This window comes from Mycolicibacterium pulveris (assembly GCF_010725725.1).
GTDB lineage: Bacteria > Actinomycetota > Actinomycetes > Mycobacteriales > Mycobacteriaceae > Mycobacterium > Mycobacterium pulveris.
On sequence record NZ_AP022599.1, the window covers coordinates 3402383 to 3460053 of the forward strand.

Annotated in this window: 53 protein-coding genes and 1 tRNA gene (2 of these 54 running past the window's edge); 26 read left to right on the forward strand and 28 right to left on the reverse strand. The window is 66.5% G+C overall.

Translation table 11 applies throughout. From position 1 onward, the window contains the following. Positions 1–82, reverse strand: the beginning of a protein-coding gene (locus G6N28_RS16490) for a TetR/AcrR family transcriptional regulator (RefSeq protein WP_163902055.1). Its footprint begins 485 nt before the window's first position; 82 of the gene's 567 nt are visible here — the first part of the coding sequence; the start codon lies at positions 80–82; its stop codon lies beyond the left edge, outside the window. 127 nt (positions 83–209) lie between these two features. On the opposite strand from G6N28_RS16490, the gene G6N28_RS16495 reads away from it, so the two are divergent. The 3 genes from G6N28_RS16495 to G6N28_RS16505 all read left to right on the forward strand — a co-directional run bounded on the left by G6N28_RS16495 (position 210) and on the right by G6N28_RS16505 (position 3395). Then, positions 210–1115, forward strand: coding sequence for a metal-dependent hydrolase (locus tag G6N28_RS16495; protein ID WP_163902057.1), 906 nt, complete (start codon positions 210–212; stop codon positions 1113–1115). A gap of 14 nt (positions 1116–1129) precedes the next feature. Beyond that, positions 1130–2299, forward strand: coding sequence for an Rv3169 family protein (locus tag G6N28_RS16500; RefSeq protein WP_235674599.1), 1170 nt, complete (start codon positions 1130–1132; stop codon positions 2297–2299). Between the two features lie 64 nt (positions 2300–2363). Next, entirely contained in the window at positions 2364–3395 is a 1032-nt protein-coding gene (locus G6N28_RS16505) for a 4Fe-4S binding protein (protein WP_407664971.1), read from the forward strand. An 81-nt stretch (positions 3396–3476) separates the two neighbouring features. Here the strand turns inward: G6N28_RS16505 and pth are convergent, their stop codons facing one another. From pth to G6N28_RS16545, 8 genes are all read right to left on the reverse strand, one after another. Further along, the gene (gene pth / locus G6N28_RS16510; RefSeq protein ID WP_163902061.1) at positions 3477–4058 is read right to left on the reverse strand and encodes an aminoacyl-tRNA hydrolase; all 582 of its coding nucleotides are present in this window, start codon (positions 4056–4058) and stop codon (positions 3477–3479) included. Between the two features lie 6 nt (positions 4059–4064). Beyond that, a complete protein-coding gene (locus tag G6N28_RS16515; protein ID WP_163902063.1) occupies positions 4065–4724 on the reverse strand; it encodes a 50S ribosomal protein L25/general stress protein Ctc in 660 nt (219 codons plus the stop codon). A gap of 135 nt (positions 4725–4859) precedes the next feature. Then, positions 4860–5753, reverse strand: coding sequence for an oxidoreductase (locus tag G6N28_RS16520; RefSeq protein ID WP_163902065.1), 894 nt, complete (start codon positions 5751–5753; stop codon positions 4860–4862). 16 nt (positions 5754–5769) lie between these two features. Continuing rightward, the gene (locus tag G6N28_RS16525) at positions 5770–6414 is read right to left on the reverse strand and encodes an LpqN/LpqT family lipoprotein (RefSeq protein ID WP_163906329.1); all 645 of its coding nucleotides are present in this window, start codon (positions 6412–6414) and stop codon (positions 5770–5772) included. 29 nt (positions 6415–6443) lie between these two features. Further along, positions 6444–6788: an arsenate reductase (glutaredoxin) gene (arsC, locus tag G6N28_RS16530; protein WP_163902068.1), complete on the reverse strand. Its 345-nt coding sequence runs from the start codon at positions 6786–6788 to the stop codon at positions 6444–6446. Beyond that, positions 6789–7769, reverse strand: a complete 981-nt coding sequence (locus G6N28_RS16535; protein WP_163902070.1) for a ribose-phosphate diphosphokinase — start codon at positions 7767–7769, stop codon at positions 6789–6791. It abuts the gene before it with no gap. 87 nt (positions 7770–7856) lie between these two features. After that, positions 7857–9320: a bifunctional UDP-N-acetylglucosamine diphosphorylase/glucosamine-1-phosphate N-acetyltransferase GlmU gene (glmU, locus tag G6N28_RS16540; RefSeq protein ID WP_163902072.1), complete on the reverse strand. Its 1464-nt coding sequence runs from the start codon at positions 9318–9320 to the stop codon at positions 7857–7859. An 83-nt stretch (positions 9321–9403) separates the two neighbouring features. Then, positions 9404–9475, reverse strand: a tRNA-Gln gene (locus tag G6N28_RS16545). Between the two features lie 86 nt (positions 9476–9561). Here G6N28_RS16545 and G6N28_RS16550 point away from each other — a divergent pair. Then, positions 9562–10167, forward strand: coding sequence for a TetR/AcrR family transcriptional regulator (locus tag G6N28_RS16550; RefSeq protein ID WP_163906330.1), 606 nt, complete (start codon positions 9562–9564; stop codon positions 10165–10167). Between the two features lie 109 nt (positions 10168–10276). Beyond that, entirely contained in the window at positions 10277–13927 is a 3651-nt protein-coding gene (gene mfd / locus G6N28_RS16555) for a transcription-repair coupling factor (RefSeq protein WP_163902074.1), read from the forward strand. 32 nt (positions 13928–13959) lie between these two features. On the opposite strand, the gene G6N28_RS27290 is transcribed toward mfd, so the two are convergent. From G6N28_RS27290 to G6N28_RS16570, 3 genes are all read right to left on the reverse strand, one after another. Continuing rightward, positions 13960–15510 (reverse strand): PGRS repeat-containing protein, encoded by a 1551-nt coding sequence (locus G6N28_RS27290; protein WP_220097461.1) that lies wholly within the window; start codon positions 15508–15510, stop codon positions 13960–13962. Positions 15511–15705: 195 nt separating this feature from the next. Further along, entirely contained in the window at positions 15706–16149 is a 444-nt protein-coding gene (locus G6N28_RS16565; RefSeq protein ID WP_163902076.1) for a hypothetical protein, read from the reverse strand. A 102-nt stretch (positions 16150–16251) separates the two neighbouring features. After that, entirely contained in the window at positions 16252–19521 is a 3270-nt protein-coding gene (locus tag G6N28_RS16570) for a BTAD domain-containing putative transcriptional regulator (RefSeq protein WP_163902078.1), read from the reverse strand. A 323-nt stretch (positions 19522–19844) separates the two neighbouring features. On the opposite strand from G6N28_RS16570, the gene G6N28_RS16575 reads away from it, so the two are divergent. From G6N28_RS16575 to G6N28_RS16605, 7 genes are all read left to right on the forward strand, one after another. Next, a complete protein-coding gene (locus tag G6N28_RS16575; RefSeq protein WP_163902080.1) occupies positions 19845–20369 on the forward strand; it encodes a hypothetical protein in 525 nt (174 codons plus the stop codon). A gap of 121 nt (positions 20370–20490) precedes the next feature. Next, the gene (locus G6N28_RS16580) at positions 20491–21498 is read left to right on the forward strand and encodes a nucleoside triphosphate pyrophosphohydrolase (RefSeq protein ID WP_163902082.1); all 1008 of its coding nucleotides are present in this window, start codon (positions 20491–20493) and stop codon (positions 21496–21498) included. 128 nt (positions 21499–21626) lie between these two features. Next, positions 21627–22358: a lytic transglycosylase domain-containing protein gene (locus G6N28_RS16585; protein ID WP_163902084.1), complete on the forward strand. Its 732-nt coding sequence runs from the start codon at positions 21627–21629 to the stop codon at positions 22356–22358. 75 nt (positions 22359–22433) lie between these two features. After that, positions 22434–23723 (forward strand): phosphopyruvate hydratase, encoded by a 1290-nt coding sequence (eno, locus tag G6N28_RS16590; protein ID WP_163902086.1) that lies wholly within the window; start codon positions 22434–22436, stop codon positions 23721–23723. 3 nt (positions 23724–23726) lie between these two features. Further along, positions 23727–24395, forward strand: coding sequence for an FtsB family cell division protein (locus G6N28_RS16595; RefSeq protein WP_163902088.1), 669 nt, complete (start codon positions 23727–23729; stop codon positions 24393–24395). Continuing rightward, on the forward strand, positions 24388–24879 hold the full coding sequence (locus tag G6N28_RS16600; RefSeq protein WP_163902090.1) for a DUF501 domain-containing protein: 492 nt from the start codon (positions 24388–24390) through the stop codon (positions 24877–24879). The genes G6N28_RS16595 and G6N28_RS16600 overlap by 8 nt, the downstream gene beginning before the upstream one ends. Beyond that, positions 24876–25826: a Ppx/GppA phosphatase family protein gene (locus G6N28_RS16605; protein WP_163902092.1), complete on the forward strand. Its 951-nt coding sequence runs from the start codon at positions 24876–24878 to the stop codon at positions 25824–25826. Before G6N28_RS16600 ends, G6N28_RS16605 begins: the two co-directional genes overlap by 4 nt. A gap of 10 nt (positions 25827–25836) precedes the next feature. Here the strand turns inward: G6N28_RS16605 and G6N28_RS16610 are convergent, their stop codons facing one another. Continuing rightward, complete coding sequence (locus tag G6N28_RS16610) at positions 25837–26265, reverse strand: DUF4383 domain-containing protein (protein ID WP_163906332.1); 429 nt, start codon at positions 26263–26265, stop codon at positions 25837–25839. Positions 26266–26780: 515 nt separating this feature from the next. Between G6N28_RS16610 and gnd the strand changes: the two genes are divergently transcribed. Together gnd and zwf are read left to right on the forward strand one after the other, a co-directional pair. Next, positions 26781–27791, forward strand: coding sequence for a phosphogluconate dehydrogenase (NAD(+)-dependent, decarboxylating) (gene gnd / locus G6N28_RS16615; protein ID WP_179962208.1), 1011 nt, complete (start codon positions 26781–26783; stop codon positions 27789–27791). Positions 27792–27797: 6 nt separating this feature from the next. Continuing rightward, on the forward strand, positions 27798–29183 hold the full coding sequence (gene zwf, locus G6N28_RS16620; RefSeq protein WP_163902096.1) for a glucose-6-phosphate dehydrogenase: 1386 nt from the start codon (positions 27798–27800) through the stop codon (positions 29181–29183). 15 nt (positions 29184–29198) lie between these two features. Here the strand turns inward: zwf and G6N28_RS16625 are convergent, their stop codons facing one another. Beyond that, a complete protein-coding gene (locus G6N28_RS16625) occupies positions 29199–31070 on the reverse strand; it encodes a propionyl-CoA synthetase (protein WP_163902098.1) in 1872 nt (623 codons plus the stop codon). 40 nt (positions 31071–31110) lie between these two features. On the opposite strand from G6N28_RS16625, the gene G6N28_RS16630 reads away from it, so the two are divergent. From G6N28_RS16630 to G6N28_RS16650, 5 genes are all read left to right on the forward strand, one after another. After that, positions 31111–31971, forward strand: a complete 861-nt coding sequence (locus G6N28_RS16630; RefSeq protein WP_163902100.1) for an alpha/beta fold hydrolase — start codon at positions 31111–31113, stop codon at positions 31969–31971. A gap of 4 nt (positions 31972–31975) precedes the next feature. After that, positions 31976–32461: a DUF309 domain-containing protein gene (locus G6N28_RS16635; RefSeq protein ID WP_163902102.1), complete on the forward strand. Its 486-nt coding sequence runs from the start codon at positions 31976–31978 to the stop codon at positions 32459–32461. 111 nt (positions 32462–32572) lie between these two features. After that, positions 32573–32929 (forward strand): hypothetical protein, encoded by a 357-nt coding sequence (locus G6N28_RS16640; RefSeq protein ID WP_163902104.1) that lies wholly within the window; start codon positions 32573–32575, stop codon positions 32927–32929. An 81-nt stretch (positions 32930–33010) separates the two neighbouring features. Beyond that, entirely contained in the window at positions 33011–34483 is a 1473-nt protein-coding gene (locus G6N28_RS16645) for a sensor histidine kinase (RefSeq protein ID WP_163902107.1), read from the forward strand. Next, positions 34468–35133, forward strand: a complete 666-nt coding sequence (locus G6N28_RS16650; protein WP_163902109.1) for a response regulator transcription factor — start codon at positions 34468–34470, stop codon at positions 35131–35133. The genes G6N28_RS16645 and G6N28_RS16650 overlap by 16 nt, the downstream gene beginning before the upstream one ends. Here the strand turns inward: G6N28_RS16650 and G6N28_RS16655 are convergent, their stop codons facing one another. The 5 genes from G6N28_RS16655 to G6N28_RS16675 form a co-directional block, all read right to left on the reverse strand. Further along, a complete protein-coding gene (locus G6N28_RS16655) occupies positions 35134–37644 on the reverse strand; it encodes an ATP-binding protein (protein ID WP_163902111.1) in 2511 nt (836 codons plus the stop codon). Positions 37645–38128: 484 nt separating this feature from the next. Next, complete coding sequence (locus G6N28_RS16660; protein ID WP_126332650.1) at positions 38129–39103, reverse strand: ImmA/IrrE family metallo-endopeptidase; 975 nt, start codon at positions 39101–39103, stop codon at positions 38129–38131. After that, the gene (locus G6N28_RS16665; RefSeq protein ID WP_235674600.1) at positions 39100–39693 is read right to left on the reverse strand and encodes a hypothetical protein; all 594 of its coding nucleotides are present in this window, start codon (positions 39691–39693) and stop codon (positions 39100–39102) included. The genes G6N28_RS16660 and G6N28_RS16665 overlap by 4 nt, the downstream gene beginning before the upstream one ends. A gap of 450 nt (positions 39694–40143) precedes the next feature. Next, on the reverse strand, positions 40144–43266 hold the full coding sequence (locus G6N28_RS16670; RefSeq protein ID WP_163902113.1) for an MMPL/RND family transporter: 3123 nt from the start codon (positions 43264–43266) through the stop codon (positions 40144–40146). Positions 43267–43539: 273 nt separating this feature from the next. After that, entirely contained in the window at positions 43540–44181 is a 642-nt protein-coding gene (locus G6N28_RS16675) for a TetR/AcrR family transcriptional regulator (protein ID WP_067773629.1), read from the reverse strand. Between the two features lie 104 nt (positions 44182–44285). Between G6N28_RS16675 and G6N28_RS16680 the strand changes: the two genes are divergently transcribed. Beyond that, positions 44286–45155, forward strand: coding sequence for a metal-dependent hydrolase (locus G6N28_RS16680; RefSeq protein WP_163902115.1), 870 nt, complete (start codon positions 44286–44288; stop codon positions 45153–45155). 131 nt (positions 45156–45286) lie between these two features. Here G6N28_RS16680 and G6N28_RS16685 read toward each other — a convergent pair whose 3' ends face one another. The 3 genes from G6N28_RS16685 to G6N28_RS16695 form a co-directional block, all read right to left on the reverse strand. Beyond that, the gene (locus G6N28_RS16685) at positions 45287–46177 is read right to left on the reverse strand and encodes an alpha/beta fold hydrolase (RefSeq protein WP_163902117.1); all 891 of its coding nucleotides are present in this window, start codon (positions 46175–46177) and stop codon (positions 45287–45289) included. Between the two features lie 58 nt (positions 46178–46235). Continuing rightward, on the reverse strand, positions 46236–46688 hold the full coding sequence (locus G6N28_RS16690; RefSeq protein ID WP_082957820.1) for a PaaI family thioesterase: 453 nt from the start codon (positions 46686–46688) through the stop codon (positions 46236–46238). Between the two features lie 172 nt (positions 46689–46860). Next, positions 46861–48057, reverse strand: coding sequence for a cytochrome P450 (locus G6N28_RS16695; RefSeq protein ID WP_163902119.1), 1197 nt, complete (start codon positions 48055–48057; stop codon positions 46861–46863). Positions 48058–48130: 73 nt separating this feature from the next. On the opposite strand from G6N28_RS16695, the gene G6N28_RS16700 reads away from it, so the two are divergent. Together G6N28_RS16700 and G6N28_RS16705 are read left to right on the forward strand one after the other, a co-directional pair. Next, on the forward strand, positions 48131–48727 hold the full coding sequence (locus G6N28_RS16700; protein ID WP_163902121.1) for a TetR/AcrR family transcriptional regulator: 597 nt from the start codon (positions 48131–48133) through the stop codon (positions 48725–48727). Continuing rightward, a complete protein-coding gene (locus G6N28_RS16705) occupies positions 48724–49773 on the forward strand; it encodes an LLM class flavin-dependent oxidoreductase (RefSeq protein WP_163902123.1) in 1050 nt (349 codons plus the stop codon). The genes G6N28_RS16700 and G6N28_RS16705 overlap by 4 nt, the downstream gene beginning before the upstream one ends. A 46-nt stretch (positions 49774–49819) precedes the next feature. On the opposite strand, the gene G6N28_RS16710 is transcribed toward G6N28_RS16705, so the two are convergent. The 3 genes from G6N28_RS16710 to G6N28_RS16720 form a co-directional block, all read right to left on the reverse strand. Further along, entirely contained in the window at positions 49820–50284 is a 465-nt protein-coding gene (locus tag G6N28_RS16710) for a DUF6188 family protein (protein WP_163902125.1), read from the reverse strand. Positions 50285–50361: 77 nt separating this feature from the next. Next, positions 50362–51033: a TetR family transcriptional regulator gene (locus G6N28_RS16715; RefSeq protein ID WP_126332660.1), complete on the reverse strand. Its 672-nt coding sequence runs from the start codon at positions 51031–51033 to the stop codon at positions 50362–50364. Beyond that, positions 51030–51545 carry a PaaI family thioesterase gene (locus G6N28_RS16720; protein WP_179962209.1) on the reverse strand — a complete coding sequence of 172 codons (516 nt, stop codon included), beginning with the start codon at positions 51543–51545 and terminating at the stop codon, positions 51030–51032. The genes G6N28_RS16715 and G6N28_RS16720 overlap by 4 nt, the downstream gene beginning before the upstream one ends. Before the next feature lie 100 nt (positions 51546–51645). On the opposite strand from G6N28_RS16720, the gene G6N28_RS16725 reads away from it, so the two are divergent. The 3 genes from G6N28_RS16725 (at position 51646) to G6N28_RS16735 (ending at position 54185) form a co-directional block, all read left to right on the forward strand. After that, positions 51646–52338, forward strand: a complete 693-nt coding sequence (locus tag G6N28_RS16725) for a TetR/AcrR family transcriptional regulator (RefSeq protein ID WP_163902127.1) — start codon at positions 51646–51648, stop codon at positions 52336–52338. A 544-nt stretch (positions 52339–52882) separates the two neighbouring features. Further along, the gene (locus G6N28_RS16730; protein ID WP_163902130.1) at positions 52883–53200 is read left to right on the forward strand and encodes a hypothetical protein; all 318 of its coding nucleotides are present in this window, start codon (positions 52883–52885) and stop codon (positions 53198–53200) included. 118 nt (positions 53201–53318) lie between these two features. Further along, positions 53319–54185, forward strand: a complete 867-nt coding sequence (locus G6N28_RS16735; protein ID WP_163902132.1) for a hypothetical protein — start codon at positions 53319–53321, stop codon at positions 54183–54185. A 4-nt stretch (positions 54186–54189) separates the two neighbouring features. On the opposite strand, the gene G6N28_RS16740 is transcribed toward G6N28_RS16735, so the two are convergent. The 3 genes from G6N28_RS16740 to G6N28_RS16750 form a co-directional block, all read right to left on the reverse strand. Next, positions 54190–54696 (reverse strand): transposase, encoded by a 507-nt coding sequence (locus G6N28_RS16740; protein WP_235674601.1) that lies wholly within the window; start codon positions 54694–54696, stop codon positions 54190–54192. 34 nt (positions 54697–54730) lie between these two features. After that, a complete protein-coding gene (locus G6N28_RS16745) occupies positions 54731–56293 on the reverse strand; it encodes an AICE element replication initiation protein (protein WP_163902134.1) in 1563 nt (520 codons plus the stop codon). Between the two features lie 134 nt (positions 56294–56427). Next, positions 56428–56625 carry a helix-turn-helix transcriptional regulator gene (locus tag G6N28_RS16750; protein WP_013471006.1) on the reverse strand — a complete coding sequence of 66 codons (198 nt, stop codon included), beginning with the start codon at positions 56623–56625 and terminating at the stop codon, positions 56428–56430. A 195-nt stretch (positions 56626–56820) separates the two neighbouring features. On the opposite strand from G6N28_RS16750, the gene G6N28_RS16755 reads away from it, so the two are divergent. Beyond that, positions 56821–57671, forward strand: partial view of a tyrosine-type recombinase/integrase gene (locus tag G6N28_RS16755; RefSeq protein WP_163902136.1) — the 5' portion only. The gene runs 361 nt beyond the window's last position; 851 of the gene's 1212 nt are visible here — the first part of the coding sequence; its start codon is at positions 56821–56823; the stop codon falls past the right edge of the window.

The window sequence follows — 57671 nt, forward strand, 5'->3', positions numbered from 1 at the left end:
CGTCGCGGGCGAGCACGACGAAGGTGGCGGCGAGGATCCGTCGACGTGTCGACTGCTCGGTCTCGAGCGCGGACGCGGCCATCTGCTTCCCTTTACATTCAGGGGTGTAAATGTCACACTAACGCCAGTCTATGCCCGAGCGTCAGTACCCGTTTGGGCAGACCTTCTGAAGCCTCATGTCAGGCCCCACGGTGGAAGGGTTGCGGCTGATGACAGGGATCGTGGTCCGCAAGATCGCATGGGACTTCGATGCCGCGGTGCCGTTTCTCTGGCAGCCCGCCAACCCCCAGTTCGGCCTGTTCTGCAACGCGTTCACGTTCATCGCGGTGCCGTTCGAGCGGTACATCGTCAGCGCCGTGCGGATGGCGGCGGACCGGCTCAACGAGGACGCGGGTGTCGCTGCCGAGGCCGAGGCGTTTCTGAGGCAGGAGGCCCAGCACGCCGCTGCACACCGCAAGCACATGCTCGCGTTGATCCAGCGCTATCCAGGCCTCGAACAGTGCTACACCGACGCCTGCGCGTCCTATGACACGTTACTTGCCGAAGCGCCCGTCGAATTCCACCTCGCCTACATCGCCAACCTCGAGGCCACATTTACGCCGCTGTTCAAAGTCATTCTGGACAACCGGAATTCGCTGTTCGGCGGGGGAGATCCCCGGGTCGCCTCATTGATGATGTGGCATTTCGTCGAGGAGATCGAACACCGCAGCTCGGGATTGATCCTGTGCAACCACGTCAACCCGCACCCGTGGTCCAGAACAAAGCACGTCCGGCGCACCTTCAGCCATGTGCATGCGATCGCCGACGCGATCGCGGTGGCGTTCGACGAGATCGTGCCCTTCGAGGAGCGCGGCGCCAGCACCCGCGAGTTGTTGTCGGGTGACTTCCTGACCGGCGAACTCAAACAGCGGCTGGGCCGCAAGCGCGCCGGGGCGCCGACCATCTTCGGCACGGTGCCCACCGGCGATCTGGTGAGGATGTTGTGGCGGCTCGCGTTGTCGCAGGCCCCCTATCACAACCCGGCCGACCAGCCGCTGCCCGACTGGGCCGACACCTGGATGCGCGAGTACGAGCGCGGAACCGACATGACGACGTTCGCCGCAAGTCGCCGCTGAGCCCGCAGAAAGGTATGTCATTGCTGTCGACGAACTACGGCGCCCTGGTGCCCGAGGACGAACTGCTCACCCACCAGATCGTCGACACATTCGCCACCGTGAGCCAATCCGATCCGTCGTGGACGGAGAAGATCTGGACCATCGCCCACGCCCGTGACAACTCGCTGCAGGTGGTGCTCGGCGTCGGAAAGTACACCAACCGAGGCGTTTTCGACGGGGCTGCCGGGGTGTGCCGCGGCACCGAGCAGTGGACCGTGCGGGCTGGGCGGCGGCTCTCGTCCGATCCCGCCGCGACCGACGTCGGGCCGATCCACTACCGGGTGGTCGAGCCGTTGCGTGCCGTGCGGATCAGCCTGGATGCAAACGAGCACGCGCCGATCGCTTTCGACGTCGAGCTGCGGGGCAAGTTCGATGCCGCGCTCGAGGATCCGTGGCCGGACCGCAGCCCCGACGGCTACCGCGTCACCCACAACGTCCTGCGGTACCACCAGATCGGCGTCGCTTCAGGGTGGGTGGAGCTCGACGGCCGTCGCACCGAAATCACCTCCGACGAGTGGATTTCCATTCGGGACCACTCCTGGGGGCTGCGCCCGGGCGTCGGCAAGCCGATACCCGGGCTGCCACGCGGCGGGCGCAGGATCAAGCAGATGTTCATGACGTGGCTGCCGATGACGATGACGAGGCCCGACGGGTCGAGCTATTCGCTGTTCGTCATGTACCAGGAGGAGCGCGGCGACGGCTTCCTCGAAATCCGTTGCCAGGCAGAACAACAGAACGATGACGGCACCTCACACCGATTCGTCTCCGTCGAGCAGGACATGCACTTCCAGGACGACAACCGCAGGTTCACCCACGGCACCGTGACGCTGATCGACGCCGACGGCACGAGGCGGCCACTGACCGTCAGTGCCGCCGGGCCGACGGGCTTTCATCTGGGCACCGCGGGCTACTACGGCTGGAACGACTGGGTGTACGGCCAGTGGGTGGGCGAGCTCAAGGTCGAGGGCAACCACGTGGCCGACTGCGACACACCCGAGAATGCCCGGCAACTGCATCAGTTGCGCGATCTGCTGGTGCGCGTCGACGACCCCGTCGGCGGTGGCACGGGGCTCGGCAACGCCGAGACCTTCGCGCTGGGAGAGTTCCCCGAACGCGGCCTGACCGCGCAGAACTCGTTTCTGTAACCACGCCTGATGGCGGTGCGGATCCCGTTCGTGATCCAACTGAGTATTGTGTACTATACCCAGCATGATGCTGAACCGTTCCGCCAGGCTGGCCGAGCACCCGACCGTACGCAAGGTGAGGTCACGCCCGGCCGTCAAGCCCGGCGTCATCGACGCCGATTGGCTGCGCAAGGTATGCCTGGACGCCGGCGCCGACGACGTCGCATTCGCCCGGGTCGACGACCCGACGCTGGCCTCGGAGCGCGAGTATGCCGAGGCCGCACTGCCCGGCGCGCTGAGCTATGCGTCGCTGGTTGTGAAGATGAACCGTGACAACGTCCGGTCGACCGCCCGCAGCGTGGCCAACCAGGAGTTTCACCGCAGTGGCGAGATCATGAACGAGGCGGCCCATCGCATTACCCGCACCCTTCAGGATGCCGGCTACCGGGCGATCAACCCGTCGATGTCGTTTCCGATGGAGATGGATCGCTTTCCCGGCCGCATCTGGGTGGTGGCGCACAAGCCGATCGCGGTGGCCGCGGGCAACGGCGTGATGGGCATCCACCGTAACGTGATCCACCCGCGGTTCGGTAACTTCGTCCTGCTGGGCACCGTGCTGGTCGCCGCGCCGATATCCAGTTACGGTGAGCCGCTTGACTACTCACCGTGCCTGGAGTGCAAGTTGTGTGTCGCGGCCTGCCCCGTCGGTGCGGTCAAGAAGGACGGCGATTTCGACTTCGTCGCGTGCTCGGTGCACAACTACCGCGAGTTCATGGGCGGGTTCACCGACTGGGCGCAGACGATCGCCGACAGCGCGGACGCCGCGGAGTTCCGTTCCCGCGTCAGCGATTCCGAGAACGCATCCATGTGGCAGAGCCTGTCGTTCAAGGCGAACTACAAGGCGGCCTACTGCCTTGCGGTGTGCCCGGCGGGCGAAGAGGTCATCGAGCCGTACCTCGACAACCGCAAGGCATTCATGGATCTGGTGCTCAAGCCGCTGCAGGAGAAGAAGGAGACCCTCTACGTCCTGCCGAACTCCGCGGCCAAGGAGCACGCCGAGCGTCGGTTCCCGCACAAGCACGTCAAGGTTGTCGACAGCGGGATTAGCGGCCTCTGAGGAACCCGCCGCGAGCGTGCGCAAACTCGCGGCAAACGTCGGCGTGTCGCCCTCAGACACGCACGCTCGCCCCAAAGGAACTCAGCCCCAGGCGTGCACGATGTTCTGTGCCGGCTCAAGCCCTTGGGACACAAGCAATTCGGCGGCGTCGGCCGCTTGTTCGCAGATCGTCGGCACCTCGCGCCACTCGGCGGAGGTGAAGGTTCCCAGCACGTAGGCCGCACCCTGCATGCGCCCGGGCGGGCGCCCGATACCGATACGGACCCGGTGGAAATCCCTGCTGCCCAACGCTTGAGCCACCGAACGCAGCCCGTTGTGCCCTGCGACGCCGCCGCCGAACTTCAGCCGGATCCGGCCGAACTCGATGTCGAGCTCGTCGTGGATCACCACGATGCCGGCGGGCGGCACCGAGTAGAACTTGGCCAGCGGCGCCACCTGCCGTCCCGACTCGTTCATGTAGCACCGCGGCTTGGCCAGTATCACCGGCCGGCCGCCGAGCTGGCCCGTGACGATCTCGGCGCCGGACTTCTTGTGCGCCTTGAACGCCCCGCCGATGCGGTCGGACAAGATATCGGCGACCAGGAACCCGAGGTTGTGCCGCGTGGTGGCGTACCGCGGGCCCGGGTTGCCGAGGCCGACGACCAGCTGGGACGGTTCGGCCACGCCGGGCTACTCGGACTCTTCGGCCGCCGGGGCTGCCTCCGCCTCGGGGGCCTCGGCTTCGGGCTCGACGCCTTCCTCCGGCGCGATACCGGCCTCGGCTTCGAGCTCCTCGGCCGTCGGCGCGGCGACCACGTTGACGACCAGCATCTCGGGATCGGAGACCAAGGTGACCCCGGACGGCAGCTCGATCGAGCCGGCCGTGAACTGCGTGCCGATCTCGGCGCCCTCGACGGAGACGACGAGCTGCTCGGGGATCGACTGCACATCGGCCTCGACGGTGATCGCGTTGGTTTCCTGGGTGACCAGCGTGCCCGGCGCCGCCTCGCCCTCGACGACGACGTTGACCTCGACGGTCACCTTCTCACCGCGACGCACGACCAGCAGGTCGGCGTGCTGGATGGTGCGCCGGATCGGATGGATGTCGAGCGCCTTGGTCAGCGCCAGCTGTTCCTTGCCGTCGATGTCGAGGGTGAGCACCGCGTTGGTGCCCGAATACCGCAGCACGGCGGCGAAGTCGTGGGCGTTGAGCTCCAGGTGCTGCGGGTCGCTGCCGTGGCCGTACAGCACGGCGGGCACGTTGCCGTTGCGGCGGGCGCGTCGCGAGGCGCCCTTGCCGGTCTGTTGACGGACCTGAGCCTTCAGATTGTTGACGGTCTTCTTTGCCATGAGATGTTGCTCCTGTGTCGTGTCTGAGCACGGCAGGGTCGCAACCTCAAAAGGCTCCCGTCGATAACGGTGGCCGAAACCACCCTCGCCGTGACGCGCCGTCGAGGGTAGCGCAGTCAGCGCCGACAGCCCAAATCAGAGGTCGAACTTGGTGTCTGTGAGCTGCTCGGACAGTTCCCACAGCGCGCCGGCGGTCGTGGCGCTCCGCGCCAGCGGGCTGCGCAGGTTCGTCGGCCCTGTCGGCCCCCGGCTGCCGAACCGCGGCCCGACGAAGGTGTCACCCGGCAGGTCTTGCGACACCGCGTACAGCGTCTGGCGCGCGCCGAAATCCGCCGGGGTGGCGAAGATCCGGTTGGCCGCCAGCCAGATCGGTGTGCCCACCGGGTTGCCCGTCTGGCCCTGCAGGTTCGTCGCGGAGTAGCCCGGGTGCGCGGTGATCGCCTTGATCGGGGAGCCCGCCGCGTCAAGGCGTCGCTGCAGTTCCTTGGTGAACAGCAGGTTGGCCAGCTTCGACTGGCCGTAGGCGGGCCAGGCCAGGTACGGGCGGGCCTTCCAGTTCAGGTCCTTGAGGTTGATCCGGCCGATCAGGTGCATCATCGACGACACCGTGACGACGCGTTCGGTGATCTTGGGCAGCAGCAGGTTCGTCAGCGCGAAGTGGCCGAGGTGGTTGGTGCCGATCTGGCTTTCGAAACCGTCGACGGTCAGCGCGTACGGCACCGCCATGATGCCGGCGTTGTTGACCAGCACGTCGACGCCGTCCCCCGACCCGGAAAAGCCGTCGGCGAACGCGCGCACCGAGGCTAGGTCCTGCAGGTCGAGCTTGCGCACTTCGACCGGCCCGAACCCGGGCCCGGTCATGGTCGCGGCGGCCTCGTCACCCTTGGCGGTGTTGCGGACGGCCAGGATCGTCTTGGCGCCGACGCGGGCGAGCTCGCGCGCGGTGACCAAGCCGAGCCCGCTGTTGGCGCCGGTGACGATGACGGTGCGTCCGGCGAAGGAGGGCAGATCGGCGGCGGTCCAACTCATGCCCCGACCTTAACGGCTAACGCGGCGGGGTGGGCGGCGGTGCTTTGGGGACGGTGACGTCGAAGCCGCCGATGAGGGTTTCCATGTCCGGTGCCTCCTCTGCCGCCTTCTCCGCGTATCCGGTGACGGTGAACTGGATGAGGTAGCGCTCGTTGGCCGGCGGGGCGCCGGTGGCGATGACGATGCGGTTGTAGCTGTGCATGCGCCGGCCGTTGAGGTCGTAGCTGCCCTCGATCATCGCCGACGGGAAGCCCTTGAAATCGTCGGCGGAGGCATTGAGCCGTTTGAAGTTCTCCGACAGTTCGGCGTCGGCGTAGCCGTGCTCGGTGATCGCCTCCTCGACGTTGAAGTCGCCGGTGAGCCGAAACACCATCAGCATCGCGGTCGGATACGTCTCGCCCTTGGCGATCACCCGCGTCATCGGCGACAGGTTCGTGTTGACGTAGGGCCCCCAGCCGGGCGGCGTCGGGAACGTCACCGTCAAATCGGTGAGCTTTTCGGGCGCCACCGGGGTCCCGACGACGCCGGCCTGCTCGAGATACATCGCGATCGGCACCGGCGGCTCGGAATTCTGCGGTGCCGTGGTGGTGGTGGACGTCGTCCAAAGGGATTGGTAGTCAGGCGGTTCCGTACCGCATCCCGATGCGGCGACAATCACCATCGCGGCCGCCGCCACGCAGCGACGTGCCGTCACAGAATCTCGCGTACCGCGTCTATCGGTCGGGCGAGCCGGGTGCCCTTCGGCGTCACGACGAACGGTCGCTCGATGAGGATCGGGTGTTCGACCATCGCGTCCAGCAGTTCGTCGTCGCTGGCGTCGGCGAGCCCGAGCTCGCCGTACAGCGCTTCCTTCTTGCGCACCGCCGTGCGTACGTCGATGCCGGCGTCGCGGATCATCTTCTCGAGATCCGCGCGCGACGGCGGCGTCTTGAGGTACTGGACCACCGTCGGCTCGATCCCGTTCTCGCGCAACAACTCCAGGGTCTTGCGTGATGTCGAGCAGCGTGGGTTGTGATAGATGGTGCTGTCTGTCATTTATGCCGATCCGTTGAAGAGTCCTGTGACGGAACCATTTTCGAACACCGCGCGGATGGTGCTGGCCAGCAGCGGCGCGATCGACAACACGGTCAACTGCGGGAACTGCTTTTCCTCACCGATCGGCAGGGTGTTGGTGACGATCACCTCTCGCGCGCCGCAGTCGGCCAGCCGCTGCGACGCCGGCTCCGAAAGCACGCCGTGCGTCGCGGCGATGATCACGTCGCCCGCGCCCTCGTCGCGCAACAGCTTCACGGCCCCGGCGATGGTGCCGCCGGTGTCGATCATGTCGTCGGTCAGCACGCAGGTGCGGCCCTTGACGTCGCCGACCACCCGGTTGGCCACCACCTGGTTGGGCACCCGCGGGTCCCGCGTCTTGTGGATGAACGCCAGCGGCACGCCGCCCAACGAGTCGGCCCATTTCTCGGCGACGCGCACCCGGCCGGAGTCAGGTGAGACCACGACCATGTTCTCGCACGGATAGTTCTCCGCGATGTAGCCGGTGAGCAGGTTCTGCGCCCGCATGTGGTCCACCGGCCCGTCGAAGAATCCCTGGATCTGGTCGGTGTGCAGGTCGACGGTGACGATCCGATCGGCGCCCGCGGTCTTGAGCAGGTCGGCGACCAGCCGCGCCGAGATCGGCTCACGGCCGCGGTGCTTCTTGTCCTGGCGGGCGTAGGGGTAGAACGGCAGGATCGCCGTGATGCGCTTGGCGCTGCCGCGCTTGAGCGCATCGAGCATGATCAGCTGTTCCATCAGCCACTTGTTGAGCGGATCGGGATGCGACTGCAGCACGAACGCGTCGCAGCCGCGCACCGATTCATCGAAGCGGACGAAGATCTCGCCGTTGGCGAAGTCGCGAGCAGTCTGCGCGGTGACTGGAACGTCGAGCTCCTTGGCCACCTGTTCGGCCAGTTCGGGGTGCGCGCGACCCGCGAAGAGCATCAGATTTTTGCGGTTGTCGGTCCACTCGGTGCCCACAGTGCCCTCGCCGGTCGGGGACGGATACGGACCAATCGTACGTAGCGTTTCCGGCGTTCGGTTGCCGGGTTGCCAGAAAACGAACAGCTACTGCTCGTCGGCCTCGGCTTGCGCCTTTTCAGCGGCCCGCGCCGCGGCGCTGCCCGGCCGTTTGCGCGCCACCCAGCCCTCGATGTTGCGCTGCGGGCCCGCCGAGATCGCGAGCGCGCCCGGCGGCACGTCCTCGCGTACGACGGTGCCCGCCCCGGTGTAGGCGCCGTCGCCGACGGTGACCGGGGCGATGAACATGGTGTCCGACCCGGTGCGCACGTGGGAGCCAATGGTCGTGCGGTTCTTGTTCTCGCCGTCGTAGTTGACGAACACGCTGGACGCCCCGATGTTGCTGTGCTCGCCGATGTCGGCGTCGCCGACGTAGGTCAGGTGCGGCACCTTGGTGCCCGCGCCGATGGTCGAGTTCTTGGCCTCGACGAACGCGCCGAGCTTGCCGTCGGCGCCGAGCACGGTGCCCGGACGCAGATAGGCGAACGGGCCGACCGCGGCGCCGTCGCCGATGACGGACTGCCCCCCGTGAGTGCGCACGACGGTGGCGTGGTCGCCGACGGTGACGTCGGTCAGCGTGGTGTCCGGGCCGATCTGGCAGTTCGCGCCGATGCGGGTGCCGCCGAGCAACTGGGTGCCGGGGTAGACGACGGTGTCGCGGCCGATCGTGACGTCGACGTCCACCCATGTGGTGGCCGGGTCGACGACCGTCACCCCGGCGCGTTGGTGGGCGGCGACGATGCGCCGGTTGAGCTCGGCGCCGAGCTCGGCCAGCTGCACCCTGTCGTTGACGCCGGCGACCAGGGTGGCGTCGTCGATGTGTTTGGCCCGCACCACGTGCCCGTCGGAGCGGACGATCGAGATGACGTCGGTGAGGTACTGCTCCTGCTGGGCGTTGTCGGAGCTCAGCCGACTCAGCGCCGAGCGCAGCGCGGCGATGTCGAACGCGTAGACCCCGGCGTTGACCTCGTCGATGGCCAGCTGTGACGGGCTGGCGTCGGCCTGTTCGACGATGCTCAGCAGATCCGCACCCGCACTTTCCGGGGTGCGTAGGATCCGGCCGTAGCCGGTCGGGTCGGGCAGCGTGGTGGTGAGCACGGTCGCCGCGGCGGGCTCGGCGCCGTGGGTGGCGATCAGGTCGGCCAGCGTGTCGGCGTCCAGCAGCGGCACGTCGCCCGAGGTCACCACGACGGTGCCGGCGAAGTCCTCGGGCAGCGCGGTCAGCCCGCAGGCCACCGCGTGGCCGGTGCCCAGCTGCTGGTCCTGCACCGCGATGTCGATGGTGCGGCCGAGGTCGGTCGCGAGCTGTTCGACCGCCGGCGTGACCCGGTCACGGTCGTAACCGAGCACGACGACCAGGTGTTGCGGCGCCACCTTGGCCACCGCGTGCAGCGCGTGGGCCAGCATGCTGCGGCCGGCCAGGGTGTGCAACACCTTGGGGGTGTCGGAGCGCATCCGGGTGCCGGCGCCGGCCGCCAGAACGACCACCGCGGCCTCGGTAGTTGCCGTCATCCGGCCTCCTGCCTATCGATTGTGCGGCTTCATACGCGACACGCCGACCAAACCGTATGAAAGTGCACAGCCGCGACCAAATGCTCCGTCGCCAGGACTCGAACCTGAACTATCTGAACCAAAATCAGATGTGCTGCCGATTACACCACGACGGATCGATCACCTCGTGATGCTAGTCGAACCAACTAGCCTGACTACCGTGGCCGCTTTCGAGAAAGAGGTGCGCCCGCCGCGCGCCCGGATGACCGGCGCCGAGCGGCGGCATCAGCTGATCGACGTCGCGCGTTCGCTGTTCGCTGAACGCGGGTACGAGGGCACCTCCATCGAGGAGATCGCGCAGCGAGCCAACGTCTCCAAGCCCGTGGTCTATGAGCATTTCGGCGGCAAAGAAGGGCTGTACGCGGTGGTGGTCGACCGCGAGATGTCGGCGTTGCTGGACGGCATCACGTCGTCGTTGACCAAGATGACCAACAACCGCTCTCGGCTGCGTATCGAGCGTGTCGCGTTGGCGCTGCTGACCTACGTCGACGAGCGCACCGACGGGTTTCGCATCCTGATCCGCGACTCGCCGGCGGCCATCACGTCGGGCGGCACCTACTCCACGCTGCTCAACGAGGCCGTCAACCAGGTGTCATCGATCCTGGCCGGCGACTTCTCCCGGCGCGGGCTGGATCCGGAGATGGCCCCGCTGTACGCGCAGGCCTTGGTCGGCTCGGTGTCGATGACCGCGCAGTGGTGGCTGGATGTGCGCGAGCCCAAGAAGGAGGTCGTGGCCGCGCACTTGGTGAACCTGTGCTGGAACGGGCTGATGCATCTGGAGCACGACCCGCAACTGCTCGACGAATAGCCCTCGAACGTTTCGCCGAAATCGACGTACTGGCGAAATCCACTCGCACTTTCCCGCCCAAAGGGACGTTTGGGCAAGCCTGAGGGCGCGTGCATACGATGGATGGATCATGACCGTATCGGGGCACACCTCTGTCCAAACCCCGATCGCGGGGCTCGTCGAGCTGGCGTTACGCGACCCTTCGCTGAAGGAGGTCGCCCGCCGCGCCGCCGATGAACCCACCGATCTCCACCTGGTCGGCCCGGCCAACGCCCGGCTGTTCGTCGCGTGCGCGCTGGCGCAGGCCGGCCCGCTGCTCGTGGTCACCGCCACCGGCCGCGAAGCCGACGACCTGACCGCCGAGCTGCGCGGTGTCCACGGCGACCAGGTCGCGATGTTTCCGTCCTGGGAGACGCTGCCGCACGAGCGGCTGTCCCCGGGCGTCGACACGGTCGGCGCCCGGATGATGGTGCTGCGACGGCTCAAGCACCCCGACGACGCCCGCCTCGGCCCGCCGCTGCGCGTGGTGGTCACCACCGCGCGGTCGCTGCTGCAGCCGATGGCGCAGGGACCGGGCGACCTAGAAGAGTGGGCGCCGGTGACGCTGACGGTCGGGGAGGAGGCGGAGTTCGAAGACATCGTCGAACGCCTCGTCGAGCTGGCCTACGAGCGGGTGGACATGGTCGGCAAGCGCGGCGAGTTCGCCGTGCGCGGCGGCATTCTCGACGTCTTCCCACCCACCGCCGAGCATCCGGTGCGCATCGAGTTCTGGGGCGACGAGGTCTCTGAGATGCGGATGTTCGCGGTCGCCGACCAGCGCTCGATCCCCGAGATCAGCATCGACACCGTGATCGCGGTGCCCTGTCGCGAGCTACTGCTCACCGACGACGTGCGGCAGCGCGCCGCCGCGCTGTCCGCCCAACATCCCGTCCAGGACAACCACCTCACCGGCAGCGTCCCCGACATGCTGGCCAAGCTCGCCGACGGCATCCCGGTCGACGGCATGGAGGCGCTGCTGCCGCTGCTGCGCAAGACCGATCTCGTCACCCTGCCCGCGCACCTGCCGGCGGGCACCCCGCTGCTGATCTGCGACCCCGAGAAGGTCCGCACCCGGGCCGCCGACCTGATCAAGACCGGCCGCGAGTTCCTCGAGGCGTCGTGGTCCACGGCGGCGATCGGCGGCGGGGCCCCGATCGACCTGGAGGCGCTGGGCGCGTCGGGTTTCATCGAGATCGACGACGCCCGCACCGCCGCCACCGAGGGCGGGCACCCGTGGTGGACGCTGAGCCAGCTCTCCGATGAGGCCGCGCTCGAAGTCGACATCCGGCCCGCCCCGTCGGCCCGCGGTTCACAAGCGAGCATCGGCGAGATCTTCGCGATGCTGCGCGCGCACGTGGCGACCGGGGGCTACGCGGCCGTCGTCACGCCCGGCACCGGCACCGCGCAGCGCGTCGTCGAGCAGTTACGCGAATCCGACACGCCCGCAGCGCTTTTCGAACCCGGCGCCGCACCCAAGGAAGGTGTCGTCGGGGTGCTGAAGGGCCCGCTGCACGACGGGGTGGTGGTGCCGGGCGCCAACCTGGTGGTGATCACCGAGGCCGACCTGACCGGCAGCCGGGTCGCGACGACCCAGGGCAAGCGGCTGGCCGCCAAGCGCCGCAACGTGGTGGATCCGCTGGCGTTGACGGCCGGCGACCTGGTGGTGCACGACCAGCACGGCATCGGTCGGTTCCTCGAGATGACCGAACGCGTCGTCGGCGGGGCCCGCCGCGAGTACCTGGTGCTGGAGTACGCGTCGGGGCGCCGGGGTGCCGGAAAAGACGGCACCGACAAGCTCTACGTGCCGACGGACTCGCTGGATCAGCTGTCCCGCTACGTGGGCGGGGAGGCCCCGACGCTGAGCCGGCTGGGCGGCAGCGACTGGGCCAACACCAAGACCAAGGCCCGCCGGGCCGTCGCCGAGATCGCGCAGGAACTGGTGGCGCTCTACGCGAAGCGGCAGGCCTCCGCGGGGCACGCGTTCGCCCCGGACACCCCGTGGCAGGCCGAGATGGAGGACGCGTTCGGCTTCACCGAGACCGTCGACCAGCTGACCGCGATCACCGAGGTCAAGGCCGACATGGAAAAGCCGATCCCGATGGACCGGGTGATCTGCGGCGACGTCGGCTACGGCAAGACCGAGATCGCGGTGCGCGCGGCGTTCAAGGCCGTTCAGGACGGCAAGCAGGTGGCGGTGCTGGTGCCCACCACGCTGCTGGCCGACCAGCACCTGCAGACGTTCACCGACCGGATGGCCGGGTTCCCGGTCACCGTCAAAGGGCTGTCGCGGTTCACCTCACCGGCCGAATCCAAAGCCGTGCTCGACGGCATGAAGGACGGCAGCGTCGACATCGTGATCGGCACGCACCGGCTGTTGCAGACCGGGGTGACGTGGAAGAACCTGGGCCTGGTCGTCGTCGACGAGGAGCAGCGGTTCGGCGTCGAACACAAAGAACACATCAAGTCGATGCGCACTCACGTCGACGTGCTGACCATGAGCGCCACCCCGATTCCCCGCACGCTGGAGATGAGCCTGGCCGGGATCCGGGAGATGTCGACGATTCTGACCCCGCCCGAGGAGCGCTACCCGGTGCTGACCTACGTCGGCCCGCACGACGACAAGCAGATCGCCGCGGCGCTGCGGCGTGAACTGCTGCGCGACGGGCAGGCGTTCTACATCCACAACCGGGTGCGCTCCATCGACCAGGCGGCGGCCCGGGTGCAGGCCCTGGTGCCCGAGGCACGTGTCGTCGTCGCCCACGGCCAGATGCCCGAGGAGCTTCTCGAACGCACGGTCGAGGGGTTCTGGAATCGCGACTACGACATCCTGGTGTGCACGACGATCGTCGAGACCGGGCTGGACATCTCCAACGCCAACACGCTGATCGTCGAGCGTGCCGACACGTTCGGGCTGTCGCAGCTGCATCAGCTCAGGGGCCGGGTGGGCCGCAGCCGTGAACGGGGTTACGCGTATTTCCTTTATCCGCCGGAGGTTCCGCTCACCGAGACCGCCTACGACCGGCTGGCCACCATCGCGCAGAACAACGAGTTGGGCGCGGGCATGGCCGTGGCGATGAAGGACCTCGAGATTCGCGGCGCCGGGAACGTGCTGGGCGTGGAGCAGTCGGGCCACGTCGCGGGCGTCGGTTTCGACCTGTACGTGCGGCTGGTGGGCGAGGCGGTCGAGGCGTACCGGGCGGCAGCGGACGGGAAAACCGTTGCGACCCAGGAAGAGCCGAAGGATGTGCGGATCGATCTTCCGGTCGACGCGCATCTTCCGCCGGATTACATCGGTAGCGACCGCCTGCGCCTGGAGGGTTACCGGCGGCTGGCGGCGGCCGGCGACGACGACGCCGTCGACGCCGTGGTCGACGAGCTGGTCGACCGGTACGGGCCGCTGCCCGCACCCGCGCAGCGGTTGGTCGCGATCGCGCGGTTGCGGTTGCTGCTTCGCCACTACGGGATCACCGAAGTCAGTTCGGTGTCGGAGACGACGCTGCGGCTGGCACCGCTGCAGCTGCTGGACTCACAGCAGCTGCGGCTCAAGCGGATACAGCCCAGCGCACGCTACCGCGCGACGACGTCGACCGTGCAGGTCCCGATCCCGCGCGCCGGTGAGGGTGTCGGCGCGCCCCGCATCCGTGATCTTGAACTGGTGCAGTTCGTCGCCGACCTGCTGCTCGCCCTGGACGGAAAGCCGAAAGGCAGCGTCGATCTGACCTCGCTGCCGGAACGGGTGTGATCCGACCGCGGTCTGTGCGGGGTGGCGAAGGCTCAGCCGTTGGCGCCGTCTGATCCGTTGGTGCCGTTGCTGCTGCTCGCGCCGGTCCCGGTGCCACCGGTGCCACCCTTCCCGCCTGTACCGAGAGTGCCGCCGTCGCCGCCGTCGCCGCCATGCCCGCCTTCGCCACGGCCGGATGTGGTCTTGCCGTTGCCGCCGTTGCCGCCGTTGCCGCCCGAACTGCCGAAACCGCCGGCGCCGCCCTTGCCGCCCGAGCTGGCCCTGGCCAAGCCCGTGACATTCGCGGCGTCGCCGCCGTTGCCGCCGTCGCCACCGCGGCCATTGACCGCCCCGCCGTTCCCCCCGTTGCCTCCCCCGGATGCGAGGGCACTGCTCTGGCCGGTGCCGGTGGCGGTGCCGCCGTTGCCGCCGTCGCCGCCCGCGCCGACGAGCATCGCGCGGCCACCGTGGCCGCCTTCACCGCTGAACGCGGTGCCGGTGGATCCGGTGGCGGCGTCGCCGCCGTCGCCGCCGTCGCCGCCGTTGCCGGTGAGCCCGGCGCTGCCCCCGTTACCGGCATTGCCTGCGACCACGAAGCCGCCGCCGGTCGCGGCGCCGCCGTTGCCGCCGTTGCCGCCGTCGCCGGCCAGCATGCCGCCGCTGCCGCCGTGGCCGCCAGTACCGCCATCGACTCGGTCATTGGAGCTGGTAGCCGCGGCGCCCGCGGCACCGCCCCGCCCGCCGTTGCCGAGCAGTCCGGCGTTGCCGCCGTTGCCGCCGGCCTGCCTACCGTCACCGATCGATGTGCTGCCGCCGGTGCCGCCGGCCCCGCCGTCGCCCATCACGGCCCCGCCGTTGCCGCCGTGGCCACCGGCCTTTCCCTCGGCGCCGTTACCGCCGGCGCCGCCGTTACCGAAGAGCCCGGCGTTGCCGCCGTTGCCGCCGACCTGGCCCGCCGCGCCGTCGCCGCCTTTGCCGCCGTTGCCGAACAGCAGCCCGCCGTTGCCGCCGTCTTGACCCGGCGCGCCATCGAGGCCGTTGCCGATCAGCAGCCCACCGGGACCGATCAACCCGAGGAACGCGCCGTCGGGTGTGGACAGCGCGGCCAGAACGACCGCCGCGTCAATCGACACGTCACCGTAGGCGGTTTTGGTCGCACCCGCGGACACCGGGGATTCGGATCGGCTCAGGGTGGTCGGTTCGAACAGCATGGCGCCACGATCCTCGATCACCGAAGCGCGAGAAGGTGTTTGGGTGACGGAGCCCGCGACGAACGCGGCTGCCGGTGCCGGCCGGATCGACGCAGGGGCCGGGGTGGCCGTGGTGGGTTTCTGCGCCGGCAACCGCAGGGTGGGCGCCGTCGAGACGGCGTGGTTGAGAAGGCGCGCCGACGGCGACATCGGCACCGAGGCGGTGGCCGCCGGGACCCGGACATGCGGTGGGGCAGGCGCGTCCTGCGGCGCGGCCGCGGCCGGGGTGATGGCCAGCCCGACACCGAGGACGGTGGCCAGTGCCCCAACCCGGCCGACGAACCTCGCGCCGTGGGCCGGGTATCTCAGTTCCCACTGGTAGCTGCGCCGATTGCGCACGCGATGGTGATGCATGTTCATCTTCTTCTCCTGATGTCATGGCTCACGGCCCTGTCGGATCGACGATCCCGAACGGGCGTTGAGGATCCGTTGAGACGGAATTGAGCGCGGTACGAAGCGTCTTCAGGCCCTGCGCGGCGGCCCCAACGCACGGGGGTGTGACGAAATCGGCCGGACCCCGGTGGCGGGATCCGGCCGATCCAACCGCGGTCAGGGCAGGTTGAGGGTGCCCATCCGGGGCGGCGGCGTGGTCGGCGTCTGGGTGGCCTGGCCCGCGCCGGGCACCTGTCCCAGAGGCGATTGCGGCGCATTCGGCACTTGGGCGGCCGGACCCGTACCGGGCAGCTGCCCCAAAGGTCCTTGCGGCCACTGTTGAGCCGTCGCCGGCGGTGCGGTGCACTTTCCCCCGGTGTGTTCCCCACCCGAAGACTGGCAGCATTGAACGGTCTCCTCATACCACTCAAGGGAATCGGTTTGACCGGACTTGTTTCTTGCGTCCGCCTTCTTCAAGCAGCTGTCGTAAGTGCCGATATCCCATTCAGCCACTGCGGTCGCGGGCTGGACGAACACACCGACCGCCGACGCGATCGCGACTGCGCCGACCGCGTAGGCCCACTGGTATATGCGCCGATTGCGCACGTGATGGTGATTCATGTTCTCTTCTCCTGAAGTGATGGCTCGCGCCTCTGTCCGACCCGGCATCGACGATCCCGAACGGGCGTTGAGGATCCGTTGAGGCGGAATTGATGCGTGCGTTCAGGTGCCCTGCGTGGCGGCTACCACCGCGTCGAGGAAGGCACTCGGCACGGGCGCCCACGCAGGCTGCCAATGACCGCTGCGCATGTCGTCGCGCAACGCGGTCAGTAACGCGATCACGGAGTCACCGCCGTCGAGGAGATAGCGGACCATCCCGCGCTCGGCACATTGTGCGGTGATCACGGTCAGCAGGTGCTTGGCCTCGTCGTGTCGGCCTGCCGCGGTCAGCGCGGCCACGAGCAGCCGATTCGCCTGCAGCAGCGCGCGCGGACGACGTTGTCCGGCAACTCGTTCCACCCAGGCTTGGGCACGGTCGCAGGCGCGGTCGGGTTGGCCCGTGAGCTGCGCACGAATTTCGGCCTCGTCACGGATTTGTGCGGTGATCTCGCCCAGCCCGCCGTCCGGCAGCGGCTCGGCTCGCCAAGCGTCGCCCCGCCAATCCTCACCAGCAAGATTCAGGCGCACACGCTCGTTTTCCATATGTGCGCGCAACCGGGGAAGCCTGATCGTCGCCGCGATGCGAGCGCCGTCGTCCAGGCATGCCGCGGCGCCCCGCCGGTCACCGCGCAGTGACTTGATGCGCGCACCGATCACATGGCGCGCGATGATGGTCGCGGCTTCGCCGCCTTGCGACCCCAGGACGGTGCACTCGTCGAGGAACCGTTCGGCGCCGTCGACGTCACCGCGTTCATACAACAACTCAGCCAGCAGTGCCTGAGCAAGGGCGGCGGCGTGCGACTGTCTGGCGCCGAATTGTTGTGCCACGCTTAGTGCTTCACGGCAGTGATGTTCGGCCTCGGCGACCTCGAGTTCTTCGTGAGCTGCACGGCCCGCCAGGGAATGTCCGCAGATCAGGTTGAACGGGCTGTCGTGGTAGGGGTAGGCCCACTCCTGCCGCATGCGCGCGGCCGTGAAGTCGAATCGGCAAACGTCAAGGAAGGTCGCGACGTTGGCCGCCATGCCCACCAGAACCGGCGGCATGGCGTCCGGCTTGGCCAGGCACTCCTCCAACATCTCGTCGACACCCGCGAGGTGATCCGTCCACGTCTCCACCATGGCGCGAAAGACATTGGCTTCCAACCGCATACCGTGGCGCTCCGCCGCCGATTGTGCCCGCTTCGCCGCTGCTGACTCGAAGGCATCCAGCGCGGCATGCGCGGCAGTGCGCTGCTGCAACAACATGTGCCCGCACGCCATGGCGAGTTGAATCCTGGGGCTGAGTGACACGATGCGCGACGGCAGCTTCGACACCAAAGCACGCAACGTGGACAGTTGCGCGTGCTGAAAGAGGTCGATGCCGTGCAGCTCCAACAGCTCGATGGCGCGGTCTTCGTCGCGCGCCGCCATCGCATGGTTGATCGCCTCGTGCAGCATGTCGTGTTCGGCGAACCATCGAGACGCGGCGGCATGCAGGCCGATGATGCGGTCGGGATGGTCACGCACCAGCCGACGGCGCAGAAAATCGGCGAACAGGTGGTGGTAGCGAAACCATTCACGCTCGTCATCGAGCCGGCGCAGGAACAGATCCCGGCTCTCCACTTGCTCGAGAAGTACCTGCCCGTGATCGACACCCGCCAGCGCCGACGCCAACTCGCCGCAGATCCGTTCGGTGACCGAGGTGGCCAACAGGAAATCGAGTGTCGCCGGGTCGAGCGAATCGAGCACGTTCTCGGCCAGGTACTGAGCTATCGCGTGATGACGACCTGACATCCGGTTGATGAGCTCGGCAGGATCGTCGCAGTCGCGCAGCGACAACGACGCCAGCTGCAGGCCCGCCGCCCACCCGTCGGTCGTTCGTTCCAGGGCCGCCACATCCGAATCGTCGAGAGCGAGCCCGTGCACGTCCACGAGGAAGGTGCGCGCCTCATGGTTATCGAAACGCAAAGCAGCACTGTCGATCTCGACCAGCTGGTCACGCACCCGCGCTCTACTCAGCGGTAGGCCGTCCCCCGTTCGGGTCGCCACCACGAGCTGAAGGTGGGAAGGACAATTGTCGATCAGGTAGGCCATCGCCTCGATGGTCGGAGCATCGGTGATCCGGTGCCAATCGTCGATGATCACGCAGAAGCGGTTAGCACCCCGGTCGATGTCGTTGATCAGCGTCGCCAGCACGAAGCGCGTCGCCGCAGCGCCATGCTCTTCGAGTGTTGCGCGCAGTTCGGCGCCGACATCTGGCTTTACCGTGCGGACCGCGTCGATCAGGTGTGCGAGAAACCAGACGACGTCGTTGTCGTCGTCGTCGGTGGTCAGCCAGGCGACGGTGACGCCGTCGGCCACGAGCACCTCGCGCCACTGCGCGGCGAGCGTCGTCTTCCCGAATCCCGCAGGCCCGCGGATCACCGTCAGCCTCCGGCCGCCGCCCCCGCGCAATGTGTCGGTCAGCCGAGCGCGCTCGACCAGCCGGCGAGGCGATGCCGGGGGCCGGTACTTGGTCGTCGCGGCAGGCGGTGCGGTGACAGGTCGCGGTGCGGGCGCGGGAAGAAGCAACGACTGGTCGTGGCGCAGGATGGCGGTTTCGAGGTCGCGCAGCGCGGGGCCGGGGTCGACGCCGAGCTCGTCGATCAGCCGAGCGCGCACCGATGCACTCACCCGTAGTGCGTCGGCTTGTCGGCCCGACCGGTAGAGCGCGAGCATGAGCCGGCAGTGCAGCTGTTCCCGGTACGGATTGGCGACCACCAGGCGTTCGAGATCGGCGACCACAGCGTGATGCCTGCCCAGCGCGAGTTCGGCGTCGACGCGTTGTTCGAGTGCGACCAGGCGAAGTTCCTCGAGGCGGGCCGCTTCGGTCTTGACGAATTCCGCTTCGGCCAGGTCGTCGAGCACCGGTCCGCGCCACAACTCCAACGCATCGGTGAGCAGCGTTTGGGCGCGCTCGGTTTCACCTCGCTCCAACGCCTCTCGGCCGGCTCCGAGCAGGTGCTCGAAACGCGCCGCGTCGACGTGGTCGGGATCGACGAACAAACCGTAGCCCGCCGACCGGGTGACCAGCACATCCTGCGCCCCGACGCTCGCCAGTCGCGAACGCAGGTGTGAGACATGGGTGCGCAGGGTGACATCGGCACTTGCCGGTGGTTCGCCGTGCCATATCGCGTCCGCGATCCGGCCGGCCGGAACGAGTGCGTTCAGGTGAAGCAGCAGCACGGCCAGCAGTTCGCGCTGCTTCCTGCTGCCGATGTCGAGCAGCCGTCCACCGTCGACGCCCGCGGTGAGGGGACCGAGGATGCCGAAGAAGGGCTGCCCGGCTACGGCGTCGGCGCGCCGCGGTTTCACCAGGTCAGCGTATCCGCGACCGGGGCTCGGCGGGACACATTGAGCCGCGAGTCCTGACCCGATGTGATTGTGAATTCGAAACTTTCGGTTTAGCGCCTGGTCATCGCGACAGTGATTTAACCCACGCCCGCGACAGGTCCGGAGTTGATAACGCATCGGAGTTCGGGTTCGACGTACCGACTGGGGGTCAAGGTATTGCGTTGTCGTCTAGACCGCAGGCGGCGAGATCGCCGGACATAGGGCGGTTAAGCAATTTCCTAAACCGAACATCACCGCGACGCCAACCGATTGGTGTCGCAGTGACGCAAGGCGAAGGAGTGGAAATGAACTTCAAGAAATTCGCGGTAACCACCACGATGGCCGGTGCGCTGGGCCTCGGCGGGCTCGGCCTGGGCACTGCTGTGGCACAGGCCGATCCGTTCGTGCCGCCGCCGCCTCCGGTGCCGGTGCCCGGCGTCCACGTTCCGGACGTCCATGTGCCGGGTGTGCATGTTCCTGATGTGAACCTGCCGGCTGTGAACGTTCCGGATGTGAACGTGCCGAGCGTGAACGTTCCGGATGTGAACGTGCCCAGCGTGAACGTTCCGGATGTGAACGTGCCCAGCGTGAACATCCCGGATCTCGAGTTTCCCGAGGTGATCAGCCACTTCCGGCTGGCACCAGGAGACATCGCGCCCGGGCAGTTGAAGAACTCGCCGTTCATCAACGGGGTCCCGAACCCGTTCTTCGGAATCCCGCCTGGTCAGCTGAAGAAGCTGCCGACGGTGGACGGCATCGTCAACCCGTTCTTCGAGCAGGCGCCGGGCCACTGGGAGATCCCGGACGGCCCGTTCCCGCCAGAGTCCTGAGCCAGAGCGATGGCCGCCTTGCCTTCGGGCAGGGCGGCCATCCGCATTCGCCGACGCCCGCCGAAGTGTTGGTATAACCGAGAACAGCGGTCTCATCGAAACGCGTGAGGGGGTCAAGCCCATGACCGTCGTGTTGGTCGACCCCCGCCGCCCCGCTCTCGTCCCGGTCGAAGCGATCGAACTGCTCAGCGGCGATGTCCAGTACACCGAAGAGATGCCGGTGAAGGTGCCGTGGTCGCTGCCGTCGGCGCGGCCGTGGTTCTCCGACGAACCAGACGAAAAGACAGCGCCGGTGCTGCTGTCCTCAGACCCCGACCACCCTGCTGTCAAAGCGCGCCTGGCCGCGGGGGAGAGGCTGATCGCCGCCCCGGAGCCCGCGCCGGGGGAGCGGCTTGTGGACGCGGTCGCGATGATGGACAAGCTGCGCACCTCCGGGCCGTGGGAGAGCGAACAGACGCACCACTCCCTGCGGCGCTATCTGTTGGAGGAGACCTACGAGCTGTTCGACGCCGTGCGCAGCGGCAACGCCGACGAACTCCGCGAAGAACTCGGAGATGTGTTGCTACAGGTGCTTTTTCATGCCCGTATCGCCGAGGATGCGCCACAGAATCCGTTCAGCATCGACGACGTCGCCGACACGCTGGTACGCAAGCTCGGCAACCGAGTACCGGCAGTGCTTGCCGGCGAGGCGATTTCACTCGACGACCAGTTGGCGCAGTGGGAGGAGCGCAAGGCCTTGGAGAAAAGAGCCAAGCGCGCCTTCTCCTGCATGGATGACGTTCCGACCGGCCAGCCCGCATTGGCGTTGGCGCAGAAGGTCATTGAGCGTGCAACGGCCGCGAACCTGCCCGCTGACCTGATTCCCGACGCCATCAAGTCGGTGACGGTGTCGGCGGGCTTCGACGCGGAGAACGCGCTGCGGGCGCACGCCCTGGAGTTCATGGACACCGTGCGCGGGGTCGAACACGCGATCGCGGCCGAGCGCCGCGGTGACGACGTCCCGGAGGAACTCGACGTCGCGCCGCCGGGCGAGATCACCGAAGAGGAGTGGCGCACCCACTGGCCGACCGCGTCGACGCCGAAAGACATGCCCGAGGACGGCCCGGATGAGGCCCCGGAATCGTCCTGAACTGCGATTTCGGCGTACTTTGTCACGCTGAGCGTGACTAAGCGCGCCGAAATCGCGAGGGGCGTTCGGGCGCACGGCGGCGCATACGTGGGAACATGGCAAGCGACCGACGTTGGTTGAGGAGTTTGGTGTCGCCGGTGCGTTTGCTGCGGGCTGTCGCCGTGGTAGGTGCGGCAGCGCTGCTCTTGGCTTCGAGCTGTTCCTGGCAGCTCGGAACGCCGATCCCTGAGGGCGTTCCCCCGCCCCCGGGTGACCCCGTGCCCAAGATCGACACCTACGCCGAGGGCCGTCCCGCGGACCAGCTGCATCAGTGGGCCGCCGAACGCGCGCCCGCGCTCAACATCCCCGTCGCCGCGCTGGAGGCCTACGCCTACGCCGCCCGGGTCGCCGAGGTGGAGAACCCGGACTGCAACCTCGCGTGGACGACGCTGGCGGGCATCGGTCAGGTCGAGAGCCACCACGGCACTTACCGCGGCGCCGCCATCGGGGACAACGGCGACGTCCGCCCGCCCATCCGCGGCGTGCTGCTCGACGGCACCGGGGGCAACCTCGAGATCATGGACGACGAGGCGGTCAGCCACGACGGAGACGTGCCGTTCGCCCGGGCCATGGGACCGATGCAGTTCATCCCCGAGACGTGGCGGCTCTACGGCGTCGACGCCAACAACGACGGCGAGATCAGCGCCGACAACATGGACGACGCCGCGCTGTCGGCCGCCGGCTACCTGTGCTGGCGCGGAAAGGACCTGGCCACCCCCCGGGGCTGGATGAACGCGCTGCGTGCCTACAACCAGTCCGACCAGTACGCCCGCCTGGTGCGGGACTGGGCGACGGCCTATGCGAACGGACACCCCCTCTGAGCACGCCGGTCGGGGGCGCACGCTCTAGGCTCGACCCCTAACACCATCGTTCACATCACGATCAAGGAGAAGCGAGTGCCCATCATCGAGCAGGTCGGAGCCCGCGAGATTCTGGACTCTCGGGGCAACCCGACGGTCGAGGTCGAGGTGGCGCTGGTGGACGGCACCTTCGCCCGCGCCGCGGTGCCGTCGGGCGCGTCAACAGGCGAGCACGAGGCCGTGGAGCTGCGCGACGGTGGCTCCCGCTACGGCGGAAAGGGCGTATACAAGGCCGTCGAGGCGGTCCTCGACGAGATCGCGCCCGCGGTCATCGGCATGAGCGCCGACGACCAGCGGCTCATCGACCAGGCGCTGCTGGACCTCGACGGCACCCCGGACAAGTCCCGGCTGGGCGCCAACGCGATCCTCGGGGTGTCGCTCGCGGTGTCCAAGGCCGCGGCCGAGTCGGCCGCGCTGCCGCTGTTCCGCTACATCGGCGGGCCCAACGCGCACATCCTTCCGGTGCCGATGATGAACATCCTCAACGGCGGCGCCCACGCCGACACCGGCGTCGACGTGCAGGAGTTCATGGTCGCGCCGATCGGCGCCCCTTCGTTCAAGGAGGCGCTGCGGTGGGGTGCCGAGGTGTACCACGCGCTGAAGGCGGTGCTCAAGCAGCAGGGTCTGGCGACCGGCCTCGGCGACGAGGGCGGTTTCGCACCCGACGTCGCGGGTACCAAGGCCGCCCTCGATCTGATCTTGAACGCCATCGAGACCGCTGGCTTCGCGCCGGGCTCCGACGTGGCGCTGGCCCTCGACGTCGCCGCCACCGAGTTCTTCAGCACCGGGCAGGGTTATGCGTTCGAGAACGAAACCCGCACCGCCGAGAACATGATCTATTTCTATTCCGGGCTGATCGACTCCTACCCGCTGGTGTCGATCGAGGATCCACTGTCCGAGGACGACTGGGACGGCTGGGTCGCGCTGACGAACGCCATCGGCGACCGCATCCAGCTGGTCGGTGACGATCTGTTCGTCACCAATCCCGAGAGGTTGGAAGAGGGCATCCACAAGGGCGCCGCCAACGCACTTCTGGTGAAGGTCAACCAGATCGGCACGCTGACCGAGACGCTCGACGCGGTGGCGTTGGCGCACGGCAGCGGCTATCGCACGATGATGAGCCACCGCAGCGGCGAGACCGAGGACACCACGATCGCCGACCTCGCCGTCGCGGTCGGCAGCGGCCAGATCAAGACCGGTGCCCCGGCCCGCAGCGAGCGTGTCGCCAAGTACAACCAGCTGCTCCGCATCGAGGAAACCCTCGGTGACGCCGCCCGCTACGCCGGCGACCTGGCGTTCCCGCGATTCTCGGTGGAGACGAAATAGGCTGTGCCCGAAGCGAAACGACCCGATCCGAAGCGACGGGCCCCCACCTCCCGGCCGAGTAAGCCGGGCAAGGGTGGTGGCAAGGGTCGTCCGCGCACCACTGCTCGTCGGGAGACCCGCACCGCCGACACCGGCGAATCGCGGGCCGCGGCCGAAGCGGCCAAGGACACCACAGAGTCGATCCGCAAGTCGATCGTGGTGTCCGCTGAACAGCAGTCGGAGCAACGGTTCGGGTCCGCGGCGCGGCGCGCGGCGATCCTCGCCGCGGTGGTGTGCGTGCTGACGCTGACGATTGCGGGCCCGGTGCGCACCTACTTCAGCCAGCGCACCGAGATGCGGCAACTCAAGGCCACCGAGGCGGCGCTGCGCGCACAGATCGCCGAGCTCGAGCAGCAGAAGGTCAAGCTCGCCGATCCGGTGTTCATCGCGGCTCAGGCGCGTGAGCGGCTGGGGTTCGTGATGTCCGGTGAGACGCCGTACCAGGTGCAGCTGCCCGAGAACTTCGCGGCGCCAGGCACTCCCGGGGCGGAGCCGACCACCGCCGATCCCGACCAGCCGTGGTACACGGCGCTGTGGAACACGATCGCCGATGAGCCGCACGGGGTTTCGCCCGCGCTGCCGCCACCGCCGCCCCCTCCACCGGTCCCCGTGCCGCCTGCTCCCGGTGGTTGAGCAATCCGACCTCGACGCCGTCGCGCGGCAGCTTGGGCGCGAGCCCCGCGGCGTCCTGGAGATCGCCTACCGCTGCCCCAACGGAGAACCGGGGGTGATCAAGACGGCGCCGAGACTGCCTGACGGCACACCGTTTCCGACGCTGTACTACCTGACGCACCCGGAGCTGACCGCCGCGGCGAGCCGGCTGGAGTCCGAGGGACTGATGAAGGAGATGACCGAGCGGCTGCGGCACGACCCCGAGCTGGCGGCCGCCTACCGCCGGGCACACGAGTCCTACCTCGCCGAGCGTGATGCGATCGAACCGCTGGGCACCACGTTTTCCGGCGGCGGCATGCCCGACCGTGTCAAGTGCCTGCACGTGCTGATCGCCCACTCGCTGGCCAAGGGCCCGGGCGTCAACCCGTTGGGCGACGAGGCGCTCGCGCTGCTTGCCGACGATCCACGGATGGACGGCATCCTCGAGCCAGGGAAGTGGAAATGATCAGGGTCGGCGCCATCGACTGCGGCACGAACTCCATCCGGCTGTTGATCGCCGACGTCGACGAACATCCGAACGGGCCGCGGCTGCGCGACGTACACCGCGAGATGCGCATCGTCCGGCTCGGACAAGGTGTCGACGCCACCGGACGGTTCGCGCCGGAAGCGCTGGACCGCACCGAGGAGGCGCTGAGCGCGTACGCGCGGCTGCTCGCCGACCACGAGGTGGACAGGATCCGGATGGTGGCGACCTCGGCGACCCGCGACGCCGCCAACCGCGACGAGTTCTTCGCGATGACGGCCGAGGTGCTGGGCGCCGTGGTGGCCGGCACCGTCGCCGAGGTGATCACCGGCACCGAGGAGGCCGAGCTGTCGTTCCGCGGCGCGGTCGACGAACTGGACCCGGCCGCAGCGCCTTTCGTCGTCGTCGACCTGGGCGGCGGCTCGACCGAGGTGGTGCTCGGCGCCGAGGACGTGACGGCCAGCTTCTCCACGGACATCGGCTGCGTGCGGCTGACCGAGCGTTGTCTGCATTCCGACCCGCCGACCTCCGACGAGGTCGCGGCCGCGCGCGAGGTGGTGCGCGACGCGCTGCGCGAGGCGCTCGACGTGGTGCCCGTCGACCGGGCACGCACCTGGGTGGGCGTCGCGGGCACGATGACGACCTTGTCGGCGCTGGCGCAACGGATGAGCACCTACGACTCGGCGGCCATCCACCTGTCCCGGGTCGCGTTCGGCGACCTGCTGGGTGTGTGTGACGAGCTGATCGCGATGACCCGCGCCCAACGCGCGGCGCTGGGGCCGATGCACGAGGGCCGTGTCGATGTCATCGGGGGAGGGGCGATCATCGTCGAGGAACTCGCCGCCGCGCTGGGCCGGCGGGCCGGCATCGACGAGCTGATGGTCAGCGAGCACGACATCCTCGACGGCATCGCGCTGTCGATCGCCTGATTCGCGCGGATCAGGCAGCGACTTGTCGGTGGCGGCGTCGCTTGGTCGGGTCGCGCTGGCCGGCGAGCGTCAACCCGAGCACCGCCATGACCACGGCGAGCCCGAAGTGCAGCCAGCTGGCCGCCTGGCCGGCGATCAACGCGTAGGTCCACAGGGCGAGATACACCAACGCACCGCCGAGTAGATAGGCCCGCGCGGCCGCGTAGCTGTGGGCCATCACGAACCCGAGTGCGCCCGTGGCCAGATGCACCACGTTGTGCAGGGCCGAGACCGCGAACAGCCCGAACACGTGGGCGCCGCTTTCGCTGATCGACCACGTCAGCCGGTCGTACTCGGTGGTGATGCCGGGGATGAAGCCGCACACGCCCAACACGAGAAGGCCGCCGCCGACGAGGATCGCTGCGGCTTGCACGGCCATGTATCTGGGGGTTGTCGCCATCATCTCGCCTCCCGCCGGCCACACGGTTATTGACGGGCCGGCAGATCAGAGAGATACCCCCGGCGGGGCGCCGCTAATCGACCCAGGCGGTTACTTCTTGATGTAGCAGTTCGGGGGGTTGCCGCAGTGATGGCCCTGGTCGCACTTGTGGCAGTGACACGAACAACCGGAACGCTCGTTGGCTGGTGCACGCATCGCAGATCAACTCCTCTGTCGAATCGTTCGCGCTGAGGAAGCGGCGGACACGAATCAACATATGCCGATATCGCGACGGTGTCGATGGTTGCCCGTGATCCGATCGCACGCTCAGCAGGCCGCGGACGCCGCAGTCGCCAGCGGCGAAGCGTATTCGATTGTTCCGCAAGGGTTTCGCCAGAATTCGGCAACGCTTGGCGCGGAATGACCTCGATTCGCCCCGCGGCACAACGCGGGTGCCTATAGTCGTTAGCTGAGTTTCCTATCGCGGATCCCGGGGGCGAAGACCCTGAAGGAGTGACATGGCAACCGATACGCCAATGCAATTGGGGATGGTGGGTCTCGGCCGGATGGGCGCCAACCTGGTGCGCCGGTTGATGCGTGACGGGCACCGCTGCGTGGTCTACGACCGCAACGCCGACGCCGTCACGAGCCTGGCCGATGAGGGCGCCACGGGCGCGGAGTCGCTGAGCGAGTTCGTCGCCAAGCTCGACACGCCGCGGGCGATCTGGCTGATGCTGCCCGCGGCGGTGGTGGACGCGACGCTGGACGAGCTGGTGAAGCTGCTCGACCCCGGCGACATCGTGATCGACGGCGGGAACTCCTACTACCGAGACGACATCACCCGAGCAAAAAGCCTGCAGGAGCATGCTATTCACTACGTGGACTGCGGCACCAGCGGTGGAGTGTGGGGCCTGGAGCGCGGCTATTGCCTGATGATCGGCGGCGAAACCGAAGTCGTCCAGCGTCTCGACCCGATCTTCAAGACCATCGCGCCGGGACAGGGCTCTGCCGAGCCCACCCCGAGCCGCACCCGCACCGACGGTACGGCGCCCGACGGCTATCTGCACTGCGGGCCAAGCGGGGCAGGGCATTTCGTGAAGATGGTGCACAACGGTGTGGAGTACGGGATGATGGCCGCCATCGCCGAGGGGCTGAGCATCATCAAACACGCCAACGCCGGCACGGTCGACCGCACGGTCGACGCCGAAACCACGCCGCTGCGCGATCCGTGGGCGTACCAGTACACCATCGACGTCGCCGAGGTGGCCGAAGTCTGGCGGCGCGGGTCGGTGATCGGCTCGTGGCTGGTCGATCTCACCGCCGACGCGCTGGCCCGCTCACCCGAACTGGACGAATTCACCGGGCGCGTGTCGGATTCGGGAGAAGGGCGCTGGACGGTGTTGGCGGCGGTGGACGAAGGTGTGCCCGCGTCGGTGATCACCACAGCGCTGTTCGAGCGGTTCGAATCCCGGGATCTCGGCGGCTTCACCGACAAGGTGATGTCGGCGATGCGCAGCGAGTTCGGCGGCCACGCCGAGAAGAAGTAGGACACCGTGACCGAACCGGTGAGCGCGCCCGCCGATGTGCTGGTGATCTTCGGCATCACCGGCGATCTGGCCAGGAAGATGACGTTCCGGTCGCTGTACCGCCTGGAGCGTCGGGGGCTGCTGGACTGCCCGATCGTCGGCGTCGCGCTCGACGACTGGTCGGTGTCGACCCTGCGGGACCGTGCGCGCGAAGCGATCGAGGCCGGCGGCGAACCGATCGACGAGCAGGTGTTCGGGCGCTTCGCGCAACGGCTGTCGATGGTGTCGGGCGATTTCGCGGACCCGAAGACCTACGACCGCGTGGCCAAGGCGATCGAGGGCACACACACGCCCGTGTTCTATCTGGAGATACCGCCGTCGCTGTTCGGGCTCGTCGTGGAGAACCTGGCGCGGGCGAACCTCACCACCCGGGCCCGGGTCGCGGTGGAGAAGCCGTTCGGCCACGACCTGCCGTCGGCGCGCGAGCTCAACAGAAAGCTTCGCGCGGTGCTCGAGGAGTGGCAGATCTACCGCATCGACCACTTCCTGGGCAAGGAACCGGCGATGGACATCATGTTCCTGCGGTTCGCCAATTCGGTCTTCGAGCCGTTGTGGAACCGCGACCGGATCCACTGCGTGCAACTCACCATGGCCGAGAACTTCGGGGTGGAGGACCGCGGCAGCTTCTACGATCCCGTCGGCGCGTTGCGCGATGTCGTGCAGAACCATCTGCTGCAACTGATCGGATTGTTCGCCGCCGAGCCGCCCAGCGTGGCAGGTGCCGACGGGGTGCGGGACAAGCGGGTGGAGGTGTTCCGCGCCATTCCGTCGCTCGATCCCACGCACTATGTGCGTGGCCAGTACGACGGCTACACCTCGATCGAGGGGGTCAAGCCGAACTCGCAGACCGAGACGTTCGCGGCGCTGCGCCTGGAGATCGACAACTGGCGCTGGTCGGGGGTCCCGTTCTTCCTACGGGCCGGCAAAGGTTTACCGGTGCGCGCCACCGAGATTCGGGCGATCTTCAAGCGCCCGCCCAAGCTGGCATTCACCGCGTCGACCTACGACGCCAACGAACTCGTGCTGCGCATCGACCCGCGCGCGGGCGCCAACCTGGTTGTGCAAGCCAAAGAACCCGGCGCCAATCGCACCCGCACGGTTGATCTGTCGGTGATCTTCGCCGAGGAACTCGGGGAGGCGCCCGAACCCTACGAGCGGCTGCTCTACGACGTCATGCACGCTGATTCCAGCCAGTTCGCCCGCCAGGACGGCGTCGAGGAGACCTGGCGCATCGTGCAACCCCTGCTCGACGCCCCACCCGCCGTGCAGCCTTACCCGCGCGGCTCCTGGGGGCCGCCGGGTGCCGCGAAACTCGTTGCCGGATACCCGGGTTGGCGCGAACCCTGGCTGTGACCCCGTCCGCCAGGCTCAACGCTGCAGCACCGATTTGAGTGCGTCGAGCACCGCGGGATCCTCGATGGTCGACGGCACCGGCTCCTCGCGGCCGTCGGCGATGCCGCGCATCGTCTTGCGAAGGATCTTGCCGGACCGGGTCTTCGGCAGCGCGGGCACCACGTCGACGGTCTTGAAACACGCGACTGCGCCGATGTTCTCCCGCACCGCGGCCACCAGTTCGTCGTCCAGCCCGTCGGGAGACGCCCCGGCCTTGAGCACGACGAACCCGCGCGGCACCTGACCCTTGATCTCGTCGGCCACGCCGATGACCGCGCACTCGGCCACCGACGGATGGTCCGCCAGCACCGCCTCGATCGCACCCGTCGACAACCGGTGTCCGGCAACGTTGATCACGTCGTCAGTGCGTCCCATCACGAACAGGTAGCCGTCTTCGTCGCGATATCCGCCGTCGCCGGTGAGGTAGTAACCGCGATACGCCGACAGGTAGGACGCGATGTAGCGGTCGTCGTCGCCCCACAGCGTGGGCAGGGTGCCCGGCGGCAGCGGCAGGCGCACGCAGATCGCGCCCTCCTCGCCGGCGTCGCACTCCGAGCCGTCCGGGCGCAGGATGCGCACGTCGTAGCCCGGCATCGGCACCGTGGCCGAACCCGGCTTGATCGGCATCGGTTCGACGCCCATCGGATTGGCGGCGATCGACCAGCCGGTCTCGGTCTGCCACCAGTGATCGACCACGGGCAGACCGAGTTTGTCCGCCGCCCACTGGTAGGTGTCGGGGTCGAGCCGTTCGCCGGCCTGGAAGAGATACCGCAACGCCGACAGGTCGTACTTGCCGAGATACAGGCCCTCGGGATCCTCTTTCTTGATCGCCCGGATCGCCGTCGGCGCGGTGAACATCGCCTTGACATCGTGCTCGGAGGCGACCCGCCAGAACGCGCCGGCATCGGGGGTGCCCACGGGCTTGCCTTCGTACAGCACGGTCGTCGCGCCCAGCAGCAGCGGGCCGTACACGATGTAGGAGTGTCCGACCACCCAGCCGACATCCGAAGCGGCCCAATAGACGTCGCCGGGTTCGGTGTCGTAGATGTGGCGCATGCTCCACAGCAGCGCGACGGCGTGCCCGCCGTTGTCGCGGACGATGCCCTTCGGCTTGCCCGTTGTGCCGGAGGTGTAGAGCACATACAGCGGATCGGTGGATCTCACCGGTACGGGGTCGACGGGTTGCGCCGCCGACATCAACTCGTGCCAGTCGCGATCCCGACCGCCGATCAGCTGGCACGGCTGATGCTCGCGCTGCAGGATCACGCACGGCGGGGCGGGGTGCTCGGCCATCTCGAGTGCGGCGTCCAGCATCGGTTTGTAGTCGACGGTGCGGGTCGGTTCGACGCCGCACGACGCCGACACGATCACCGTCGGGCGGGCGTCGTCGATGCGGACGGCGAGTTCGTGCGCTGCGAAGCCGCCGAACACCACGGAGTGCACCGCACCCAGCCGCGCGCACGCCAGCATGGCGATCACGGCTTCGGGCACCATCGGCATGTAGATCACGACGCAGTCGCCCTTGCCAACCCCCAAACCTCGCAGTGCACCGGCGAAACGTGCTGTCTCCGAGAGGAGTTCACGATAGGTGTAGGTGCGTTGGGTTCCGGTGACCGGTGAGTCGTAGATCAGCGCCGGTTGGTCGGCGCGCCCGCCGTCGACGTGGCGGTCCAGCGCGTTGGCGCACGTGTTCAGCTCGGCGTCGGGAAACCAGCGGTAGAACGGCGGGCTGGAGTCGTCGAGGATCTGTTGCGGCTCATGCGTCCACGTCACCGCCCGCGCGGCCTCGGCCCAAAACGACGCTGGATCGCTGAGGCTGGCGTCGAACAGTTCCCGGTATCCGCCCATACCGGCACGGTAGCGCGACGACCCTCCTTATAGTCGCGTTATGCCTGCACAACCGCCGCCGATCGACGGTGCCCGACGGACGTTCGTCGACGCCCGCGGCGTGCGGTTCCACGTCACCGAGGCCGGTGCGCCGGACGGACGTCCGGTACTCGCCCTGCACGGGTGGCCGCAACACCATTGGGTTTACCGTGACTTGCTGGCCAACCCGCCGCCGGGAATGCGCATCATCGCCCCCGACCTCCCGGGTTACGGGTGGTCTGGGCCGGCGCCGCACCGGTGGGCCAAGGACGACGTCGCCAGCGACGTGCTGGCGCTGATGGATGTGCTCGGGCTCGAGCGGGTGCTGCTCGTCGGCCACGACTGGGGCGGCTTTGTCGGCTACCGGATGGTGCTGCGGGCGCCGGAGCGGATCGACGGTTACCTCGTCATGAACATGGCGCACCCATGGCTTCCGCCGCAGGCGGTCGCGCCGCACCTGCCGCGGTTCTGGTACCAGGCGATGATGGCCACAGTCGGGATAGCGGTACACCGGCGCACGCGGCTCATCGAGCGGGCATTCGAATCGGTCTCCGCCGTCGACCGCGACACCATCCGCGTCTACACCGAGCGGTTCCGCGATCCGGTGGTGGCCCGCACGGCCAGGGACACCTACCGGACATTTCTGCTTCGCGAAGTTCCCGCCGCACTCCGCGCGCCGACGCCGCCTCGCACGAGGGTGCCGATCCGATGCCTGTTCGGACGGCACGACAACGCGGTGCACGTCTCGTTCGCCGCGACCGAGACCGCCAGGGCCGACGACTACACGCTGGAGACCGTCGACGCGAGCCATTTCATCATCGACGAGCGACCAGATCTGGTGCGCGCGCGGCTGATCACGCTGGCCGACGAGACGCGGCGGTAACCGGGTGGCGGAGCGGGATCGCGACGAATCGGGCAAGGCGCGCAGCAGCCGGCCCCGCGACGCGCTCGGCAGACCGTTGCCGCACGGCAGCGAGGGCGTGCCGCGCATCCCCGACGATCTCGAGTTGTCGCCGTCGGAATCGCTGAGGTACGCCCAGCAGCTGCTGAACGACGGGCTGGCGTTCAACGCGCACGAGGTGCTGGAGGCGGCCTGGAAGAACGCGCCGGACGAGGAACGCAGCATGTGGCAGGGGCTGGCTCAGCTCGCGGTGGGGATCACCCACATCCAGCGTGGCAACACCGTGGGCGCGGCGACGGTGCTGAGCCGTGCGGCCGAGCGGATGGCTGACCGGTCCGAGGCCGCACCGCACGGCATCGACGTCGACGGGCTCATCGCGCACGCCCGCGCGTTGATCGACGATCTGGACAGCGACGCCGCCATCGCCGCCCCGCGGTTACGGCCCCGATTGGTGATCCGACGCCGAACCTGAGCTTGTACGCACTTCCCGGTCATAAGTCCACGTTGGACGGGCGCGGGGAGATGAGAACCTTCTCATCTGGCTATCACCGCGGTGACATTCGTGCACCCGATCGTGGATGGCATGCGCAGATCGTTGGTAATTGCGGTGGCCGCGTTGGCCCTGCTGGCAGCCGGGTTGGGCGGCGTGGTGATCGCGACGACGGGGTCGGCCGCCGACCATGAGCCGCTCGGCCCGATCACCGTCCGCGCACCTGAGCAGCCGTCGTCGCCTCAAACGCCGAACTCGCCACGGGACGCGGCACAGTCGGCACCGGATGCGCCGGCCGCGCCCGTGCGTCCGCCCGACGCATCCAGGCTCGCGCCCCCGCCACCGCCCGTCGACGTGCCTGCCCCGCCGCCGGCGGTCAGCCCTGACGACGACTGGGACGACGACGATGACGACGACGACGATGACGACTGGGACGACGATGACGACTGACCGGAGGTCCGTCGCCGAAATCACAGCGGCTGCCGCGCGGGAGGATGGGTACTAGAGACGCAGCAACCGGGGAGGACGACGATGACCGTTGAATCTGCCCCGGTCGATTCGCGGCGGAGATGGCGTCGACTACGGCCGTGGACCGCACGCACGCAAATCATCGCCTGGGTGCTGCTGTTGGTGCTGACCGCGCTGGGCGTCGTCACGTTCGTGACGTGGCAGCTGCTTGTTCGGGCGGTCGACGCGCGGATGGACGAGGCGCTGCGCTTTGAGGTGCAAGAGTTCGCCGAGCTGACCGAGCCCGGCGTGAACCCGCGTACCGGCGAGCCGTTCACCAGCGTGGAAGAGGTGATTCGGGAGGCCATCGCCTACAACATCGCCCGGCCCAACGAGAAGTTCCTCGGCTATGTCGACGGGCAGTACCGCACCCAGAGCAGGCAGGAGCCCGGCGCGCAGGAGGTGCTGGCGCAGGACACCGCGTTCGCTGAGCGCGTGGCCACCGTGACCGAGCCGGTGGAGGGGCGATACCAGCACGCAGAGGCCGGCGAGGTGCGCTATCTCGCGATCCCGGTCGGCCTCGATGGCGACCCCGCGCGCGGTGTCATCGTCGCGGCGTACATGGGCGACGCCGAACGCGATGCCGCCAACGACGCGGCGCGGTTGATGCTGATCGTCGGTTCGGTGACGATGCTCGGCGCCGCGGCGGCGGCCTGGATCCTGGCCGGCCGGATCCTGCGTCCGCTGCGCGACGTCGCCGACACCACCCGGATGATCAGCGACACCGACCTGTCGCTGCGGGTGCCGTCGCGCGGCAAGGACGACGAGCTCGACCGGCTGGTCGCCACCATCAACGGCATGCTCGACCGCGTTGAGGCGGGGGTGTCGGCGCAGCGGCGATTCATCGACGACGCGGGCCACGAGCTGCGCACGCCCATCACGATCGTGCGCGGTCACCTGGAGGTGCTCGATCCCGCCGACCCGCAGGATGTGGCGTCGACGGTGACTCTGGTCAATGACGAGCTGGGGCGGATGAACCGGATGGTGTCGGACCTGTTGTTGTTGGCGCAGTCCGAGCAGCCGTCGTTCCTGCATCCGGAAGTTGTCGACGTTGAAGCGCTGACGCAGGAAGCGTTCTCGAAGATCAGCCGCCTCGCGCAGCGTGACTTCCAACTGGAGACGGTCGCGCGGACGACGGCGGTGCTGGATCCGCAGCGGATCACGCAGGCGCTGGTGGCGTTGGCCGACAACGCGGCTCGCTTCACCGAGGAGGGCGGCTGGATCGGAGTAGGGTCGCAATTGTCGGGTGGATCGCTGCGGTTCTGGATATCAGATTCCGGTCCGGGCGTCAGCGACGACGAGCGGGCGCGGATCTTCGAGCGTTTCGCCCGAGGTGGACCGAGACGCTCTGACGGTGCTGGCCTTGGGCTTTCGATAGTTCGGGCGATCGCGGTCGCGCATGGCGGCGACGTGTGGCTGGACAGCGTACCCGGTCGGGGAGCGACGTTCACCGTCGTGATTCCGGCGGTGATGGAGGGTCAATGGCGCGGATACTGATTGCCGAGGATGAGTCGAGGATCGCCTCGTTCATCGAGAAGGGCTTGTCCGCCAACGGGTTTACCACCACGGTGGTGGCGGATGGGCCGTCGGCGTATGACTACGCGGTGAGCGGCGGGTTCGATCTGATGGTGCTCGACATCGGGCTGCCGGAGATGGACGGGTTCGCGGTGCTGCGCAGGCTGCGGGCGGAGAACCACCCGATCCCGGTGATCGTGCTGACGGCGCGCACAAGTGTGCAGGACACGGTTGCCGGGCTGGAAGGCGGGGCCGACGACTACATGCCCAAACCGTTCCGGTTCGAGGAACTGCTGGCTCGCATCCGCGTGCGGCTGGCACCGGATCGAACGCCGGAGTTGACCGTATTGTCCTGCGGGGGACTGCAGTTGGATCTGCGCAAGCGACAGGCCAAGGTCGACGGTCGCACGGTGGACTTGTCGGCGAGGGAGTTCGCCTTGGCGGAGACGTTCCTGCGCCATCCAGGGCAGGTGCTGTCGCGGGAGCAGTTGCTCAGCCACGTGTGGGGCTACGACTTCGACCCGGGATCGAACGTCGTCGACGTCTACGTGCGGTATCTGCGGCGCAAACTCGGCGCAAACCGGTTTGTCACATTGCGGGGCATGGGATACCGGCTCGAAACCGTCGAGTGACTAAGCGTCCTTCGGCGCGGCAGGCAAGTCGATTTCGATGGTCAGGCCGCCGCCGGGAGTGTCGGAGGCCGAAATCCTGCCGCCCATCGCCTCGACGAACCCGCGTGCGACCGAAAGGCCAAGACCGACACCGATAGTGGGGCCGTCGCTGAACCGTTGAAACGGCTCGAAGATCTGCTCCTCGGTGCCACGGGGGATGCCCGGGCCTTCGTCGACGACGGCGATCAGCACCCGGTCGCCGATCCGGCCGGCGGTCACCCGCACCGGACTGCCGCATGCGTAGCGCAGGGAGTTGTCGATCACGTTGGCCAGCACTCGTTCGAGCAGCGCGCCGTCTGCGAGCACCGCCGCGCCGCCCACTGTGGCCTTGACCCGCTCGACGCCGCGCCGGGTGAAATCGGTGTTGCCCGTGCTGATCCCGACCAGTGAGCGTTGGACGGTCTCCTCCAGGTCGACGGGCCCTGGTTTCGGCCGGACGGCTCCAAAGGAAAGACGTGACGAGTCGAGCAGGTTACCCACGACGGCCAGGAGCTCGTCGATCGATTCCTCGCCGGTGGCCAGAAGCTCAGCGGTGTCCTGCGGCGGGAAGTCGGCGTCGCCGCCGCGGACGGTGGTCGCCGTTCTAGCCGCTGCCAGTGGGGTGCGCAGGCCGTGGTTGACCGCTGACGTCAGCGAGCGCCACAGCTCGTCCACCTTGGCGACGGTGCCGCTTCTGCTGGCCTCTTCGGCGGATTCGTGGCGCTTCGCCAGGTCCACCGCGTGTTTGGCGACGGCGCTGATCACCCGGCGGTCGCGGGTGGTGAGGGGCCCGCCGGCAAGGAGCATGCAGTATTCGTCGTCGCCGACCTCGACGGCGGTGTCGGCGTCATCGACGTCGTTGCACGGGTCCTTGCCCACTGCGGCCACGACATCGCCGGTGTGGAGGTGAACCAAGCTCACGGCGTGTTGGGAGTAGGCTTCACGGACCCGTTCGAGCAAGACGTCGAGATCGGCGTCGCGCAGCACCGAATCGGCGAACAGCGAAAGCAACTCGGCGTCCTGAGAGGTCCGGCGGGCCTCGCGTAGCCGGTTGACGGTGTGGTCGAGGAGTGCGGCCACCATGACGGCGACCACCAGCAGCACGGCGGCGGTGACCGCCCCATTGGCTTCGGCGATGGCGAACGTGTTCGCCGGTGCGACGAAGAAGTACGCGAGCAGCACACCAGACAGCACTGCCGAAACCACCGCTGGGACAAGACCGCCCAGCAGGGCGACGCCGAGCACGCCGGCGAAGAACAGCCCGGTTTGAGATCCGATACCGAGCAGCCCGTCGGGAAGGGAAACTGCGGCGGTGCAGATCGCGAGCGGAATCGCCACGGCGGCAAGCCAGGACAGCACACGTCGCCGCCGCGGCGTGTGGCGGGCGGACGCGGAGCCGGCGCCGGCGTCCTCGTGGGTGACCATGTGGACATCGATGGTGTTGGACTGCCGCACGACGGCCTCGCCGACACCCTCCTCGAACAGGCGCGCCCACCGCGACTTCCGGGTGCTTCCGACGACGACCTGGGTGGCATTGACGTCGCGGGCGAAGTCGAGCAGCGCCGCGGCGACGTCGCCGGCGATGACGGTGTGCATCGTCGCGCCCAGGCTGACGGCGAGGTCGCGCACGGCTTTCCTCTGTTGGGAGGATATGCCGGTGAGGCCCTCGCCCTGAACGACGTGCAAGACCATGAGTTCCGCGCCTGACCGCGACGCGATCCGGGATGCCCGGCGCACCAGGGTTTCCGATTCGGGGCCGCCGGTAACGCCGACCACCACCCGCTCGCGGGGCGCCCAGGTGTCGGGGATCTTCTTGTCGGATCGGTACTTGGCCAGGGCGGCGTCGACCTGGTCGGCCAGCCACAGCAGCGCCAATTGCCGCAGCGCGGTGAGGTTTTCGACCCGGAAGTAGTTGGACATCGCGGCGTCGACCCGTTCGGGCGGGTAGATGTTGCCGTGGGCGAGCCTGCGCTGCAACGCTTGAGGCGTGATGTCCACCAGCTCGATCTGGTCGGCCGCGCGGACGATCTCGTCAGGTATCCGCTCCGTGGTTTCGACACCGGTGATCTGGGTGGCGATGTCGGCCAGGCTTTCCAGGTTCTGGACGCTGACGGTGGTGATCACCGTGATGCCGGCGTTGAGCAGTTCCTCGACGTCCTGCCAGCGGTTGGGGTTCTTGCTTCCGGGAGCGTTGGTGTGGGCGAGATCGTCGACGAGCACGACCTTGGGCCGCCGTTCGAGGAGCGTGGGCAGGTCGATTTCGGAGAAGCGCTCGCCGTCGTGCTCGATGATCAGGGGCGGCATGACCTCGATGCCGGCGAGGCGCTGGGCGGTCTTGCGGCGGCCGTGGGTCTCGACGACGGCGGCGACGACGTCGGTCCCGCGCTCCATGCGCCGGTGCGCCTCGGCCAGCATCGAGTAGGTCTTGCCGACGCCAGGCGCAGCGCCGAGGTAGATGCGCAGGTCGCCACGGTTTCGGCTGAGAATGCCCATGGGTCTATTTTCCTCGATGGTCGCCGTGCCGCGGGCGGCTACCACCCGTTGACTCATCAGCGCAGGTCACAGGGCCGATATCCTGGATGGTCGGGGCCAAGCGGTAGCGTGCTCCCCGGGTCAGCCCCCATAGCCCAATGGCAGAGGCAGCGGACTTAAAATCCTCTGAACTGGGCGTTTGTTGTGTTCGCTCGCGCTGATTGATGACCGAGAAATTGGCCCTAGCTGCGACTATAGCGTTGGGCGTGTTGGTGAAGATTGGCGAGCAACGAATTTACTGCGGTATCTGCTGCGGTACCGACTGCGAAGGACCGCGCAGTCAGCGGCACACCCGGAGGGACGGGGTCACGACTTTTCGTTCCACCCCGGCAATTCGCCATGTCGAGCTGAATCTGCTCGAGTGTCTCCGACTGCAAACATCAGGACCATCCGGTTACGCGCCGACGATGTTCGTGACAACGACGTGCGTCCGCCTGAGCGGCGTTCACGCCAACCGCAGATGGCTCCAATTCAACACCTCGCCGAGGTGTTTCGGGTTAACCCCAAGCTGCTTTGCGACGTCCTGAGTGCCACCGTGCAGCTCAACGAGCCGCGAGAAAAGAACGCCCGTCACAGGTTGAAATCCGCCCGGCTCGCTTCGACGCCATTTTGACATCTGGATCTGCAGAGCGCGGTACCGAGCGTCGTCGATGAGCCCGCGTTCATGCGCGCGATAGATGATCGCTGCGACCGACACCCCCCATGTCTGCTTGAGCGCAATGAAATCGGACAACTTGGGCCTATCGGGCATCGCAGCGTCGAAGTCATCGGGTGGAATCAGCAGAGCGCCTGCGAATAAGTTGGCTTCGCTTTCGACCGAGTCGTGGCGTCGATCGTGGAACGCCAAATGTCCGCACTCGTGGCCCAAGCTGAACCGGAAACGGTCGCCGGGAACATTAGGATCGAGTCCTATCACTGGCACCCCGTTCACCCATGCGGAAAGCCCGTCGAGGCCCGGCAAATGTGGGATCGGAACGAGGCAGACGCCCGCGCGTTCCACCAGAGCCGTCAGATTCCGGATCGGCCCGGATTCTTCCTGGCCGAGGATCGCGCGCACTTCAGTGGCAGCATCTTCAATTTCGTCTCGGCTGGTGACCGGTGCTCGCCGGCGCAGGAGGATGTCCGGAGCCTTGGGAGTCGCGTCGACCAGCTCTCCGAAGACTTCTCCGGCCAGGCGGAGAAGCTCCTTGGCTTTCTTCTTCGCCGCGGAGGACGTGGACGAGCGCGCGCGATGAATGGGCTCAGACATGTCGGGCAGCGTCAGCCTGCGATCGGCATAGCCGAGCGCCGTGAGCTCACCATTGAAACTTCGCCGACCGCTTTCAATCGCAGAGACCATGGGAACCGACATCCCTAGCTTTTCCGCCAGGTCTGCCTGGTTAATGCCCTCGATGTCGCGAAATGACCGAAGCCTGTTCACAAGCCCTCGGCCTCACCGAAGTCCACGTCGTCCCCCAGATCGTTAAACGGATCCGGTGCACCTTGATCGAAAGTTAGCCCGCCGCCATTATCTGGTGAAGGCACGCCCTCGAAGGGCCAGAAACCGACGTACTCAAGACTCCCGGCGGGTATAAGGCGCTTGCCGGTGGCCGCCTGCTTCGATGCGCTCGACCACAGGTGCATGCCTTCACGTTCGAAGCCGTAAGCCACCATGTTTGGGACGGCGGTTGAGTTCCGAGTGCGGAGTTCGAAGGGAAACGCCAACTGTTCTGGCTGCCCCATTGCCGCCTCGATTTCGATGGCAGCCTTGCTCCTGACCAGGTAGCTGTCGTTCGCTGTGATATCGGTGACCTGCACCCGTCCCAGCTCGGCGAAATCCGGATGGAGCATGAAGCGCTCTGACTGCGTTACCTGTGCCTGCGCGATTGAGCGCATCCAGTGCGACTTGTGCATGCGCGTGGGTGGAATCCCCCACTCCTCGGTGAAGCTCCTGGCCCCAGCTGCTGCGCCTAGGTATGCCACAACCAGGATCTGGGCGAAAGGGTCAACCTGATCTCGCTCGAGCTGCATGCGAGAGATACTACATATGGAGTAGAAATTCTACGGCGAATGTAGCATCTGGCGTGTCATGGCTACTGAGCCGATGCTCCTTCTCGCCACTTCATTACGGCGGCTTGGTGAAGCCGGAGGTCACCTTCCAATGTGTGGGGCGATCGTACGCATCACGCGTCGATGTCATGACGGCACGGTAGCGGGTCGGCGGTGTCGAACCAGGCTCGCGAGCTTGAAACCGAACTGACAGAGACGGCGCTTCGGTGTCATTCGTGGCGGCTCTACCGCGATGAGATCTCCGACGTTCTCAGGCCTCGCCACCCTCGCGACTCCGGCGGCAAGAATGCACCTTCGAACTTCGTCCGTCGATCACCGGCAGACTGTGCTGGCGTAGGTTCCTATTCGTTTAGGGTGAAAACGCCCTCACGCTGGACGGCATGTAACGCCGGGCATTGCCCTGTTCGCATCTCACCGATCCTGGACCAGCACGTGAGGTGCGTCCTTCATGCCTCCTGCGTTGGTCTGACCACGTCGCGGGGCTGTTGCTTTAGTGGGCCACCAGCTGGCTTCGCGTAGGAGTGTGGCGATGGCGGGCACGGTGAGGGTGCGCACGAGGAAGGTGTCGAGCAGCAGTCCGAAGCCGATGATGAGGCCGGCTTGGACCATGATGGCGACTGAGCCGACCATGAGGCCGAACATGCTGGCGGCGAATATAACCCCGGCGGAGGTGATGACGGCTCCGGTGTTTGCCACGGTGCGCAGGACGCCGACGCGGATGTTGGTCCCGGATTCTTCGCGGAGCCGTGAGACGAGCAGCATGTTGTAGTCGGCGCCGACGGCGACGAGGATGATGAACGCCAGCAGCGGTACGGGCCAGGCGATCTCTTGGCCCAGTACCCATTGGAAGACCACAACGCCGATGCCGAGCGAGGCGAGGTAGTTGAGCAGAACCGTGCCTAACAGGTAGATCGGTGCCAGGAGAGCGCGCAGTAGCAGGACCAGGATGACGCCGACGATGATCGTGGTGGCGATGGCCAATTGTGCGAAATCCGCCCACAGGAATCGTTGGATATCGGAGTTCACAGCCGGGAAGCCGGCGACGGACACGGTGGCGTCGGCGAGTGACGTGTTGGGTCGTGCGGTGTTGGCAATGTCGGTGATGTGGTTGGCGAGGTCCATGGCTTCGACGCTGTAGGGGTCGTTGCTGGTTTCGATCATGAAGCGCGCGGTCTTGCCGTCAGATGAGAGGAACTGTTTGGCGACGTCGGTAAACTGTCGGTTCTCGAATGCGTTAGCGGGCAGGTAGAACCCGCTTGAGGAGTCGGAGTCAGCCGCTGCGCGCGAAGAGTTCTGTAGTTGGGTGGCGATCTGGCTCATGCCGGACAGCATTTCGATGTTGCTGTCGGCGAGGGTGCGGACGCCGGTGGCGAGTGCTTGGGCGCCGGAGGCGAGCTGCCCGATTCCGTCCTGCAGTCGGCGGAGGTTGGTGGCCAGGTCGGCGGGGTTGCCGAGGGCTCCGAATGCCTTGTCCAGTGAGGCAACCGCGTTTTGGACATTCGCGAGGGTGCCACCGACGGTGGCGTTGGTGGCGGGATCATAGCGGTCGCCGAGGTCGGCGATCTGGTTGAAGAATCCGCTGTCGCGCAAGGTAACCAGGATCTTCACCTGGTCGCGGATTTGGGCGCATTGTGGGGTGGTGGCACACCACGGTGAGGTGTTGAGGGCGCCGACGAGTGGGTCGAGCTGGGTGATCGCGTTTTGGGCTTGGTTGGCCAGCGGTCGTAGTCCTGGGCCGGATTGAATGGCTTGGTCGACGGCGGGCGCGGTGGCGGAAAGCTGTTGCAGCAGCGGCCGGAATTGGTTGACCTGAGTTCCCGCGGATTGGGCTTGGGTGAGGATTCCGGCCAGTGGCGTGAGGGCGGTGCGCACCGTGCCCTGCAGTTGGGCGAGGCCGTCGGCGAGCTGGTCGGCGCCGCCGGTGAGTTTGGCGAGGTCGTCTTTGCGTGAGTTGCCCTCGGCGACCGCGCCGGCCATTTTGTCGCCGATCTGGCCGTTCTGCCAGGCCAGCTCTGCTTGGTCGAGGCGCTCTCCGGTGGGGCGGGTGACTCCGGAAACTTTGGTGACGCCGGGGATTTGGGAGACGCGGGAGGCCATCTCGTCGAGATCGGCCAGTCCTTTCCCGGTCCGCATGTCGGTGGGGTTTTCCACGACGAGGAACTCGGTGATGACGACGTCTTTGCGGAAGTGGCGGTCGAGAAGTTGGTAGCCCTGGTTGCTGGCTGTGGTGTCTGGTTGTCCCTTGCGGTCGTCGTAGCTGATTTTGATGGTTGTGGCGGCTGCCGATAGGGCGAGCAGGATGACCAGGCTGACGATGAGTAGTGGCACGGGACGGCGGACCACGGCGACGGCGACGCTGTTCCAGTAGCGGCGGGTGCGATCGGGTTTGGGTTCACCGATGCCGCGTTTGGCGGCTAGCGACAGCACGGGTGGCAGCAGGGTGACGGTGGCCAGAAATCCGAACAGCACGGCGATGGCACATGCGGGGCCCAGGGCGGCGAAGACGCTGAGCCGCGCGAAGACCATGGCCAGGAACGCGAGTGCGACGGTGGCGGCGGAGGCGAGGATGACGCGCCCGATGCTGGCGGTGGCGTGGATGATGGCCTGATCGGCGGGTACTTCGGCGCGGCGCTGCTCGTGGTAACGGCTGATCAGAAATACCGTGTAGTCGGTTCCGGCGCCGAGCAGAATCGCCGTCATGAAGGCGACGGTGAACTGGGAGACCGGCATGCCCAACTCGCCGAGGACAGACAGCACACCGCGCCCGACTGCCAGGCTCAACCCGATTACCAGGAGCGGCAACAGCGCGGTGAAAACCGACCGGTAGACGATCAGCAGGATCAGCGCGATCATGCCTGCGGTAGCGATAGAGATCAGCAGCAGGTCGTGCTCGGCGGAGGCGATCATGTCGCTGAAGGTCGCCGGTGGTCCCGTCACTTGGACGGTCGTGGTCGAGCCGGTGAACACCTCCGCTGCGATGTCGCGCACTGCGTTCACGGATTCTGAGGCCGTGGGGTCTCCGAGGGTGCCGGTGACACCGACGGGCAGGTACCAGGCTTTGCGGTCGGCGCTGACTGCCTGGGCTTCGGTAATCGGATCGGACAGTAGGTCCTGCACCAGCAGGACGTGGTTGCCTTCGGCCTGCAACCGGCGCACGAGTTCGCTGTAGCCCTGCCGGGCAGTCGGAGTCAAGCCATTGGGGTCTTCCATGGCGACGAACACCATGGTTTTCGAGCCTTCTTCGCCGAAAGCGGCGCTCATGCGGTCAACCGTCTGCAAGGACGGCGCATCGCGAGGAATGAGGTCCACCGACTGTTGGCGCACCACGGTTTCCAGCTGGGGGAACAGCAGCGCAAGGACCACCGCGGCGCCTAGCCATGCCCCGATGACCAGCGCTTTGTGCCGGAGGGTGAATCGGGCTAGCGCTGCCAACCGTTCGCTGTACTCGCGGGTGTCGGCCGGGTCGGGGGATCCGTTGGCCCGCCGGCCACGGCGCGTGGCCTGGCTTGGGGAATCTGCAGTGCCGTCGGCCACTGGACCTCCACTGGTAGCGAATCGTATCGATACTGTCGGTATCGCTACGCTACCGCATGTAGTGCAAGTTGGTGCGGCCGCTATTCAGTCGGGCCCCGGCCGCCGGTCACAGTCGGCAGAGGAATCGTCGAAACTCAGTTGGCTTCTGAAGCCAGGCCGACGTTGTTCAGTGGACGACACTGGCCTTGGCTGCCGTTCAGGGTCTTGCTGTTGCTGGCCCAGACGTTGGCATCGAGGCACGCACGGCCACATCGCGTAGCGGGCCGCGGGCCGCTACCTGTGGGGTCGGGCTTCGGTCGTGGCCGACTGGCCCGTGTTCTGCAGCAGCACGTAATTGCCGAGGCTGCCCAGGAAACCTGCGCAGTGCTGAACGAGTTCATCGGTGGTGAACTCCAGTTCTCCGTCGAGTCGGCGGCGCAAGACTTCGAATAGCCCTCCCACGCCCAAGGTCGAAGCCAAATGGGCAACCCCCACGGCGGAGTCGGCGATGTCGAGGTGGAGTCTGGCCTCGCGCAAGACGAGGTCGGTGAAACCGGCCATCAGTTCGCTGCGTAGCTCCCGGAGCAGCGGCTCGGTTGCAGATTCCACGAACAGGATCCGACCCAGCCGAGGGTCGTCGTCGATCATGCTGACCAGCCTGCGGATCGGCGCGTACGCGAGCACCTCCGGTGGCTCACCGGCATCGGGGATCGCGTCGACTATCACCTCCTGGAAGGTGGCATAGAGCTGCTGGTAGACAGCCCGCAGGAGTGCGTCTCGGCCGGAGAAGTGCTGGTAGAAGTAGCGTGACGTGACACCCGATTCAGCGCAGATGGCAGTCACAGTGGCGGCGGCAACGCCGCGCGTGCCGATCAACTCCGTTGCGGCCTCGATGAGACGGGTGCGCCGGTTCCGGTGACGCTCCTCGGCGGACATCCCGCTATACACCCGCGCCGAAACCACGTGGATAGCTTGCCATCTAATTCTGACAAGGCTTAGAGTCAGATCGCCAGCGTGCCCTTGACGAACGGGAGAACAACATGAGCGACGATTCGTCCACACGGCCCACCACGCGGGTCGTCCCGAAGCCCCGCCGTGTTCGATTCGACATGCCTGCCGGGACCAGTCGGCAGCACTTCGTCGATGGCGACTTGGTGATGAGCCACTTTGTGTCCACCTTGTCGGCCACGTTCCCCGAAGGCGAAGACTTCTTCATCCGGTCAGTCCGCGAGTACCGGGACCACATCAGCGACGCTGACCTCAAGGAGGCGGTCAAGGGATTCATTGCACAAGAGGCCACCCACCGACACCAGCATCAGCTGCTCAACGATCGGCTCCAAGCGATGGGCTATCCCACCGAGGGGATCGATCGGCATATCAAGAAGTTGGTTGGCCGACTTGAGAAGCGTTTTTCTCCCAAGATGCGCCTGGCTGTGACGGCCGCCCTGGAGCACTACACGGCGACATTCGCCGAAATCATTCTCACCAGCGACGAAGCTCAAGAACTGATCGGCGACACCGAAGTGCGGCCTATTCTGCTCTGGCACGCACTGGAAGAATGCGAGCACAAGGCCGTCGCTTTCGATGTCTATGAGACGGTCGGTGGAAGCGAACGCACCAGGGTCTGGGGGATGCGGATCGCCAGCCTCCTCTTGTTCAGCGAGTTGGTCATCCAGACCACCCGCTCTCTGGCCGGTGACCGTGCCGCCTACAACCCGGTGCGGTTGCTGCGCAGCCTTCGAGCCTTCCGGCATAACCCGCTATTCAGCTCAGCAGCAATTGAGCGCTTTCGTTCCTACACCCGCGGCGGATTTCATCCCGACGACTGGGACAGCGCAGAAATCCTCGAACGCTGGACCAAGGAACTCTTCAACGCCGATGGTGGCCAACAAGCGCGTAGCAGCGTCTAGCTCGACCAGAGCCCGTCGCGGTCAGAGTCGGCCTTAAGCGAATAAAAGTCTATGGGCTTCGCTCCGCGCGCAGTGAAGTCAAGCCCAGTTCTTTCTACTGGCCGCTCGATGGTGCTCGATCACGTTGCGACCTACAGGAAGCTCCGGCCGAGGAACTCGGTGACGGCGGAGCTGAAGGCGTCGTTGTCGTCGCCGGCGATCATGTGTCCGGTGCCGGATACGTCGACGGTCTCGGCGTGGGGAACCAGTTGCTTGAACTCGTCGACGGTGGCTTGGGAGACCACGTCGGATAACAGGCCCCTTACGAGAAGTGTTGGGGCGCTGACCCGTCGGGCTCCGTCGATCAGCAGGTGGCTGATTGCGTCGAACTGCTCCGTTCCCGTGGTCGATTCGTCGCGGAGGAAGTCGAAGTTGGAGTGAATGAATGCCGGGTCCCACCGCCAGATCCAGCGGCCGTCGTGACGCCGCCGTAGCACCTTGCGCAGGCCGTCGACGTTGGCCGGGCGCGAGCGATGGGGGTTGTATGCGGCGATCACCTCGGCGGCGTCGGTGAGGGTGCCAAAGCCATCGGGATGTGCGGCCATGAACGTCACCACGCGACGAGCGCCCTGGAATTCAAGCCGCGGGGTGACGTCGACCAGGACGACCGCCGCCCACGACGCCCCGGATGTCAACAGATGCGTGCCGAGCACGGTCATGCCCCCAAGGGATGCACCTACGACGGCAGGGGCGGTATCGGCGCTGAAGTGCTCACGCACGGCGAGCAGATCGGTCGCGAGTCGCTCGAGGTCGTACCTGCCGGCTGGGTCCCAGTCGCTGTCGCCGTGACCGCGGGTGTCGTAGGCGACGACTGTGTATCCGCATGCGTGGAGACGACGCGCTGAAGCGCTCCACGCGTGCCGGTTCTGGCCGCCGCCGTGTAGGAGCAGCACGACGGGACGGGCGTCATCGTGGTCGTAGCAGTCGGCGGCCAGGGTGATCCCGTCCTGGGTTCGGACCCGATGCTGCACGGCGGAGGTCATGACACCTTCCTGGCAAGATCGGAGTCCGCCCGAAGCGTGCGACCGGTTACAAGCACCTTCATTGTGCGTTGCCCGCGGCGTTCACGATCGTGACCGTGCCCTGGGCTACGCAGACGGCTTTGTCGCCGTTGCTGATGTCGATGCGCGCTACTCCACTGCGCTTGCCCAGTGACACGATGTCGGTGACGGCGACACACACCCCGCTGGACACGGGTCGCAGCAGGTTCAGCTTGAATTCGGTGGTGGCGACCCATGATCCGGCCGGAATGACGGGGTAGAACACGACTCCGAGACAGTGGTCGACCATCGCCGATAGACATCCGCCGTGCAGGGTGCCGAAGGGTGTGAGCAGTTCGGCGCGGGTTTCCATCTCTGCCACCAGCCGACCCGCGGCGAGTTCGGTGTGCCGAAAGCTCAGAAACGTCGACAGCCCACCGGCTGTGTTCGCCGATCTGAGCAGCTGGTCGGCGATCTGCTCATCGAAGTGCGCGAATGTCACTGCCACCACCATGCCCCTTTCTCCTGTCCGGTCATGGGTCGATCACCGTTCGAGCCCGCGAATCGTTTGAGCATGTCGCCGAATGCGCCGACGTCGCCGTGCGCGGCGGAGTGCTCGACCTCGACGGCGACGAACCTGGCCGTCGCGGTGAAGCGCGCGACGCGTCGTCGAAGAGTGGCACGAGCTAGATCGGCGTGGTCCAAGTGATGGGCAGCGATGTGTAGCCGCGGATCGGTCCGGACCGCAGCCGCCGCGCCGATTCAAGATCGACCTCCCAGTCAGGCACCTTGTCCAACAACGCATCCAGAGCGATGCGGGCCTCCATCCGCGCCAGCGCCGCACCCAGACAGAAGTGGATGCCGCGACCGAAGGCGACCTGGTGCTCACTGGTGCGCTCGATGTCGAACACGTCCGGATCGGGGAAGGCACGCTCGTCGCGGTTGGCCGACCCGAACAACAGCAGCACCTTCTCACCTTGACGCATCGTCGTGTCGTGCAGTATGACGTCGCGGGTCAGGGTTCGTGAAAGTCCTTGTGCCGGTGAGTCGTAGCGCAGCAACTCCTCGACTGCCGGCCCCAACAGTGTTCGATCGGCGACCAGGCGTCGGCGGGTCTGCCGATGCTGGGCCAGCACGACCGCGGAGTTCCCCAGCAGATTGGTGGTGGTCTCGTAACCCGCGACGAGCAGCAGCGCGCAGAAGCCGAGGACTTCCTCGTCGGTCAGTCCGATCCCGTCGACTGTGGCGTTGGCCAACGCCGACATCAGGTCTTCGCGGGGGTTTTTGCGGCGGTCGGCGAGGAAGTCGGTGAAGTAGGCGTAGATCGCGGCGGCGGCGGTCAGTGCGTCGGTGGTTTGTCCGTGGTTGACGTCGACCTGGACCAGTTGGCTCGACCACAATCGGAACTGATCACGATCGGTGGCGGGAACGCCCAGCAGATCGGCGATCACCGCAGCGGGCAGGATCGCGGCGAAGTCGGTCACGAAGTCCGCCGACCCGGAGCCCTCGTCGAGGCGCTCGAACAACTCCGCGGCCATCTGTGTGATGGCGCCCTGCAGCCCGGCCACCCGCCGGGGAGTGAACGCCCGGCTGACCAGGGCACGCAACTGGTCGTGGCGCGGAGGGTCCATCACGATCATCATCGGCAGGAACGAGCCGATGAAGTCTGATCCCGGCGGGGTGGGGAAGATGCCGTCCACCGAGGAGTACGTGCCGTGATCCAGTGCTGCGGCCTGGACGTCGGCGTGCCGGCTCAACACCCAGGTATGGGGCTCCTCGGCGCGGTACACCGGAGCCGTGTCACGCAATAACCGGTACGTCGGATAGGGGTCGTTGAGGATCGAGGCGTCGAACGGGTCGTAACGAATCTGCACCGAGACCACCAAGACCTCCGATCACCAACCTAACAACGGTTTAGACTTGCAGCCTAAACCGGCCGAACGGGACATGGGGGCAATGCGCAAGATTCCACGTCAGATCTCTGACCGGCTTCCCGCCGCGGCGGACTTGTTCGCCGAGAAGGGGCTCAACGACTCCAAGATCGAAGACGTCGCCGCGGTGACCGGTGTGCCGAAAGCGACGCTGTACTACTACTTCGCCGGCAAAGAGGACATCCTTGCCTTCCTGCTCGAAGACCTCCTCAAGGACATCTCCGATGCCGTGACCACGATCGTGCACACCGACGGCACCGGTGCCGAACGCCTCGAACTCGTCATCCGCGCACAACTGCGGGCAATGGCGCAGCGGCCAGCGGTATGCCGTGCACTCATCGGCGAACTGGGACGAGCGGCCCGCATGCCGGCCATCGCCGAGATGATCAATACCGCCTACCAACAACCCGTCGAAACTCTGCTCGTCGAAGGGGCCCGCGACGGATCCCTCGTCGCTCAGCCCGATGCACGATCGACGTCCATTGCGCTGTTCGGCGCGGTCACCATAAATGCACTCATGTACCTGGTCACCGGGAACCACCTTGACGAGACGGTTGTCGCCGGCACGCTCAGCGCCGTCATGTTCGACGGCCTGCGCCCGCGCTCCGGGGACCAGTCATGAGCACCTACGGCCTGTCGGTTCTCGGCGCGGATTTGAAGTCACTGGCCCAGACCGCACAGGCCGCCGACGCGGCCGGGTTCGACGCCGTATGGGCCTCGGAGTTCTACTCCCGGTCCGGATCGATCTCCATGGCCGCGATGGCCAACAGCACACAGAACTGTCGGATCGGTTCCTCCATTCTCTACGGCGTCGGCCGAAGCCCTTTGGTGCTGGCCACCGAGGCGCGCGATCTCGACGAACTCTCCAACCGACGACTGGTACTCGGCATCGGCAACGGCACCAAACGGATGATGAGCGACTGGCACGGCGTGCCCGACACCTCCGCACCCGCGCTGCGGATGGAAGAACTCGTGATGCTGCTGCGCCGGATATGGAACCTGCATGAAGGCCCGATCCATCACGAGGGCCGTTTCTACAGAATGAATCTCACCCCGACCGGCGACGTGGGACCCTCCAGCCGGCCGATCCCGATCGTCACTGCCGGTGTCCGGCCCCGGATGTGCGAGGCGGCCGGGCGGGTGGCCGACGGCCTGGCCGGACATCCCCTGTTCACCACCACCTACGTCGAGGAGATCGTCCGGCCCGCTATCGCGCGGGGTGCCGCGCACACGGGCCGTGACCCCAATGACGTGGAAATCATTTCCATGGTGATGTGCGCCATCCACGACGACGCCGAGGTTGCCAGGCGCGAACTGGCGCAGCAGATTGCGTTCTACTCCTCGGTCAAATCGTACGAGACGGTACTCGATGTGAACGGCTTCGCCAGCGAAGGCCGAACCATCCGGGAAGCATTCGCCCAGCGCGATTTCCCGGCGATGTTCGCCGCGGTGTCCGACGAGATGATCGACACCATGGGCGTCGCAGGGACGGCACACGAGGTCCGTGAACAACTGAGACGCTACGACGGCGTCCTCGACCACATCATGCTGTACTCACCATCGGTTGGCATCGCTGCGGAACGGGTGCAGCAAAACCTCGACAGCATCATCCGGGAATGCTCGCCCGCCTCGATGTCGCCAGGTCAGTCCGGTCCACGTTCAACCTGATCCACGCATTGCCGCCAAGTCGACCCGTCGCCGCGTCCGCGGTCCATCAGTGCGTCTGCCGCGCCGACCCCGCCGATGATTGCGTGGCGCTGTTGAGGATGTTGGCGTCGTCAGTGTCGGGGAGGTCATGGCGGACCACGCGTACCCGTCCTTGAGGCAGGCAGGCCATGTAGCCGTGGCGCATGCCATAGAGCTCCCACGCTGTCTGTTCAGCGTCGGGATCGACATCGATGCGATGTCCGCGCGAGAACCCCAGGTGTAGCCCTCCATCGTCGCCGGACCAAGCCTGGGTGCACACCGCGCCGGCGAGGTTCAGCAGTGGGCGTTCGTGGGTCGCGATCCTGAGGGGGTCAATACGCACCGCCTCGATGGGGTAGGTGCCGACGGCAGGAAGGGTCAATAGCAGGGGGCAGGAGATCACGATTTCGTTGTAGTCATCGAAATCCAGAACCAGGCCTCCACGTATCGAGAGGCGTTGTACGACAAGGTTTTCGATCCATTGGGTGTACATGGCAGTCTCTTTCGACGCATCGTTGAGCCGTATTTACAAAGAGTACGCTAGGTAGCGTTGCGATACTAGTAGTATCGTTATCGGTTCGCGGTGGGCCTAGCGGCGCTGGTGACGACGCGCCTGGTGGCTCGGTCAATGCGGTCGCGGGTGTCGGCGGCTGTCGCGCGGTGGCCGCTGAAGGCCACGAGGTTGGCCAACCAGATGTCGGAGATAACGCCAGCGACGTGCAGATCGGTGGGGGTGGGCTCGCCGCCCCTGAGCGTGCGGGCCAGCAGGATCTGGATCTCATCGGCGGCGCGGTCGAGTTCCGCGGCGGCGCGGGTGTCTGCGACGGCGAAGGCCCGTGTCATGGCCGTCGTCAGCCATGGGTCGCGCTGCCAGCGGTCATGCAGATGCGCGGTGAGCCGTTCGAGCCGTTCCAGCGGTGTGCCGTCACCGGCTGCCCAGTCCCCGGCTGAGTCGAGTCGACGGAATTCACGCGTCAGCGCTGCTACCAACATGTGGGTTTTCGCCGGGAAATAACGGTAAAGCGTGCCGACGGCGATGCCGACTCGCTCGGCAACGGTCCGCATCTGGACCGCCTCGTAACCACCCGACGCAGCCACGGCCAAAGCTGCATCCAGAATCGTTTCCCGGCGCTGTGCGGAGGCGCGCGAGCGCGACGCGGTAGCGGCCCGCTTCTCTGCAGCGACCGAGTTCGCTTCCGAGCGTCGGGTTTTGCCGTGGCTGCGGGCCTGAGGGAAAGTCATGACGGCCCCGGGTTGAGACCGCCGCGGCGCGAGAACTGCTCCAGAAGATCGCCGAAAGCGCTGACATCGCCGTGTGCGGCGAAGTGCTCAGGGCTGACTACGACGAACACTGCACTGGCGGTGAAGCGGGCGAGCCCATCCTCACCCCTGCCTGTGGCCGTGACATGCAGCGCCCGTCCTTCACGAGAGGTGATGTGGGCAGTAATCCGGTGGGTCTGATGCAGCGGCACCGGCCGCAAATATTCCACCGTCAGGGTGCGGGTCACCGCTGGGGTGCCGGCGATCCACAATGTGAAGCCCAGGACGTCATCACAGGCGGCGGCCACCGCCCCGCCATGGGCCAGGCCCGGAGCCCCGATGTGGCGCTCGTCGAACGTCACATCGGTGTACACCGCGTCGCCGCTGCGGTGCACCACTAGCCGCAGTCCGTGAGGGTTGTCCGGGCCGCAACCCATGCAGGTCGTGGTGTGCGAGGGCAGCCGCTCCGGCGGCAACACGCTTTTGGGCACCATCACCCTCCAATACGATCGGTTTCGCTGCGCTACCGTTAGTACCACACTGCTAGACTGCTGTGACAGCATCGCGTGAAAGATCGACCGCCGAGGTGAATGAGTGAGCGACAGTCAGTCAGTGCCAGTCCTTGACGACGACGTGGACCCTCGGCGCATCCGGTCACGCACCCGGCTGCTGGATGCTGCTGCAACGCTTCTGAGCACCGGTGGGGTGGAAGCAGTCACCATTGATGCGGTCACCAAAGCATCCAAAGTGGCCCGAACCACGCTGTACCGCCACTTCCACAGTTCGTCGCATCTGCTCGCAGCCACGTTCGAACGCCTGCTTCCACAAGTGACCACTCCGGCACCGACCAGCGGACCCCTCCGTGACCAGCTGATCGAATTGCTTAGCCGCCAAGCCGCTCTCTTCAACGACGCGCCGCTGCATGTCACGACACTCGCGTGGCTCTCATTGGGGCCCACCGGCTCCAATAACGAAGCTGATGACCGCCACACATCGGGGGCGCTACGGGCCCGAGTCGTTGACCAGTACCGTCAGCCATTTGACGCCATACTCACTAGCCCGAGAGCACAAGCCGAACTTGACGACTTCGACCGGGAACTGGCGCTCTGCCAACTCGTCGGACCACTCGCCTTCGGCCGAATGACTGGGATTCGCACCATCACTCACAATGACTGCGTGAACATCGTCGATGACTTTCTGGCCGCCCACCGCAAGACCGATAGCGACGCCAAAGAGTCGAAGATCGCCACCAAGCAGACGGGCCGCCCCGCGCGCTTAGCTCGCTAGGCAGAACGAAATCACAGCGTCCAGCCGGCTGGTCTTCGGACCCTTTTCGCCTTCTCGCAAATCGCGTCGGCGATGGCATCGAAGGACCGTTCGGTGCCATCATCGGCGAGGCCGTGCGCGCAGATTCCATGGGCATCCGCGTGACGATTCGTGCCGGCAAAGTGAGTGCACCACCCCAGTGTTCGGACCGCCGTTTCCCGCGTTGAGAACTCTTCCCCCTACGTCCGTGAGGTGTCTCGCGGGCAACTCCTCCCATCCGCGGTCTCGCACTGCTTGGGGCGCGGGGTGTCCGCGCCGCGGATCTTTACCCGAATATCGTCCGTCGTTAAGTGATCGTGCTGGCCCCGGAGTGCAAGAGGTGTGTGCCTGTCTGGCCGTTGCCGCTTGGCCGTGCGTGAAGGCGGCAACACGCCCTTGGAAACGGCACGTCGGGATCACGTGCGGTTGAGTAGCCCTCGGGGAGCCTGTCGGTGGCTCGCTTTACTTTGGGCGAATATGGCTGTGGTGGTGGCCGCCGACAGGAGCGGGGTCCTATCGTTCGGCCGTGGATAGGAAAACGCGTACCGACAATGCCGACGCCGAACGGGAGTTGGCCAATATGGCCGATGGCGTGATCCTCACACGTGCACTGGCTGGCATTGCCGAGGTGAAAGTGTGGAAGCTCGAGACTCTCTCGGCGGCTGGCGATGACATCGATGACCATGAGCGCGTTGAGGCTTCGGCGGAACTCACCATGTCTCTGTGCACGTACAGCAAGCAGGTGAAGCAGATGGTTGATTCCGGACAATCGTTGGCCGACATCGCCCACCTAACGGGCCTGGAAGTCGATGAGCTTCGGCTGGCTGTGTCGTACGCGCCTTGACCGGTGGCTACATAGGCCTCGGGGCTGTGCCTGTTGGCGAACGCACACGAATCTGGGTTGTAGGCGAATGTGGCTGTGGTGGTGGACTATTTCGTCCGTCGGTTCGTAGGTTGCAGGCATGGGAGCGAACGAGAAGCTGAAGGCCCGGTATCGGGCGGTCGAACTGCAGCGCAAGAAGAATGCTGAGCGGGCTCGGCGGGATCGCGCCAATGCGTCCGATGCCGAGTCGATCCGTGCAACGCTGCATAGAGTCGGTGCTGTTGATTCATGGGAGCGCAAGCGTTTCGACCAGGCGGCGGAGAACATCCGTGCTGATGCCGTAAAGCGCAGGGCCGGTCACTTTCGTGGTCTGCAGGCGCTGGTCGGGCAGATGCGTGGTCGTGGTCTGACCTTCGCGCAGATCGCTGAGCTTGTCGGTGTCGATGTCCGTGAGATTCAGGCACAGCTGCGCCGGGCCGGGGGCGAGGGTGGACATGATTCGGCAATCTCCCCGGCAGCACGTTCGAGAGCTGCTGATGTCGTACCCGAAGGCGCTGCAGTCAACGATGATCCGATCTGTGATGGTGTTGAAAGAAATGAGAGCGAGGGCGGCGCCTACGATCCGACTCGGTGTGTCCGCTGCGATGCGGTGATGCTCGATGAGGACGCCACTCCTAGACGTGGCCGACGCCGGCTGTATTGCTCGGATACGTGTCGTCGGGACGCATCGGCGGCCCGTATCGCCGCACAGCGATACGGGGCGCCGATTCGCGTGATCGAAGTCCCGAAAGCCGCTGCATCGCAGAAGCAATCTGCGGGAACACCCGAGCCGCACCGGCCCGTCGCACCGGTGGATGCCGCCAACAGCGTCCTGGACGATGGCGAGGCTTTACGCGGGTTGCTTACTCGCTTGGCAGAGCAGGCTCGGCTCAAGAAACTTGATCGTGCCACGCTGACGGCTGCCCGTGACCTGTCCAATGCCGTTCATCCGCGCCGTAGTTGGTGAGAAGTCATCTGATTCGGCGAGGGCCATTTCTATGGGAACGTCGTGCGGCGGGACTGCACCCGGTCATGCTCGCGACGGTACGGCCAGCGGTGTGCGTAACCGTCTGAGCGAGGTCATCGGCTAGGTACTCGATTCTGGCCTCCAACTCGTAAACGGCGTCCTTTCGTGCTTCGGTGATCATCGTTGATGCGTACTCATGATGAGGCAAGTACCCGTTCTGCCGGCCGAAATCGTCGATCATGACGTCGATGGCGTCGTCGAACCGGGTGGCCAATCGTTGGGCTTCGGTGTCGGCGCGTTCCTCGATGAACTCATCGCGCTCGTCCGGGGTCCAGGATGGCGGGAACCGCAGATGCGTCCGGTATAGGTCGCGGATCGCCGCATCAAGCCGGCCGGAGAATACGATCTCGGGCCAATCGCTGACCGCGGCAGTGGCCAAGTTCTCCAGGTCGTCATCAAGGCTCATCGCAGCTGCTCCCTCTCGGCTGCTCCTGATACTGCCTGCAGGCACCGACAGCTCGTCGAATCTGGACCGCGGGGTGCCGTTATGCGGAGAGGTCGTCGCGGCGCTCGTCGGCGCTAGAAGGGGTCGGGTTCTCTCGGGCGGGCGCTGCGGGGGGACTGGGCCGTAGCAGCGAGGGACGCGAGGGCTGCGAGGCTTGATGGGCAGCCACATCTTTGTGTGGTGGATAGATGGTCCACAGCAGGACGTTGCGGTGGTTGCGGGCTCCGTCGTTCTCGATCGCCCATCCCAGGTTTCGCAGCGCCGGCGCGTGTCTACGGAGCAGGCTTGTCACATCGCGGCCGTTCTTGGGCCATTCCTTGGGGCGTCGCCAGTGATCGCCTGTCGGGGTGAAGAGGGCGAGCAGGTCGACACCGGACTGTCCGCGCAGCGGTTCTAATATGTGGTGGCGCAGCTGTTCGATGAAGAGATCGCCGGACAAGCTGTCCTCCGCGAGCTGATCTGCGCGGGACATGTAGCGGCGTAAGCCATGAGTCGACAAAAGTTCGTCGACGGCCGCCAGCACGCGACCAAAGTCCGCCATGCGTGGCGCATCATCGACCACGATGGTTTCGAGGCGTTGATGAACGGTGGCGGCCAGGTTGAGGAGCCCACTTAAAATGCCTGGTAGAGCCGTGCGCCACTGTTGTCGCAGAGTGGCCTCAGACTGTCGCATGTGGCGTTCGATGCGTCGCAGATCAACCATTGCCATGCGTTCGGCGAGGTCGGGACGTATTGCGCCGACGTCGATGCCGTTAACGATGATGCAGCGGCGGAACTTGATCACTGCGAGGTCCGCATCGGTGTAGAGCGCGCGTTTGACGTTGCCGTCGCCTGTCGCAGCTCGACACAGCGAGTCCGACAACCACGGTGGGATCGCGGACAAATTGTCCAGGGCCACTACCCAGGAACCGGAGGCAGCGGTCACCCACGAGTCGGCGTCGCGGGGCGCCTGGCGCACTTCAATAGAGGAGGGGTCGATGAGATCGACCAGCATGCGCGTCGTCGTGGTTTTGGCGCTGCCTTGCTCGGCGAACAGCGCCAACACAGGGTGCGGGACATCGCACTGGACGAGCGCAGCGATGAGCACTGCAAGCAACACGGGTTGGTCCTCGACGGCAACGTTAACGAAGTTCCATAGCTTGTTGACGTCACCGTTGGCGGGTGGGAGAGGCATCTCGGCGGTCAGCGCTGTCCGCAAGAACCGAACCGGAGCTGAGTCGGCGACTGTCCATCGACCCTGGCCGATGCGGATGACCTTTCCGTCTTGTCGGCCGGTGTCGATGTAGCTCGTGCCGTGGTGGTCGGCGATGCGCAGGTGCAGTTTCTCCGGGGGCTGGTTGGCGGCCAAGCCTTCGAGGACCAGGGTGGCGTCGGTGAGGGCCTGGCCGCCGGCAACGGTCCCGGTGTCATTGAAGTACCGGGAGGCGAGTTCGGCGCGCAGGCCAGCTTTTCCTGCGCGCAGTAGTATCGCCAGATGGGGCCGGCTGCGTTCGGCGCCGAAGGGCTTGCCGTCTTCGGAAACTCCGAGGAGATAGCGTTCTTGGGCCATAGTGACCAGGCGTGCGGCGACGGATTTCTTGTCATTATCTGCGTTGCTGCTCATAGGCAATCAAGCCTGTGGTGCTTCCGCAGGCTGGCATGACGGGTTAGTCTCATGGGGAACTTCCGTTTTGGGTAATCGGGTGGTTCGAACGAAAGGCCTCGGCTAGACCCCGAGGTCTTTCTCATACGTCGGCGTCACGCGGCGTCGCCGCCTCCGCGCCGGGTTGTGCTCTCCCGCTGGGAGATCCATCGCAGAACCTCATCGCGTCGATAAACGACCCGGCGGCCCAAGGTGAAGCTCGCTGGACCGATGTCCGAATGACGCCAGTACCTCAGCGTCCCAACCGGGACACCGGTCAGGTCCGAGACTTCCTTGGCTCCTAGCAATTCCATCAGATTCCTCCTGAATTACGGTTGGTTTGGCTGAGCCAACAGTGACTGCGGCTATGGCGCCGTGTCCACCACCACAGCCACATTGACCGAAAAGTATTTCCGGTCATGCTGCTTCGGATTGAGTTGGCCGAAGGTCGAAGAACGATGGATCGCAAAGCGGACGGATGACGCGGATTACTGCGGTATGTTCGATTCGTGATCACCCGGAACGAACGGGCGGGAATTGATGACCGCTGGCACAAGCGCGTCAAGGAATTAGACGGCACCATGCGCACGGAGCGGTCTGCGGTATACGGCAAGGTTTCGCGGTGGCGTGTCAGGTGGGTCGACAGCACGGGCGCTGAGCGCACCAAGAGTTTTCAGCGCAAGCCGGATGCGCAGGCATACCTCAACGGACTGACCGCTGATCTTCAGCGCGGTGAATACGTTGATCCGCGAAAGAGCGCGGAGACGTTCGGGTCGGTCGCCGAGCAGTGGTTCGCCACCAAACAGCACCGGAAGCCGAAAACGGTCGCAGGCTATCGCTCGTTGCTCGACACCGTAGTCTTGCCGAAGTGGGAAGGTGTTCCGCTGAAAAGGCTTGACTACAAGGCCTATTCAACGTGGTTGGGGTCGCTGTCGGTCGATGGTGGGCAACGCGGAGCCGGTCTATCGGCAAGTCGAATCACCCAAGCGCATCAGCTGGTAGGTGCTGTCCTCAAGTACGCCCAAAGGACTGGCAAGGTGGCGAAGAACGTCGCGTTCGAGATCAAGCGGGACGAGGACCTTCCCGAGCAAGCCGAGCGCGAGCGGCGCTACTTGACTCATGCAGAGCTGTTGATGCTCGCCAAAGCCGCTGATCGTTTCGAGACTCTGACACTGGTCCTGGGCTACTGCGGGCTGAGGTTCGGCGAAGCGGTCGCGTTGCGGCGCCGGCATGTGGGGGATCGGGTACTCACGGTGCGCTCGTCCGCAACCGCAGTCACCGGTAAGGGCATCGTGGAGTCGACGACCAAGACGAAGCGGGATCGCCACGTGCCAGTGCCTGAACCTGTCTGGAAGAAACT

Excerpts from the sequence above, each read along its gene's own strand:
- G6N28_RS16495 (WP_163902057.1), top strand. The coding sequence starts at position 210 with ATGACAGGGATCGTGGTCCGCAAGATCGCATGGGACTTCGATGCCGCG.
- G6N28_RS16500 (WP_235674599.1), top strand. The coding sequence starts at position 1,130 with ATGTCATTGCTGTCGACGAACTACGGCGCCCTGGTGCCCGAGGACGAA.
- G6N28_RS16505 (WP_407664971.1), top strand. The coding sequence starts at position 2,364 with ATGATGCTGAACCGTTCCGCCAGGCTGGCCGAGCACCCGACCGTACGC.
- G6N28_RS16515 (WP_163902063.1), bottom strand. The coding sequence starts at position 4,724 with ATGGCAAAGAAGACCGTCAACAATCTGAAGGCTCAGGTCCGTCAACAG.
- G6N28_RS16520 (WP_163902065.1), bottom strand. The coding sequence starts at position 5,753 with ATGAGTTGGACCGCCGCCGATCTGCCCTCCTTCGCCGGACGCACCGTC.
- G6N28_RS16525 (WP_163906329.1), bottom strand. The coding sequence starts at position 6,414 with ATGGTGATTGTCGCCGCATCGGGATGCGGTACGGAACCGCCTGACTAC.
- arsC (WP_163902068.1), bottom strand. The coding sequence starts at position 6,788 with ATGACAGACAGCACCATCTATCACAACCCACGCTGCTCGACATCACGC.
- glmU (WP_163902072.1), bottom strand. The coding sequence starts at position 9,320 with ATGACGGCAACTACCGAGGCCGCGGTGGTCGTTCTGGCGGCCGGCGCC.
- G6N28_RS16550 (WP_163906330.1), top strand. The coding sequence starts at position 9,562 with ATGACCGGCGCCGAGCGGCGGCATCAGCTGATCGACGTCGCGCGTTCG.
- mfd (WP_163902074.1), top strand. The coding sequence starts at position 10,277 with ATGACCGTATCGGGGCACACCTCTGTCCAAACCCCGATCGCGGGGCTC.
- G6N28_RS27290 (WP_220097461.1), bottom strand. The coding sequence starts at position 15,510 with ATGCATCACCATCGCGTGCGCAATCGGCGCAGCTACCAGTGGGAACTG.
- G6N28_RS16565 (WP_163902076.1), bottom strand. The coding sequence starts at position 16,149 with ATGAATCACCATCACGTGCGCAATCGGCGCATATACCAGTGGGCCTAC.
- G6N28_RS16575 (WP_163902080.1), top strand. The coding sequence starts at position 19,845 with ATGAACTTCAAGAAATTCGCGGTAACCACCACGATGGCCGGTGCGCTG.
- G6N28_RS16580 (WP_163902082.1), top strand. The coding sequence starts at position 20,491 with ATGACCGTCGTGTTGGTCGACCCCCGCCGCCCCGCTCTCGTCCCGGTC.
- G6N28_RS16605 (WP_163902092.1), top strand. The coding sequence starts at position 24,876 with ATGATCAGGGTCGGCGCCATCGACTGCGGCACGAACTCCATCCGGCTG.
- G6N28_RS16610 (WP_163906332.1), bottom strand. The coding sequence starts at position 26,265 with ATGGCGACAACCCCCAGATACATGGCCGTGCAAGCCGCAGCGATCCTC.
- gnd (WP_179962208.1), top strand. The coding sequence starts at position 26,781 with ATGCAATTGGGGATGGTGGGTCTCGGCCGGATGGGCGCCAACCTGGTG.
- G6N28_RS16625 (WP_163902098.1), bottom strand. The coding sequence starts at position 31,070 with ATGGGCGGATACCGGGAACTGTTCGACGCCAGCCTCAGCGATCCAGCG.
- G6N28_RS16630 (WP_163902100.1), top strand. The coding sequence starts at position 31,111 with ATGCCTGCACAACCGCCGCCGATCGACGGTGCCCGACGGACGTTCGTC.
- G6N28_RS16640 (WP_163902104.1), top strand. The coding sequence starts at position 32,573 with ATGCGCAGATCGTTGGTAATTGCGGTGGCCGCGTTGGCCCTGCTGGCA.
- G6N28_RS16645 (WP_163902107.1), top strand. The coding sequence starts at position 33,011 with ATGACCGTTGAATCTGCCCCGGTCGATTCGCGGCGGAGATGGCGTCGA.
- G6N28_RS16650 (WP_163902109.1), top strand. The coding sequence starts at position 34,468 with ATGGCGCGGATACTGATTGCCGAGGATGAGTCGAGGATCGCCTCGTTC.
- G6N28_RS16655 (WP_163902111.1), bottom strand. The coding sequence starts at position 37,644 with ATGGGCATTCTCAGCCGAAACCGTGGCGACCTGCGCATCTACCTCGGC.
- G6N28_RS16665 (WP_235674600.1), bottom strand. The coding sequence starts at position 39,693 with ATGCAGCTCGAGCGAGATCAGGTTGACCCTTTCGCCCAGATCCTGGTT.
- G6N28_RS16675 (WP_067773629.1), bottom strand. The coding sequence starts at position 44,181 with ATGTCCGCCGAGGAGCGTCACCGGAACCGGCGCACCCGTCTCATCGAG.
- G6N28_RS16680 (WP_163902115.1), top strand. The coding sequence starts at position 44,286 with ATGAGCGACGATTCGTCCACACGGCCCACCACGCGGGTCGTCCCGAAG.
- G6N28_RS16685 (WP_163902117.1), bottom strand. The coding sequence starts at position 46,177 with ATGACCTCCGCCGTGCAGCATCGGGTCCGAACCCAGGACGGGATCACC.
- G6N28_RS16690 (WP_082957820.1), bottom strand. The coding sequence starts at position 46,688 with ATGGTGGTGGCAGTGACATTCGCGCACTTCGATGAGCAGATCGCCGAC.
- G6N28_RS16700 (WP_163902121.1), top strand. The coding sequence starts at position 48,131 with ATGCGCAAGATTCCACGTCAGATCTCTGACCGGCTTCCCGCCGCGGCG.
- G6N28_RS16705 (WP_163902123.1), top strand. The coding sequence starts at position 48,724 with ATGAGCACCTACGGCCTGTCGGTTCTCGGCGCGGATTTGAAGTCACTG.
- G6N28_RS16710 (WP_163902125.1), bottom strand. The coding sequence starts at position 50,284 with ATGTACACCCAATGGATCGAAAACCTTGTCGTACAACGCCTCTCGATA.
- G6N28_RS16715 (WP_126332660.1), bottom strand. The coding sequence starts at position 51,033 with ATGACTTTCCCTCAGGCCCGCAGCCACGGCAAAACCCGACGCTCGGAA.
- G6N28_RS16720 (WP_179962209.1), bottom strand. The coding sequence starts at position 51,545 with ATGGTGCCCAAAAGCGTGTTGCCGCCGGAGCGGCTGCCCTCGCACACC.
- G6N28_RS16735 (WP_163902132.1), top strand. The coding sequence starts at position 53,319 with ATGGGAGCGAACGAGAAGCTGAAGGCCCGGTATCGGGCGGTCGAACTG.
- G6N28_RS16745 (WP_163902134.1), bottom strand. The coding sequence starts at position 56,293 with ATGAGCAGCAACGCAGATAATGACAAGAAATCCGTCGCCGCACGCCTG.
- G6N28_RS16750 (WP_013471006.1), bottom strand. The coding sequence starts at position 56,625 with ATGGAATTGCTAGGAGCCAAGGAAGTCTCGGACCTGACCGGTGTCCCG.